Origin of the sequence: Trichodesmium erythraeum IMS101 (assembly GCF_000014265.1) — a bacterium.
In the GTDB taxonomy this organism is placed as follows: domain Bacteria; phylum Cyanobacteriota; class Cyanobacteriia; order Cyanobacteriales; family Microcoleaceae; genus Trichodesmium; species Trichodesmium erythraeum.
On the sequence record NC_008312.1, the window covers coordinates 7,425,905 to 7,483,363 of the forward strand.

Genomic DNA, 57,459 nt, shown 5'->3' on the forward strand with positions numbered 1-57,459 from the left:
CTTCATCTCACTAATCCACATACTACCATTATTACTTTCTCATAACTTTTCTCTTTTAATCTAAATCTTTCTCTCGCAATTCCAAATATTTTTAGTAATCTAATTACATGTTCTACGAATATTCTTTTTTGGGCTTTTTGTTGATTTTTTTCTTTTATTTCTTCTGGCATTTCTTTTTTTCTTGGCTTCTTTTTTGGTGTGCTTGTTCTTTCTGCTCCTTGATCTTCTTTATCCCCTTGAAAATATTGATTATCCTTAAATTTTTCCCGTTGTTTGTTTAATAAATTTATATCACTTAATGGTCCCCTTTCTCCGATAATTACATCCACTATTTCTGTTCCTTTTGGTGTCGTTATTATTTGATTTTTAAAGGTATGATTTTTCTTGTTTCCTGAATAATATTTTTCTGGTTTTTCAGATTCTTTTGGTCTTTCTCTACTTTGTTCTGAGCTATCTACTATTAATTCTAATTCCATTAACGCTTCTTTTACCCATTCTAATTCATCTTCTTTTTTTTGACTTGTTCTAATAAACTAGCTGGTAATAAATCTGGTAAAATATTTATCCAGTAATGGAATATATTATTGGCTGTTGATTCACTAAACCCAAAATTTATTCCTAATAATTGAAAAGTTGGTATATGATGTAAATAATATAGCGTTAAAAATATTTCTTCTGTTTTAGTTAAAGTCTTTTTTCTGCCTCCACCTGGTTTAATTAATCTTATTTCTTTCTCGTCAATTACCTTTAAATTTTCTGATTCTTTGATAATTGCATTTTCTATTAATTGTGTTAGCTGTTCATAAGTAATCCCTATAATTCTTTTTGTTTCTTTCGGATAATTATGAATGTACTCTAAAGTTTTATTCATTGGTATAGCCGCCTAAATAAAATTATAAATGAACATTACAATCTTATCTTATTTTCTATTTTGGAGATGTCTAATATCTTTATAATCATCCAAGAGAAACAAAAAGGATTATTGGTATTACAGATAAACAACTCATAAAATTAATAGAAAATACTCAAAAAATTATCGCCAGTAAATAAAAAAGATTAATTAAGGCAGAAGGAGGCAGAAAAAAAACCTTAAAAGTCGAGGAAGAAATCATCTTAACTTTATGCTATTTACGTCATGTGCCCACATTTGCTCATACTAGGAATATCTTTTAGTGTAAGCTCATCAACAGCAAATAATATTTTTCAGGCTTGGGATAGACATATTACAATATTTATTACCTTGTAGTTTATTTGAACAATTCCGAGAAAAAGAAGATGAATATTTTTGGATACAAAAAATTTTAACTGAACTTGAATTAATTGTAGATACTACAGAACAGAGTATATATAGGCCAGATGACGATAAGAAACAGAAAAAATATTACTCTGAAAAAAAGAAAAGTCATACATTAAAAAACCAGATAATAATTACAGAAAAGGGGACAGAAATAGTAGATGTAATTGTGGGATAAAGAGTGCCAGAAAGCGATGTAAATTTACTCATAAAACAACTTTCAAAATTTGATAAAAAACCAAAATTTCAGGGAGATAAAGGAGATCAAGGAGCCGAGAGAACTACAATACCCAAAAAAAAGCCGAGAAAACAATAATTGCCAGCAGAAATCAAAGAAGATAACTTGAAATTAGCCCAAAAAAGAAAGAATATTTGTAGAGCATATAATAAGGCTAATAAAAATATTTGGAATGGCACGAGAAAGATTTAGATTAAAAGATAGTAATTATGAAAAAGTAATTTTAACAATATGTGGTTTAGTAAGATTAAGAATAGGAGGATTTTTATTAGTATAAATCATGGCTTGTGACGAAAAAGAAAACAAGAAAAAACTGGATAAAGATGGTGAATAATTAACAAGAATTATCTCTAATACTCTAAAGTGCGTAAAAAATGACTATCTGGAGGATTTAGCGATCGCTCCCTAAAAAATAGTTACAGTAAGGGAAGTGAGAATTTTTGGAGATGTCTAATGATAATTATTCTTTTTAGGATGTGGGTTAGGGCTCACGGGGTAGACAAGTAAGCTTAATGCTAGATATAGTAATAATTTGAGACAATAAATTGAATAATAATTCAATTTATAAAGAATGCTATTTTGAGTTTGGGAGGTAGCGATCGCCAATTCACTCTTATCCACCATCTGAGTTGATTATTTATTCATTTAAAAAGTTTTGGAAATAATTAAAAATATGATAAAAAAGGGTTAGTAATTACAAAGAAAAATCAATAAAAGTGAATATATTAGGCTTTTATCAAGCCCATATTAAGCAAAAATTGAGTCCATCTCAAGTAATAACATTACAAATATTATTATACGTGAGTATCAGTACATAAAACTGTACAGATATCAAAATTAAGTAATTATTTTTCCCTACCAATAAAATTAGAAAGTAAGAGAAAACATATACAAAGGTTTTTGACTTGAAAAGAGTTAAGCCTAGCTTTATTTTGGTTTCCTTTAGTTAAAAAAATAATAGAAAATTTATTTAGTGTTTCCTCAGAATTAGTATTGATTTTAGATAGAACTCAGTGGCAAAATACTAATATATTAATGATTAGTTTAGCTGGGAAAAAGATGGAAATACCATTATATTGGAAAATTTTAACTCATAAAGGAGCTAGTAATTTAACCTAACAAAAAGCAGTAATTCGTCCAGTTATAAGATTATTAAAAGGTCAGAAAATTATGATGGCAGCAGATAGAGAGTTCCATAGTATTTTTCTATCCCACTGGTTGAAAAAATATCAGAAGCAAGATCTATATTTTGTTTTTAGACAGAAAAAAACGACGATAATTAAACGGGGTAAAAAATATTGTAAAGTCTCAGAATTAAAAGTAAATTTCGGTGAAACTAAACTATTATTGAACCATATATTCCCAAAAATTTTGAAGGTAGGAACATATAATTTACTCAATTATAAAAAACAGAAATATCGTCAAAAATCTGTTGTAGATAAATGGTATATTCTCTCCAATTTATCATCTCCTAAAAAGATTAAAAAAATATATATTCAGAGAATGGGAATTGAAGCAATGTTTAAATACTATAAAACTGGTAGTTACAATCTAGAATCAGCTAAAGCTAATAAAATGAGATTAAGTAATTTAATTTTATTAATAGCTATTTCATACACAATTAGTTCATTTCAAGTCCAAAAAAATTAAAAATCAAGGGGTTCAATAATATATATCAAGAACTAATAAAAAGGTTAGAAAATAAAGAAGAAACAGTAGTTTTCTTGTAGGATTATCTATGATTTATTGGGCAATAAATGATAATTTTATCTGGGAATTAGTAGAAAATTTAATGGACCTTAATCCTCATAAATTACTATATTATCAAAGAGGACTCAAACCGATGAATACAGTGGTTAATTAGACTGTAATTTTTGATTAACAATAAATTAATTCATGTGAGTTTTTTAATAAGTTGATTTATTGGTAGTCCTATATATGTAGTGATATGTTCATATAAGTAGTCAGCAATGGATATTAATATCAGAAATATTGCGCTTTTGCCTACTAAAAATTAAAAGTTTATTTGCTAGGCGAGCCCTTAATATAACCAAATACTAAGTTATCAATAAATTTCTTCTAAATATCATACCACAAATTGTGCTAACATACACTTACTAAAATAAAAAATAAGGTAAAATTATCAAAACCATTTATGTATATAGTCTCCCAAATGAATCCAAATTTAGAATATATTTATAATTATCTAAAAGAAACAAAAAGAATTATTAGTATTACTTATGAAAAGCTAATAAAATTAATAAGAAATGCCCCAAAAATAGAATCATAAAAAAGGTCGGCGATCGCCAAAACAGAAAAAAGATTAATTAAAGCAGTTGGAGTCAGAAAAAAGAATTTAACAAAGGAAGAATAAATAATTTTTACATGATTTTATTTACATCAAATACCAAATTTTCAAACATTAAGAATTAACTTTGGTATGAGTGAATCAACTGCCAATAATATTTTTCATTTTTACATGATTTTATTTACATCAAATACCAATTTTAAAACATTAGGAATTAACTTTAGTATAAGTTAATTAAGTGCTAATAATATTTTTCATTACTGGATAGATATTCTCAGAGAATTACTGCTAGCAAGTTTATTAGAAGAAGTAAAAAAAAAGAAAATAAATAGAAATAGGTAAAGGAGATATTAACAGAATTAAAATTAATTTTAGATAGTACAGAACAAGGTAGAGGAAGACCAAGTGAATATAAAAACCAAGAAAAATATAAAATATAAAAAAAGAAAAATTATACTTTTAAAAATCAAATAATAACGATACCAAAAGGAACAGAAATAGTGGATATAATAGTAGGATAAAAAGGTTTAGTAAGTGATATAAAAATATTAAGAAAACAACCGGATAAATTTGATAAAAAACAAAAATTTTAAGGAGATAAAGCTGATGAAGGAGTAGAAAGAACTACTACACAAAAAAAGAAACCAATAAAAAAAGAAATGCCACCAGAAATTAAAGAATAAAATCAAGAAAAAGCAAAAAAAAGAATATTTTTATAACATGTAATAAGATTAATTAAAATATTTAGATTTCCTCGAAAAAGATTCAGATTAAACAAATAATAATGATCAAAAAGTACTTTTAAAAATATGTAGTTTAGTGCGATTAAAAATGGCTTATTTATATTAGTAAAAATCATCAAAAGCTGAGATAAAAAGAATAAATTAAAGTCCAATAAATATTTGAATTAGTAACACAAAGTGTCTCTGATACCTATAAAACTGTACAAATTAACTATCTTCAAGGTGAGCTAACACTCCACTAAAAATAGTTAGTATAAGCGTTTGAGTATTGTTGGAGATGTCTATTCTCCATTTTCTGCACCTGTATAATACCAATTTGAAAATGTTGGCTACAAAAGACTACCCTATTTATCAAAATAATTGGGTCTAATACCAGTTTAATAAATGTTTGCTACAAATATAGCAATCCTAAATAGATTGTGGCAAAATTCCATACTGAAAAAGCTTTGGGAAATCAAATATTTGACCATCTGCAAAAAACTTAAATAGCCACTTAACTACTTTAAAAGAACTGCAAAGATGATCAAATTGTCTGATGAAACTTTTAGTTGGCAACCAAATATCTTCAACAGGGTTTTGTTCAGGAGCATTTGGGGCAAATAAGCGTACAATTTATCAACCATTCTTCTTCAGGTAAATCTTGATTAATTAACATCAGATATTCTCGAAATTCTTGAGAGTTATGATAAGTTGCACCGTCCCCAAATATTGCCAATCTTTTTCCTGGTCTTTGCTCTTGTAAATATTTAACAAATTCATTCTTTTTTTCAGTATTTCCATTCTTATATTCTTGCACAATGAATTCCTTATTTTGATAATAATTGGCTCCATAATAAGTTTGTCTTTCTTTTTCATTTTTGATCGGAATTTCTATTCTTTTATCTGTTCTTCCCCAAGTATAGCTATATAGAGCACCCCATAATAGATGACATTCATCAATCATAAACACTGTAAGATTTTCAGATTCTATTTCTGGTTGCCATTTAGTCAATAATTCCTCTATTTCTTTTTTTTTGCTTTCACTAATTCATCATTTTTAGCGGGATTTTTTTGGGAGTTTTTTTTCAAGTTATTCCTGCTTCTTTGAGTAAGTTATAATAACTTTGATTAGACTCAAAAACTACATCATATTGCTTCTTTAAATATTTTTGTAAATCTGACAATCTTAGGTAATTTTGTGCCCTCACCCACTCAATTATTTGCTCTTTTTCTTCGGCCTTTAAGTAACCTTGTGTTCCAATATAATTGAAGCTTTAAACTTTCACTTGCCATGAAACAGTGCTTGGTTTTTCCATTCGCTTTCTAAACTGCTGAGTTACATTTAATAATTCTTTGACTTCATGATAGGATTTTCCCGACAAAATCATTTTTACAGCTAAGGCTCTTTTTATTTCTTTTGACTATGCATGTGTGATTGATAAAATCGTCTAGTTCATCTATAATATTCATTACTTTGTATTTTGACTGGAGATGTTATTCTTACTATTATATCTGTTGCGACCTATTTAGGATTGCTATAGCTAGGGTACTTTTTAGGAGTCACGAGTCAGGAGTCAGAATTAATGGCTTCAATACCGTTTTTAGGTCTGAAATTCTCTTTTTTGTCAAAAGAGCATCTCCTGTAAAATATGCATGATTGCCCTTACTATTGGTAAAGTGCGGCGATTGTGTCAAAAGTTTGGAGAACAAGTATCAGGGGAATTACCAGAAAGAAAATGTAATTCCAGGACAAGATTTATCAGTAAACCTACAAACAATGTTGGTATAGTTGGGGCACTACAGCCATTTGTCTTATGAAAAACAACAAAAATGGTTGATAGAGTTTGGGAAAATAGAGGTAAGTTGAGGAACTTTGGTTGCCACCACCCTTAGAGTGTCTGAAGCTCTGACCCCACAAGTACAAGAACTAAAAGATTAGGTTAAAACTTAACCTCAAGTTCATGTGGATGAGTCCCCATGGTTGGTACAAGGAGTAAAAGAATGGATGTGGGTAATATCGTCCGAAAAATATAGTTTATTTCATGCCGGAGATACTCGTTCACGAGCCAAACTGGAATATCTACTTGGTCAAAGTTTTTCGGGAGTGCTGAGTTCTGACGATTTTAGTGTCTACAACAGCTACCGAGTCGTAGCCCAGCAGAAATGTCTAGCTCATCTACAACGACATTTTCAGCAAGTAACTCGTCTGAAGCAAGCCCATCAGAAAGCTTTGGGAGAAGCATTTCTTTCCTGGATAGATGAAGCCTTTACTCAACACAGTGGGGTGAAACTCTTGAAGCATCTACTTATGCTTCTTGGGCCGAATCTTTCAAGGTGCGGCTTAAACAGGCAATTTCGACTTGGAGTGCCAAAGCAGGTTATGTAGCAGGGCTGTTGTTGAAGTCCTTAAGAGCTCACGGGGTGACAAGCTAGTTGAAAGCTATGTATAGAGAGGAATTTGCGTTCTGGGACTGAGGAATAATTCAATTAAAAGAAAATCCTTATTGAGAATTAAGGGGGTGTAGTGCGTTCGATCCGCGAACACACTACACCCCCTAACTAAATTGAATAATAATTCAAGTTGCACTGGAGAATAATATTATGAAAAAACTCACATGAATTAATTGATTATTAATCAAAAATTACGGTCTAATTAACCACTATATTCATCGCTTTTATGCCCCTGTGATAATATAGAAATTTATGAGGATTAAGCCTCATTAAATTTTCTACTAATCCCCAGATAAAATCATCATTTATTGCCCAATACATCCTAGATAATCATACAAAAAAACTACTGTGCCTTCTTTCTTTTCTACTTTTTTCATTAGTTCTTGATATATATTCTTGAACCCCTTTATTTTTAATTTTTTGGACTTGAAATGAACTAATTGCATAAGAAATAGCTATTAATAAAATTAAATTATTCAATCTCGTTTCATTGGCTTTCGCTGATTCTAGATTGTAAGCACCAGTTTTATAGTCTTTAAACATTGCTTCAATTCCCATTCTCTGGCTATATATTTTTTTAATTTTCCCTGGTAACGATAGATTAGTTAAAATATACCATTTTTCGGAAACAGATTTGTCACGATATTTTGGTTTTTTATATATCAGTAAATTATATGTTCCTACTCTCAAAATTTTGGTAATTTTTTGATTTAAAAATAGTTTACATTCACCGATGTTTGCTGGTAATTCAGAGAGTTTACAATATTTTTTTCCTCGTTTAATCATCGTCGATTTTTTTGTTCTCAAAACAAAGTATACATCTTGTTTTTGATATTTTTTCAACCAATAACATAGAAAAATACTGTGGAACTCTCTATCTGCTGTCAGAATGATTTTCTGGCATTTTAATAATCTTATAACTGGACGAATTACTGCTTTTTGTTCGGCTAAATTACTAGCTCCTTTATGAGTTAAAATTTTCCAATGTATAGGTAAAGCTCTCTTTTTCCAAGCTAAACTAATCATTAATATATTAGTATTTTGCCACTGAGTTCTATCTAAAATTAATACTAATTCTGAGGGAAAGTCGAATAATTTTTTTACCATTATTCTGACCCAAGGAAACCAGAATAAAGGCAAACTTAATTCCTTGATAGTTAAAAATATTTCGCATAAGTTTTCCCTTACTTTCTAATTTTATTGGTAGGGGAAAATAATTACTTAGTTTTGATATTTGCACAGTTTTATGTACAGATATTAAGTATAATAATATTTGTAATGTTACTAATTGAGATGGACTCAATTTTTCCTTAATATGGTCTTGATAAAAGCCTAATATATTCACCTTTTATTGATTTTTATTTGTAATTATTAACCTTTTTTATCATATAATTTTTTTACCATTATTCTGACCCAAGGAAACCAGAATAAAGGCAAACTTAATTCCTTGATAGTTAAAAATATTTCGCATAAGTTTTCCCTTACTTTCTAATTTTATTGGTAGGGGAAAATAATTACTTAGTTTTGATATTTGCACAGTTTTATGTACAGATATTAAGTATAATAATATTTGTAATGTTACTAATTGAGATGGACTCAATTTTTCCTTAATATGGTCTTGATAAAAGCCTAATATATTCACCTTTTATTGATTTTTATTTGTAATTAGTAACCTTTTTTTATCATATTTTTAACTATTTCAAAAAACTTTTAAAATGAATAAATAATCAACGCACTACACCCCATCCATTCTCAATAAGCATTTTCTTTTTGTTGAAATATTCTTCAGTCTACGAAGGCAAATCCCTTTCTATATATAGCTTTCAACTAGCTTGTCACCCCGTGAGGTGAGAGAGACAAATCTCATCAATGGTGGTATTTCCTTGAACATCCTCAAGTACCTCCCGATAATAATCGGGCGGAAAGGTAATTGCCAAACGCAAGTGACCAAGGGTAAAGTAGCTGGTGGTTCTCCTGGATTTCGTCGTTCGGCAACATTGTTAGGCGTCATACAGTCTTGTCGCGTTCAGGGTCGCTCTGTTCTTGATTTCTTTAGGCGATCGCTTTCTTTGGCAGTACGATCGCGTTCTCACGAATTATCTCTCCCATACTATCTCTGAGTAATTAGGATGATTTTGTCAATCCCTACACCTGAATACTTACGATAAAAGAAACTTAACTTTGATTTTATACCAAGGGTAAAAAAAGAATGTTTTCAAATAAAAAGTGTGCTTAAAATATTTTACCAAATAGACATCTCCAAAAATTAACAAGGCCTTTCCTTGACTTGATCTTAGCCTAGTTGCCATATCAAGCATCTTTGGTCCTAAAATACGCAATCATAAATCTTTGAGATATTTTCTCTTACTAATTCAACATTTATTTCCCCCCATTTTCACTTTATTCTCTTAATTTATTATCTTCTTTTTATACTAATATTAATGCTCCTATTCTTCATCTCACTAATCCACATACTACCATTATTACTTTCTCATAACTTTTCTCTTTTAATCTAAATCTTTCTCTCGCAATTCCAAATATTTTTAGTAATCTAATTACATGTTCTACGAATATTCTTTTTTGGGCTTTTTGTTGATTTTTTTCTTTTATTTCTTCTGACATTTCTTTTTTTCTTGGCTTCTTTTTTGGTGTGCTTGTTCTTTCTGCTCCTTGATCTGCCTGATCCCCTTGAAAATATTGATTATCCTTAAATTTTTCCCGTTGTTTGTTTAATAAATTTATATCACTTAATGGTCCCCTTTCTCCGATAATTACATCCACTATTTCTGTTCCTTTTGGCGTCGTTATTATTTGATTTTTAAAGGTATGATTTTTCTTGTTTCCTGAATAATATTTTTCTGGTTTTTCAGATTCTTTTGGTCTTTTTCTACTTTGTTCTGAGCTATATACTATTAATTCTAATTCCATTAACGCTTCTTTTACCCATTCTAATTCATCTTCTTTTTTTTGACTTTTTCTAATAAACTAGCTGGTAATAAATCTGGTAAAATATTTATCCAGTAATGGAATATATTATTGGCTGTTGATTCACTAACCCCAAAATTTATTCCTAATAATTGAAAAGTTGGTATATGATCTAAATAATATAGCGTTAAAAATATTTCTTCTGTTTTAGTTAAAGTCTTTTTTCTGCCTCCACCTGGTTTAATTAATCTTATTTCTTTCTCGGCAATTACCTGGAAATTTTCTGATTCTTTGATAATTGCATTTTCTATTAATTGTGTTAGCTGTTCATAAGTAATCCCTATAATTCTTTTTGTTTCTTTCGGATAATTATGAATGTACTCTAAAGTTTTATTGATTGGTATAGCTACCTAAATAAAATTGTAAATGAACATTACAATCTTATCTTATTTTCTATTTTGGAGATGTCTAATAGATATCTCCAAAAATTCTCACTTCCCTTACTGTAACTATTTTTTAGGGAGCGATCGCTAAATCCTCCAGATAGTCATTTTTTACGCACTTTAGAGTATTAGAGATAATTCTTGTTAATTATTCACCATCTTTATCCAGTTTTTTCTTGTTTTCTTTTTCGTCACAAGCCATGATTTATACTAATAAAAATCCTCCTATTCTTAATCTTACTAAACCACATATTGTTAAAATTACTTTTTCATAATTACTATCTTTTAATCTAAATCTTTCTCGTGCCATTCCAAATATTTTTATTAGCCTTATTATATGCTCTACAAATATTCTTTCTTTTTTGGGCTAATTTCAAGTTATCTTCTTTGATTTCTGCTGGCAATTATTGTTTTCTCGGCTTTTTTTTGGGTATTGTAGTTCTCTCGGCTCCTTGATCTCCTTTATCTCCCTGAAATTTTGGTTTTTTATCAAATTTTGAAAGTTGTTTTATGAGTAAATTTACATCGCTTTCTGGCACTCTTTATCCCACAATTACATCTACTATTTCTGTCCCCTTTTCTGTAATTATTATCTGGTTTTTTAATGTATGACTTTTCTTTTTTTCAGAGTAATATTTTTTCTGTTTCTTATCGTCATCTGGCCTATATATACTCTGTTCTGTAGTATCTACAATTAATTCAAGTTCAGTTAAAATTTTTTGTATCCAAAAATATTCATCTTCTTTTTCTCGGAATTGTTCAAATAAACTACAAGGTAATAAATCTTGTAATATGTCTATCCCAAGCCTGAAAAATATTATTTGCTGTTGATGAGCTTACACTAAAAGATATTCCTAGTATGAGCAAATGTGGGCACATGACGTAAATAGCATAAAGTTAAGATGATTTCTTCCTCGACTTTTAAGGTTTTTTTTCTGCCTCCTTCTGCCTTAATTAATCTTTTTTATTTACTGGCGATCGCCTGTCTTTTTTTTTCTTCAATTTTTTGAGTATTTTCTATTAATTTTATGAGTTGTTTATCTGTAATACCAATAATCCTTTTTGTTTCTCTTGGATGATTATAAAGATATTCTAATACATTATTCATTTGGGGACAGCGTATATATAATTTATCACTAGAACTTTACCTTAATTTTTATTTTGGAGATGTCTAATAATTAATAATTAAATAATTCAGATTAAAAGCCTTCCTTAATCAAGCAATCAACCCAGTTTATTTGTTGCTTTGTGGGTTAATTTGCTTTCTCAATAGCTAATAAAAATGGTATAATTTAATATAGCACCCCAAAATAATCAAGTAATTTACATGGATTTTGAAAGACCATTAGGCTCAGTAATTCAAGGTTCCCTCAGTCAAGGATTAGAAGTACGACTCCACCCGGACGTATTGGTAGAAGATATGCGGGTTGGTAAATTTTTAGTTGTACAAGGAGTACGCGCCCATTTTTTCTGTATGCTAACCGATGTTTTATTAGGAACATCTAGCGAACGAATAATGATTAATCCACCCCTACCCACAGATGATTTTTTGCAATCTGTTTTAGCTGGAGGTAGTACCTACGGAACTATCGAACTCGCTCCAATGTTAATGTTAGCTATTGCTCCAGAACAATTACCAGACTCTTTCAATTTCAACAACACAAATGATAATCAAAAAAAATTAAAGTCAACCCAAAATTTAGCATCCTTTGAAGCTCAAAGCAGTTCTCAAATTAAATTAATGCCAGTCAAAACTATTCCTAGTCATTTTTCCCAAGTATTTGAAGCAAGTGTCAGAGATTTTAGTTTAGTTTTTGGCAGGGAAGACGACCCGACTCGCCGGAATTTTGCTGTGGGTAAACCTATTGATATGGATGTACCTGTTTGTTTAGATTTAGATAGATTTGTAGAACGAAGTAATGGGATTTTTGGTAAGTCGGGAACTGGTAAATCTTTTCTGACTCGTTTACTTTTATCTGGCATTATTCGGAAAGGTGCTGCCGTAAATTTAATTTTTGATATGCACTCCGAATATGGTTGGGAAGCAATTGCAGAAGGAAAACAAGTTAATACTGTAAAAGGTTTACGACAATTATTTCCCGATCGAGTCGAACTTTGGACGCTTGACCCAGAATCTACTAGACGTAGAGGGGTGCATGATGCACGAGACCTGTATTTAAGTTATAACCAAATTGAGGTTGAAGATATTGGGTTAGTGCAACGGGAGTTAAATTTATCTGAGGCAAGTATTGATAGTGCAAATATTCTCCGCAGTGAATTTGGTAAATCTTGGATTACTAAATTATTGGCAATGACTAATGAAGATATTCAAATATTTTGTGATGAAAAAAGAGGTCATAAAGGTTCGATTATGTCGTTGCAAAGAAAGTTGTTACGACTGGATAATCTGAAATATATGCAGACAAAAAATACCAACAATTATATAGAAGAAATCTTAGAATCTTTAGATGCAGGTAAGCACGTTATTATTGAATTTGGTTCCCAGTCAAATATGCTTTCCTATATGTTGGCAGCTAATATGATTACTCGCCGAATTCATAATAGTTATGTACGGAAAGCAGATAAATTTTTGAGTTCTAAAAATCCGAGCGATCGCCCTCAACCATTAGTTATAACTATTGAGGAAGCTCATCGTTTTCTTGATCCTGCGATAGTACGTTCAACTATTTTTGGTACGATAGCTAGGGAGATGCGGAAATATTTTGTGACTCTATTGGTTGTAGACCAGCGACCTTCGGGAATAGATGCGGAAGTTATGTCTCAAATTGGTACGAGAATTACAGCTTTGTTGAATGATGATAAGGATATTGATTCTATTTTTACAGGAGTTTCTGGAGGTCATAGTTTGAGGTCTGTTTTGGCAAAGTTGGATTCTAAACAGCAAGCTTTGGTATTAGGTCATGCGGTACCAATGCCTGTGGTAATTCAAACTCGTGCTTATGATCAGACTTTTTATCAGGAAATTGGAGATACGGATTGGCGGTATGTTTCTGATAATGAGTTATTTGAAGCGGCTCAAGTGGCTTTGGATGATATTGGGTTTTAGTTGAGGAGTTTGTGGTAAAAATTTTCCACAACCAAACAGCATAAATTTCCTTGAGGTTACTCTCAAGTTAAATTGCCTCAATGTTCTATTTTCTCAAGTCTAAAGGCGGTAACAACATATATAAAAACAAACAATTGTTACACCGATATTGCCAGGACTCCGGAACTGCCAACGACTTGAAAGCAGTTAAGGATGTACCCTTGAATTGGGAGCTATAGTAGAGGAGCCGATTTGGAGGTGCAAGTCTCACGTCCGGTTCAGAAAACGAGTCGGGTAAGGTAAATTACCTGGCGAACGTTTAAGTTAACGAGCAGGCCTCAAAAATTCCACAGGATTATAAGTATTAATCCATAAGCGAGCGCCACAATCTGCTGGTTCATAAGGTCGATAAACGATTCGGCAAGGACCTTGAATATATAAGTCATAACCATAATCGTTACGATCGCCGTGCTTGACAGAAATGACAGGTTCTAGTTTTTCAGGAGGTTTACCTATATTTCTTTTAATTTTACTTTGATTGACATGAATCATTTTGGGTTTGGCGGATTTTTGCTTACGCCATATACCTTTCGGACCCCGTCGAGCCGGAATTATTACAGGCATTCCACTTTTAGAAACTTCTATTTCCCAGAACCTACCGTTTTTGTTAGCTCCCTTCACTCTTCCTTGAGCTAATAGGACTAATAAACGTTGCCGGGATATTCCTAATAAAAAAGATGCTTCTCTGGTTCCCATGTTTTTTTACTATTGAACAATAGTTAACTTAACAAAAAATTGAGTTTAAAGCTTTGCCCATAAGCGAGTAACGATTTACTTTTTTTGAATACATAGTCTTATGCTAAATATTAATTAATTAATTAGTCGCACGCGGGCAGTCTGAGACAAAACAATAGACACTACAGCCCTTACCCCCTTGTTAATAAGGGAATAAGAAGGGTGGGTGCACAAGCTTGTGTTAACAGAACTTTGCACCAGCAAAACGTCAACCCTGCCTTGGCTTTTTGCTCGGTTTTTCCCCATCTATAATAGCCTGAGAGGATGTCAAAGGCTACCTAAATTTGCCAACCCAAGAATCACACCAGCACCTAAAATATGACCGAAGCTTGTAGTTGCCAAAACGCCAGCTACTCCAAAACCACCAAAAAAGTTAGAACCAGGCATGGCTGGACCGACACTAGGGTATTTAACTGTGAACTTGGCAAAGGCGATGGCTACAATATTACAGATAATCATAATTATGGCAATTTTAGGGCTCCAGTCAAAAGTATTGGGGCCAAGTGTTAATAAGGTTGAGTAAAGCATTTTTTCTTGTCCTATCTTATCTGTACATTGAAAACTTCACTACCATATCTTATATCAGAAAATTGTTCTTTTTTTTCTTCTTGTCAGACTATGCAATAATTCTTTACAAATTTAGAAGGAAGATAGAAGAAATTTTATAGAACCCCTGCAGGTATCTCTAAAAATTAAGCGTTTTTATCTGCCGGACTTACTCAGATACGCTAAGCTTTTAAGGATAAGTCGAATCAAACAAACATTAATCTGTATTTTCGGTAGGTTCGCATCAATGTTTTTAGTCAAGCTTTTACACCTCTCCATCCATCTTAAACGCATCTAATTTTTTTTATACTAATTTCATAAACTTAAGCTACACTTTTAGAAGTAACCTATTATAGAAAATGTCCCCATGTCAGGAGTAGTAAAAATTGAGATAAATGAATCGGTAGAAACTCTCAAAAAACTTTTAAAAAGTGCGAGTACAGCTCAAGAAAAGGAAAGACTTCAAACTATTTACTGGTTGAAAACTCAAACAGTAGAAACAGTAAAAGAAATTGCGATAATGTTAGGACGCAATCGAGTCACAGTACAAAAATGGTTAGGGAAATATCGTACAGGTGGACTGAATCTTTTACTAGAACCAAAGAAAAATCTAGGAGGGAGGCCAAGTTCAATTCCACCAAATGTAATCGAGAAATTAGAAGCAGAATTGCAAAACCCGGAAGGTTTCCAAAGCTATGGTGAAATTCAACAGTGGTTAACGACTTGTTTTGACATCGAGCTGTCTTATCGAACAGTTCATCAATTAGTCAGATATAAATTAAAAAGTAAATTAAAAGTTCCACGTCCAAATCACATAAAACAAAATAAAGAAGCTCAAGAAAACTTTAAAAAAAACTCTCATCTCAACTAGAAGAGAAAATTAAGTTAATTAATAAATATTCGGAAAATCAACTGCCAATTCGCTATTGGTGTCAAGACGAGACTAGAATTGGATTAAAAACTATAACAGGTAAAGTCATTACTACTTGCGGTGTTAAGCCCATTGGTTTATATCAATGGCTATTTAAATATCTATGGCTTTATGGTTTAGTAGAACCAAAAACAGGAGATTCCTTTTTTTATGAATTTAGTCATCTAGATACTCCTTGCTTTGAAAGATTTTTAGAGCTTTTTTCTCAAACATATCCTGAAGAGATTCATATTATTCAACTAGATAACGGGCGAGGGCATCTAGGGAATGATTTATCTATCCCTGATCACATCATTTTATTATTTCAACCTCCTTATTGTCCCGAAGTTAATCCCATTGAAAGACTGTGGAAAGAGGTGAAAAAATTCTTGAAAAATCGAGTTTTCGATTCCTTAGATTTCTGACGCAGAATCCTGAGAAATATATTAACTGGATTTAGTCAAAAAGATATTGCTTCTTGTACAGGATATGATTTTATTCTTGAAGCATTATGTGTAGTCGGACTTTAGGAAATTGGTATTACTTGAGTTTTACTCATCCCACCATCAATGGCCTTAATAACTTTTTGTCTTAAGTCATAGCTATAAGGAGAACGCATAATCTTTCCTAGATAATTTTTCGAGCATTATGTCCTAATCTTTGCTTCGACTGCTATACTCCTAGGTGTAATTTACCCCATGTACGCCGTTTACTGACACCATGAACTTTTGTTTTCCATTCACCTTCTCCGTAAACTTTCACCCCTGTAGAGTCTACTACTGTATGGAATAGTTTCATTAGTTGGTATAACTGGCAGTTGGATATTCAGTTTGAGCAAGCGACGGGATACAGTGCTATGGTCTGGTACTGGTAAATCTAAGTCCATCAATTGAAATATAGATTCGACAAAACCTTCAGTCTGTCGTCCGGCCAGACCAAACAATGATTGTATAGTGACCATAAATTCAATGGCCGTATTGCTATAGGTATTTGATGCCCCCCTACGTCCAGTTTTTTGTTGATTTACCCACTGCTCTATGACTTCATCATTCAACCAAAATGTGAGGCTCCCTCTCTGTCTTAGGGACGCATCAGAGCTACGACCAGTTGCTGAAGAGGTACTTAGACTTGGACTTGGACTTACTCATCTCTACCCTTACTATAGGTTTCTTGTGCCACACGCTTATTGTTACCATATTTTCTATCTTTATACAACAAAGCCAATCCAAAATATAATAGGACTTAAGCAAAGACACGATATATAGCGTCTACTAATTGAGGCGATCGCTTTAACATCAAAATTATAATAACAATTATAATAACTAATACAAAGATACCCCTATATAATTTATATTCGCTCTATTTAGATGTTGGTAATTGTAAATCATTTTTGCCAAAATACTCTGATTATTACATAATTACATTATTATTAATTTGAGCTAACAGGATGAATTTAAGCTATATTAATTATTGTCAATATCTACTCAATTATCATACACATTATACCATTACAAATTTGGAAAATAACCCAGAAAATGTTAGCTATGACATGATAAATTATTATTTAAAAATAGAAAAAATTGATGATCATGATTTATAGTTGTTTGAATTAAGATTGAGACAAAAATTGAGTAGAATAATTTTAAGTCAACTAGAAACTATTTTTCACCATGCCTTACAGTTTAGACTTCAGACAAAAAGTAATGAATTTTGTATAAAACGGTAGTATGCTTACCGAAGCAGCTCATGTATTTGAGATAGGAAGAGCTTCGATATATAGATGGTTATATCGCCCAAGATTGGAAGCAACTAAGGTAAAACGTCGTCGCAGAAAATTAGATTGGAAAGAATTAGAAAAAGATGTAAAACCAAATCCATAGTTTAAATTGGCAGACAGAGCTAAAAAAAATTGGAGTTAATCAAGCAGCAATATTTTATGCTTCGAAAAGAATTAAATTTCCTTTTAAAAAAACAACTTCGTTATAGGAAAATAAATAGATAAGAAAGAATAAAATATTATTATAAACCACGAAATTTTATCAAAAAAGTTGTAATTAAAAGCCTTGTATTTATTGATGAATCAGGATTTAAAGATAATCAAAACTGTATTTATGCCTGGTCAAAAAAAGGGAAAAAAGTTTATGTGTAGCAAGAGGTAAAACGAGGTAAAAGAGAAAATTTAGTAGCGGGGAAAATAAAAAATGAAAAAGATTTAATAGCACCAATTATATTGAAAGGAACCCTAAATGGCGTGGTATTTTAACAATGGTTATAGCAACATTTATTACCATAATTAAAAATTCCCAGTGTACTGCTGCACGGAGAATTCACCATTAATTACGAAAAAAGGTTATTAGAGAATTAGTAGAAGCAGAGGGGTAATCAATTACTATTTTTGCCAAAATACTCTCCTGATTTAAATAACTAAGAAAATGATTTTAGTACATTAAAAAGAGCTATAATGTATTCACCTATCAATATATCTATTGATTAAATCATGCGTAATTATTGTGCCAAATAGTGTCTCATTCTTATTTAAAATAACTATATAGATCAATGTTCAAAAATAAATTATAACCAATACACTTATGTTATGAGGACTTACGCACAGGCACTATATCTAGTGGGGGCAAATGCCATTTTCTACTATATCTGGCGTTTTAAAGGTTGATTTGCGTAAGTCCTGGTTATTTAATCTTTGATGACATAGTTCTTAACAATAAACATAGTAATAAAATTGAGTTGATTAGGCGACAGTACAGTGGTAATGGGCATACAGTAGTCCGTGGTATAGGGATTGTAAATTGTATAGAACCCATTTGAGATCTCTAGCCAGAGGCTACAAGTCTCTTAATCATTAGTCTGACAAAGCAAAGATTCAGTTTTGTCGTCGCATTCGATAGAGTTCTCTCAAAGTTCTTCACCAGAATCTTACATCTTTCCATCCAACTATTTGAACGTTCAATTACCCATCTGGCGATTGCTGGAACAAATCCTGATTTGCCTTGTGCTGCTTTCTCTTGTTTTGAAGGTTTTGTTGAAAGTTCAAACTTAATTTTTCTCATAATTTGTGGATAGATCTTTTCTAATTCCTCTCTCAAGTGGTCTGGGTGATAACCATGATCTAAGAGAATCGTAATCTTCGGAATATTCACTGGCTTGGATTTGAAATAGTCAATGTTCAAGCTCAACATTTCAATCAATCCTGCATCATCAGTGACATTTGCCCGGGTACAATGAGTAAAAAAGGGAAATCCTAATGTATCTACAGCTAGATGCCTTTTAATACCATTGGTCGACTTGTAGAAACAGAAACCCTTTGAGTCTACACTAGCATTACAGGTATTTTTCACGGCTTGGGAATCAATGATGATCAAGGTTGTCCCGGAGCGCTTTTTTTTTCACTTGCTGACGCACTCTTGGATGTAAAGCATCCATAAGTTTCTCAATCACTCCGGCATCTCGCCATTGTTTGTAATACCAATAGACCGTGGAATAGGGAGGCAGCTCCTTGGGCAAATCTCCCCAATTGCAGCCATTCTTAAGTTGATAGAAGATACCATCGAGGATTTCTCGTTTTGTCCAATCAGGGGGACGTGTTTGCTTTTTTGGAGGCAATAGCTCAAGCAACAGAGGTTCAACGATTTCCCATTCTGGGTCAGTAAGACAGCTCGAATATGTCATTGTGATTAGATTAAACTGCTGTCATTAGCTTAACTTTATACCGGTAAAAGATCTCAAATAGGCTCTATATATTTTCATCCAAAAATTGAACATTTTTGGCTAATAGATGATCTGATTTATAGTTATAGTCATTACAATTAAGTTCCGTACAGTCTAACAATGTCATCCAGTGTTGTTTCTGGTGGAGCATATATTCCGTTGCTTTTTGAGAATGGCTAAATCTTCTTCAATCTTGTTGAAGTCCGGTGAGTAGGGCGCTAAGAAAAAAACACTGTGCCCATCAAGGGCTGCGAGCGCCCGGATTTCTTTCTTCTGATGAAAGGGAGCGTTATCCATAATCAACAGGGAATGGGAGTTGAGTTCTGGAATGGGAATGATGCTCAAGCCAATGATTAAAACACACGGCATTGGTCGTCCCTGTCAATAATACTGGAGCTAAAAGTTTTGAACCTCTCTTGCCGACAATCAAGCTGTTACCCTTGCGGGTTTTGCCATCTTGCTCCCCATAAACCTTTTTCCCTCTTTGAGACCAAGCATAAGGGCGAAATGTGGTTTCGCTAAAACCCGATTCGTCAATGTAGACGATTTCCTCACTACCGTGTCATATCACATATAGCAATGAGCGCTGGCATCTTTACATACTACATAAATAGCTACAATGTAATATATGACTTGCAGTATGACTTGCAGTATGACCTGCATTTTTCATAAATTAGGCGATCGCTAAACGTTAAAGTTTTAAGGATGCGTGTAATGGTATTGACAATGAGTGAGTTGATAGCTTTAAGATATTTCTATCTTCAATCTATTGTTTGAGTGCTTAGGTATATCCTTACAGTCAAGATTTGCGACATGCGAGCTCTTGACCTCCACCTTAAATGGTATGTCTATCAGTCTTATGAGTGGTTTATTAAATATAAGTCGGCCTACTCTTCATCAATGGCGAGAGATATATTTAACCACAGGTTCAACAACTCAATCAGCCAATATACCTCCCCCTCAGACATCTAAAATTAAAAACTGGGAAGAATGTGAAAAGTTTGTTGAGGACACTAAGTAAGCAAACTCAAAAACAAATGGCTGCAAAATGGGGAAATTGTAGTCGTTTTACTATTAGTAGAAGTTTAAAAAAACTTGGGTTTACTCGTAAAAAAAAACATATGGTTATCAAGAAAGAGACGAAATAGAAAGAGAAAAGTTGGCCTTAAAACTGAATCAAATAGACAAAAAAGATATTGTTTATGTAGATGAAGCCGGAATAGATAATAGAGAAGATTATCCTTATGGTTATGGATTTAAAGGCATTCATAGTACCAGGCATGAAGTCCGGAAAAAGAACTGAGAGAGTTAGTTGGATTGCAGCTATAAATCAATCAAAAATGTTTGCTCCTTTAACATTTACAGGAAGTTGTAATCGTGACTTGTTTGAGAACTGGTTGGAAAATTGTTCCCATACCAAAATTACAACCAGGGCAAGTGATTATATTGGATAACGCAACGTTTCATAAATCAGTTTATATTGAAGAATTAGTGGCCAATCAAAGGTGTGAAATCTGGTATTTACCACCATACTCACCAGATTTTAATAAGATAGAACGTTGGTGGTTTGTGTTAAAAAACGATCTGCAAACAAAGACTGAAGAAATTTGATCATTTTAGAGACTGTGTGGATGCAGCTTTTATAGAAAATCCTCAAGTTTTTCCGTAGTGGTGAAAGATATCAATTATTACAGCACTTTTCAGGTAATTGAACCACAAAGTGCGGTAAAATGGGTTTGATGTAATTATTAAATTTAATGCCAGTATCGTATTCGAGTGATTTGCGTCGTCGCGTGATTATAGCTTGGGAAGCAAAAGAAGGCTCTCAACGTCAGTTGGCTGAAAGATTTAAGGTCAGCTTGTCTATGGTACGAAATTTGTTGCGTCATTATCGTTACTCTTGGACAAATTGAGGCCAAACGACGTGGAGGATATCAGCAGCCAATAATTTCCTATGATAATCTCAACATCATCAAATCTCTGGTAGAGGAGAAAAATGACTTATTGCTGAGAGAATTATGCGCTCGCTATCAAGAAACAACAGGAATTAGGGTGAGTATCTCCACAATGCATCGCGCCGTAGAAAAATTAGGCTTACGGTGCAAAAAAAAAGTCTTTATGCCAGTGAGCAAGATACCCCAAGAGTCCAAGAGTTAAGACATGACTATCGACGTTGGTTAGATAAAATTGATGTCAGAAATTTAGTATTTGTTGATGAAGCCCGAATAAATTTGTCAATGTCTCGTTTATTCGCCAGAGCCGTAGATGGGGAACGAGCTGTTGGTAGTATCCCAGGTAGCAAGGGTGGAAATGTTTCTTTGATTGGTGCTTTGAACCTGGATGGACTGATTGCGTCGATGACTGTACCAGGAAGTACAAATACTGAGGTATTTATCACTTTATTAAACCCAGGTCTTACTACCTCAGTTGTGGCAAGGGGCAATCGTGGTAACGGGACTTTAGTGAAAAAATAGTAAAAAAAAGGGTATAATGTATACCTGATATGTATTTTACGTTAATTACTGGCCTGGGAAAAGTTTGATGAAAGAAACAACTTCAGTGGCCATGCCCTCTTGTTTCCATCGATGGTGCGATCGCTTTAACAATGTCTTTAAAACAAAAGCCCAAAAAACAGGGTTTAGGGAATATATAGGAGGATTACTCTTGAGAAAGCGATCGAAAAAACTTGTCTCAAATTGCCAACAACACTGTAGGTCACACGTACCACAAATTACGGCATTTTCTAGTTCGAGCAAATTGGTCTGTAGATGCTGTGAATGAGCGTCGTCTTCAAGTAATGTGGGAACGTCGCCAAACAAAACCTTCTCGATCCTATTGCTTTAATTATAGACGATTCAGGCCACAGAAAAAGTGGTAATTTTACTGCAGGAGTAGGGCGGCAATATATAGGAGAAATAGGAAAAACAGATAATGGTGTAGTCGTGGTGACAACTCATCTTTATGATGGAGTTAAAAGTCTACCTTTAGACATAGCTTTGTATCAGAAAGCTGATTCTTTTCCAAAAGGAAAAAAAGACCCAGAATTTGTCAAGAAACCAGACGAGTGCAATGTCTCTAGTAGATCAATGTTTGTCCAGAGGACACCAACCAGAAATTGTGTTAATTGAAATTTGGCTATGGTAACAATACATCATTCTTAAATCAACTAGAGAAAAGAAGTTTAACTTATATAGGAGGATTAGCTAAAAATCGAAAAGTCATCATTAAAAAACAAGATGACATTAAAGAGGAAATTAGATTAGACAAGCTGGCAGAAAGTATACCTCAGAAAGCTTTCAACTTAGTTCAACTAAGTACAAAAAATGCTAGAGAAGTTTGGGTAGCTACATTAGAAGTAGAAATATCTAGGATGTCAGGTCAAAAAACTATAGCTATCGTTATGAATGCTAAAAGTTTTTCTGAGGCCACTGATATTAACTATTATATCACTAATAGAGAAGACAAATATGTAACTCCTGAGTGGATATATTCTACTTATTCTCAAAGAAATTGGGTGGAAGTTTTCTACAGGGAAGCCAAAGGATGGTTAGGATTAAGAGAATATCAAGTCAGAGATAAAATCAGCCTTAAAAGGCATTTTATTTTAGTATTTTGTGCTTATACATTTATTATCTGGCATCAGTTAACAGGAGGTATAAGAAGGCGTTGGGCTAACAAACCATTAAATACGTTTACTGATACTTTAGAAGCATTTCGTACCGCAATATCTTATCGTTTTGTTGAGTGGTTAGATGAAAACATCGACGTATTTACCGCTCATAAAGAGAGTTTAGGGTTTGTTTGGGCTTGAAATTTGCTAAAGTCCCGGTAATGGATAATCTCAAGGTTCATCATGCTGAACGTGTCAGAGTTGCCATTGAGTCCGTCGGTGCTCAAGTCAAGTTTTTGCCCCCTTACTCTCCTGATTGATCACCTATTGAGCTTTGTTGGTCGAAACTGAAGCAATTTCTCCGTTCTTGTGAGGCACGTACCCATGAATCACTGGAGCAAGCAATGGCTGAAGTTGTAAATTTCATTACTGAAGATGATGCCTTCGGTTGGTTCAACCACTGTGGTCTATTTACCTGAAAATTGCTGTAATATAGAATATAGTTGCTCTTTGAGGCGATTCTCTCACTCAAGAGGCTTCGCGAATACACTCCCATAACACTGTGATTCTTTTGTTGTCAGTTAAATCAAAGTGCAACGCGGGAGTCTATAATACCAAATTTTAATCCGAGCTGCCATGCTATAATTATTGCCTGGCAAGGATTTTCTGACATCCTTATGTCACATTATTTTTTCAGGCATGGCATAAAACTTTAAGGTAGTGCGATTGCGCCTCCGTTCCGTTGTCACGATCGCATAGAAAAAATGTCAGTCATGTAGCAGGATGTATACTACATGAATGACATTGTTAGTATGTAAAGATGCCAGCGCTCATTGCTATATATTGTCTTTGCGTAAGTCCTGTATAGAGCCTATTTGAGATCTTTTACCGGTATAAAGTTAAGCTAATGACAGCAGTTTAATCTAATCACAATGACATATTCGAGCTGTCTTACTGACCCAGAATGGGAAATCGTTGAACCTCTGTTGCTTGAGCTATTGCCTCCAAAAAAGCAAACACGTCCCCCTGATTGGACAAAACGAGAAATCCTCGATGGTATCTTCTATCAACTTAAGAATGGCTGCAATTGGGGAGATTTGCCCAAGGAGCTGCCTCCCTATTCCACGGTCTATTGGTATTACAAACAATGGCGAGATGCCGGAGTGATTGAGAAACTTATGGATGCTTTACATCCAAGAGTGCGTCAGCAAGTGAAAAAAAAAGCGCTCCGGGACAACCTTGATCATCATTGATTCCCAAGCCGTGAAAAATACCTGTAATGCTAGTGTAGACTCAAAGGGTTTCTGTTTCTACAAGTCGACCAATGGTATTAAAAGGCATCTAGCTGTAGATACATTAGGATTTCCCTTTTTTACTCATTGTACCCGGGCAAATGTCACTGATGATGCAGGATTGATTGAAATGTTGAGATTGAACATTGACTATTTCAAATCCAAGCCAGTGAATATTCCGAAGATTACGATTCTCTTAGATCATGGTTATCACCCAGACCACTTGAGAGAGGAATTAGAAAAGATCTATCCACAAATTATGAGAAAAATTAAGTTTGAACTTTCAACAAAACCTTCAAAACAAGAGAAAGCAGCACAAGGCAAATCAGGATTTGTTCCAGCAATCGCCAGATGGGTAATTGAACGTTCAAATAGTTGGATGGAAAGATGTAAGATTCTGGTGAAGAACTTTGAGAGAACTCTATCGAATGCGACGACAAAACTGAATCTTTGCTTTGTCAGACTAATGATTAAGAGACTTGTAGCCTCTGGCTAGAGATCTCAAATGGGTTCTATAATTTAAGAATAGGTTCTGGGATCATATCGGATACTCTCTGGAATAAATACGAACCCTATCAACAGTTATAACCATCAAAAAAAGCTCAACAATAATTAATATTGTGTAAGCATTCAGGTGTAGAGGTTGACAAAAAGGGAAAAGTCTGTGTTTCTGATAAGAATAAGAAATGAAATTCAAGCCACCAGATATCCCAAAAGACCGAAAAGACTTAGAACTACTGTCCAAAAAAAGCTCTAGAAGAACTGCAACATGGTAACAGCAACGCTTCATAGAAAAACTGATTGAAGAGGTAGAACGGCTCAAATAACTATGTAATACTAATTTCATAAACTTAAGCTACACTTTTAGAAGTAACCTATTATAGAAAATGTCCCCATGTCAGGAGTAGTAAAAATTGAGATAAATGAATCGGTAGAAACTCTCAAAAAACTTTTAAAAAGTGCGAGTACAGCTCAAGAAAAGGAAAGACTTCAAACTATTTACTGGTTGAAAACTCAAACAGTAGAAACAGTAAAAGAAATTGCGATAATGTTAGGACGCAATCGAGTCACAGTACAAAAATGGTTAGGGAAATATCGTACAGGTGGACTGAATCTTTTACTAGAACCAAAGAAAAATCTAGGAGGGAGGCCAAGTTCAATTCCACCAAATGTAATCGAGAAATTAGAAGCAGAATTGCAAAACCCGGAAGGTTTCCAAAGCTATGGTGAAATTCAACAGTGGTTAACGACTTGTTTTGACATCGAGCTGTCTTATCGAACAGTTCATCAATTAGTCAGATATAAATTAAAAAGTAAATTAAAAGTTCCACGTCCAAATCACATAAAACAAAATAAAGAAGCTCAAGAAAACTTTAAAAAAAACTCTCATCTCAACTAGAAGAGAAAATTAAGTTAATTAATAAATATTCGGAAAATCAACTGCCAATTCGCTATTGGTGTCAAGACGAGACTAGAATTGGATTAAAAACTATAACAGGTAAAGTCATTACTGCTTGCGGTGTTAAGCCCATTGGTTTATATCAATGGCTATTTAAATATCTATGGCTTTATGGTTTAGTAGAACCAAAAACAGGAGATTCCTTTTTTTATGAATTTAGTCATCTAGATACTCCTTGCTTTGAAAGATTTTTAGAGCTTTTTTCTCAAACATATCCTGAAGAGATTCATATTATTCAACTAGATAACGGGCGAGGGCATCTAGGGAATGATTTATCTATCCCTGATCACATCATTTTATTATTTCAACCTCCTTATTGTCCCGAAGTTAATCCCATTGAAAGACTGTGGAAAGAGGTGAAAAAATTCTTGAAAAATCGAGTTTTCGATTCCTTAGATTTCTGACGCAGAATCCTGAGAAATATATTAACTGGATTTAGTCAAAAAGATATTGCTTCTTGTACAGGATATGATTTTATTCTTGAAGCATTATGTGTAGTCGGACTTTAGGAAATTGGTATAATAGACCTCTCAAAAATCAAAATTAAGGTAAAATTGTAGTGGCAAATTATATATACTCTGTTTCCAAATGAATAATGTATCAGAATATATTTATAACCATCCAAAAGAAACAAAAATAATTATTGGTATTACAGATGAACAGCTAATAAAATTAATAGAAAACGCTCAAAAAGTTGAAAAAAAAAGACAGGCGATCACCAGCAAAGAAAAAAGGTTAATCAAGGCAGGAGGAGGAAGAAAAAAGTTTTTAAGCAAGACAAAAGAGATAATGTTGAGCTTATATTATTTGCATCATATACCAACATTTCAGGGACTAGGAGCAATATTTGGAGTTAGCTCATCAACAGCAAATAATATTTTTCAGGCTTTGGATAGATATTTTGAGGGAATTATTACCATCTAGTTTACTAGAGGAATTATCTGGAAAAGAAAACGAATATTTATTGATAAAAGAGACTTTGACAGAAATAGAATTGATAGTTGATAGTACATAGCAGGATAGGGAAAGGCTAAAAAATGATGATAAACAGAAAAATTATTATTCAGGAAAGCCAAAAAGTCATAGGTTTAAAAATCAAATAGTAATCACAGAAAAGGCATAAGAAATAGTAGATATAATAGGAGGAGAAAGAGGTCTAGAAAGTGATATAAAGTTATTTAAAAAACTACAAAAAAAGTTGGATATAGAACAAATATTTAAATAATATAAGGGGTATCAAGGTTGTCAAAATTTAACAAGCCAAACAAAAAAAAGAATCCATAAAATGTCAGAGGAAGTAAAGAAATAGAATAAAAAAAACTCAAACAAGAATATTTATAGAAAAGATAATAAGACTAATAAAAATATTTAGAGTGGCACGATAAAGATTGAGATTGAAAGAGAATAATTATGAAAAAGTAATTTTCAAAATATGTAGTTTCGTAAGATTAATAAGAGGAGAATTAATATTATTATAAATCATAAATTTTGCTCTAAAAAAAATAATAAAAAACTAGATAAAAATGGTCAATAACTAACAGTAACTATCTGTCATGCTATAAAGCCAGTAAAAAATGACTATCTGGTGGAGCTGGCGATCGCTCCCCAAAAGATAGTTAGAGTAAGGGAAGTGATAATTTTTGGAGATGTCTACTACCCCACTGATAATTTCCCCCTTGGCCTCATTGACTCCTATTGGAGATGTCTACTACCCCACTGATAATTTCCCCCTTGACCTCATTGACTCCTAGATGTAATTTACGCTATGTACGCAGTTTACTGACACCATGAACTCTTGTTTTCCACTCACCCTCCCCGTAAACTTTCACTTCTGTAGAGTCTAATACCATCTCAATGGCCTCAGCATGTTGGTGTAACTGGCAGTTGGATATTCAGTTTTTGTAATCGACGAGATACAGTACTGTGGTCTGGTACTGGCAGATATAAGTGGCTTTGTTGCATGAAAGTAGTGATCGCCAAAAACTTCCATCAGGAAGTTACAGCAATTTTCAGGTAAATAGACCACAGTGGTTGAACCAACCGAAGGCATCATCTTCAGTAATGAAATTTACAACTTCAGCCATTGCTTGCTCCAGTGATTCATGGGTACGTGCCTCACAAGAACGGAGAAATTGCTTCAGTTTCGACCAACAAAGCTCACACTTGTGATAAATCAGGAGAGTAAGGGGGCAAAAACTTGACTTGAGCACCGACGGACTCAATGGCAACTCTGACACGTTCAGCATGATGAACCTTGAGATTATCCATTACCACGATTGCCCCTTGCCACAACTGAGGTAGTAAGACCTGGGTTTAATAAAGTGATAAATACCTCAGTATTTGTACTTCCTGGTACAGTCATCGACGCAATCAGTCCATCCAAGTTCAAAGCACCAATCAAAGAAACATTTCCACCCTTGCTACCTGGGATACTACCAACAGCTCGTTCCCCATCTACGGCTCTGGCGAATAAACGAGACATTGACAAATTTATTCGGGCTTCATCAACAAATACTAAATTTCTGACATCAATTTTATCTAACCAACGTCGATAGTCATGTCTTAACTCTTGGACTCTTGGGGTATCTTGCTCACTGGCATAAAGACTTTTTTTTTGCACCGTAAGCCTAATTTTTCTACGGCGCGATGCATTGTGGAGATACTCACCCTAATTCCTGTTGTTTCTTGATAGCGAGCGCATAATTCTCTCAGCAATAAGTCATTTTTCTCCTCTACCAGAGATTTGATGATGTTGAGATTATCATAGGAAATTATTGGCTGCTGATATCCTCCACGTCGTTTGGCCTCAATTTGTCCAAGAGTAACGATAATGACGCAACAAATTTCGTACCATAGACAAGCTGACCTTAAATCTTTCAGCCAACTGACGTTGAGAGCCTTCTTTTGCTTCCCAAGCTATAATCACGCGACGACGCAAATCACTCGAATACGATACTGGCATTAAATTTAACAATTACATCAAACCCATTTTACCGCACTTTGTGGTTCAATTACCTGAAAAGTGCTGTAACTAGATTTTCACTTTGTGACTTTTGGGTTTACCTGTTTGAATCATACGGTTCAGCATGGCACATTGTATGAACAACTCTACTGCTTGGGCTTTCGAATTTTCCTCGTCGTAACTGACCTCCAAAGCTCACTTTGAGTCTAAACATTGTGGTTTCTGATAGAGAACGCCAATGGTAACCACTTTCATGCTTCCATTTTTGGCGTCCTACCTTTCTGATTCTTCTGAGGTTTTCATCTCTGGGATGAGGTGGGCATTTGCAGTTGCCGTGTTGACCTATTACTGCATTTTTCCTGGGTGGAATTGTTACTTTTGCTCCTAGTTGGTTAGCTTTCTGGTAACATTTATACTTGTGCTCTGCTCCATCTCCTGATACTTGGGCTATTTCCCCATCTACTCCATTTCTCAAGTTCAGAAAATGCTTGTGAATCACTGACATCATTGGTAGTCACTACTCCACTGACAATCTCTCCTGTAGCCTCATTTACTCCTAGGTGTAATTTACCCCATGTACGCCGTTTACTGACACCATGAACTTTTGTTTTCCATTCACCTTCTCCGTAAACTTTCACCCCTGTAGAGTCTACTACTGTACGGAATAGTTTCATTAGTTGGTATAACTGGCAGTTGGATATTCAGTTTGAGCAAGGGACGGGATACAGTGCTATGGTCTGGTACTGGTAAATCTAAGTCCATCAATTGAAATATAGATTCGACAAAACCTTCAGTCTGTCGTCCGGCCAGACCAAACAATGATTGTATAGTGACCATAAATTCAATGGCCGTATTGCTATAGGTATTTGATGCCCCCCTACGTCCAGTTTTTTGTTGATTTACCCACTGCTCTATGACTTCATCATTCAACCAAAATGTGAGGCTCCCTCTCTGTCTTAGGGACGCATCAGACCTACGACCAGTTGCTGAAGAGGTACTTATACTTGGACTTGGACTTACTCATCTCTACCCTTACTATAGGTTTCTTGTGCCACACGCTTATTGTTACCATATTTTCTATCTTTATACAACAAAGCCCCATCAACACATAAGAGAAATCATTTTTGAGCTCAATTAAGCAGATTTGATCTTTTTTGTGTTTTTTTTCTGACTGTCAAATTTACCCTTACCTTTTTTCACTATCAGGTATCGTTTTCTTTTGTGACGAAGTTGACCTTTTTTCTAGCCTGGAGATTTTCCACAGGGTTTGGGAGCATATGTGGGTGTTCCAACTAGGACAATAACTCCTCACTATCCCTGGGCAGTTCTTCGGGGAGTTAATTTAATCTCTGATTTCTGCCAAGGTAAGGGACAATCTACAATTACCTCACGAGCTAACCATAACTCCCAAGTCATCATGGGCATTAAATCACTCTATCGACTGCATTGCTGTTTAGAACCAAAGTTGGGTAAAGTCCAGTGCAACCTTTGTTTACAAAAGCGATACCAGTGTTCAATGGTAAAGCGACGTAGATAGAGGCCAACTAATTCTATCAAAGTAGGCATTTGTTCCCCCTTCCAAGCTAACCACAGGGGCTTACTTTTGGGTGAATCTAATCCCTGGACTCGAATTAATGATAATTTTTCATGAGATACTTGTCGAAAATGTAACTTATGCCATGCTTGAATCTGGAGTTTTCCTGGCAATGGATATTCCACTTCTATTTTTGGCTCTTCTGGTCTCCAGGTTTACTCATCATTGACAGGACTTACGCAAAGACACCATATATAGCGCATAGCAATTTCGACGAACTTCACGCTTTGTCACGTGCATTAGCGGAGCTTTGCGTTAGCAATCGCCTAACTATTTTTCTTCAAAAACCAATAGTAATTCAAGTCAAATAACCTTCATTTTAATTGAAGGATGTTTCAATTGGTCGGTTAGATATTTTGACAATAATCCGTGCTTGACTTGATAAATACTTTTGCCTATTTTAGAAGCAAATCTTTTTAAAAAGTTCCACACGCTCCATTGCACAAGCAATATGATTTTCTTGAATTATTCGCAGACGACACGCTCCACGCGTCCTAAACCTGTTAATTGCTTAACTTCTCGATTGATATCTTCGATTTTCCATCGAGTTTGAGATTCAAACTCTACATCTAAAGAGTGATGATTGAGTTAAGTCATTAGTAACAATATATTCTGCTGAAGTTGGCAGATACACCTAATCCAAAATATTTTTGCTTTTTTGTCTCGTGGAAAGCCTTTAATTTTAATTCTTTTTCCTGATCGATCGCGACCTGTATCATCAACGCGCGCGATTACTTTTTAAAGGGCAATAATAAATTTTTCTATCATTATCTATTAATCCCATTAATCTTTGTATTGCATACCAACTATCCATTAATACTGTTTTAAATGGTATTTTCTTATTATTTATAGCATTAAGTATCATTTCTTCAACACTCTTCTATTTTTGTTTTCTTGTCAGTATCTGGGTCATAAATCCTATAATCTATAATCCATAATTGTTCATTCATCGATTAAAATATATACAATTAACTATTCCTATGCCATGAACAACTTGATGTTCATTGCCACTATATTGTCGTCGTGCAAGCTCAATATTATGCCCATACTTTTTATTAATTACTGTGTCATCAAAAATTAAATAAGCTTCGGTATCACCAAACAAATTCTTCTTTAACATTTCGCCATAAACCTTCTGAATTTAAAGACTAATATCTTAAATAGCGATTTATTGTATCATGGCTAATATTGTCCAGATGATTTGCGGCGTAGCGTTATTGTAAAATTTGTGTGAGATTTAACGGGACTTTAGTGAAAAAATAGTAAAAAAAAGGGTATAATGTATACCTGATATGTATTTTACGTTAATTACTGGCCTGGGAAAAGTTTGATGAAAGAAACAACTTCAGTGGCCATGCCCTCTTGTTTCCATCGATGGTGCGATCGCTTTAACAATGTCTTTAAAACAAAAGCCCAAAAAACAGGGTTTAGGGAATATATAGGAGGATTACTCTTGAGAAAGCGATCGAAAAAACTTGTCTCAAATTGCCAACAACACTGTAGGTCACACGTACCACAAATTACGGCATTTTCTAGTTCGAGCAAATTGGTCTGTAGATGCTGTGAATGAGCGTCGTCTTCAAGTAATGTGGGAACGTCGCCAAACAAAACCTTCTCGATCCTATTGCTTTAATTATAGACGATTCAGGCCACAGAAAAAGTGGTAATTTTACTGCAGGAGTAGGGCGGCAATATATAGGAGAAATAGGAAAAACAGATAATGGTGTAGTCGTGGTGACAACTCATCTTTATGATGGAGTTAAAAGTCTACCTTTAGACATAGCTTTGTATCAGAAAGCTGATTCTTTTCCAAAAGGAAAAAAAGACCCAGAATTTGTCAAGAAACCAGACGAGTGCAATGTCTCTAGTAGATCAATGTTTGTCCAGAGGACACCAACCAGAAATTGTGTTAATTGAAATTTGGCTATGGTAACAATACATCATTCTTAAATCAACTAGAGAAAAGAAGTTTAACTTATATAGGAGGATTAGCTAAAAATCGAAAAGTCATCATTAAAAAACAAGATGACATTAAAGAGGAAATTAGATTAGACAAGCTGGCAGAAAGTATACCTCAGAAAGCTTTCAACTTAGTTCAACTAAGTACAAAAAATGCTAGAGAAGTTTGGGTAGCTACATTAGAAGTAGAAATATCTAGGATGTCAGGTCAAAAAACTATAGCTATCGTTATGAATGCTAAAAGTTTTTCTGAGGCCACTGATATTAACTATTATATCACTAATAGAGAAGACAAATATGTAACTCCTGAGTGGATATATTCTACTTATTCTCAAAGAAATTGGGTGGAAGTTTTCTACAGGGAAGCCAAAGGATGGTTAGGATTAAGAGAATATCAAGTCAGAGATAAAATCAGCCTTAAAAGGCATTTTATTTTAGTATTTTGTGCTTATACATTTATTATCTGGCATCAGTTAACAGGAGGTATAAGAAGGCGTTGGGCTAACAAACCATTAAATACGTTTACTGATACTTTAGAAGCATTTCGTACCGCAATATCTTATCGTTTTGTTGAGTGGTTAGATGAAAACATCGACGTATTTACCGCTCATAAAGAGAGTTTAGGGTTTGTTTGGGCTTGAAATTTGCTAAAGTCCCGTTAAGTAAATATTGACAGTAGTCAACAAAATTAAAATTCATATTTTTGAACTAATATAATTCTGTCATTATCATCTAATAATTAAAGATTTTTAGCAAGTTAATTTAACCTAATTGTAACCTTATTTAAAGATACATTAAAAGTAATATCTATCTGAAAAAAAACTAATTATAGTATGGAGAATTTCATATCGACAGTACGCTACATATTTGGATTGTGATTGAGTTGAAATTTCTCCCCATGTAAGGGAGGAACACCACGACCATTATAACCCATTGGTTCACCGTAAAAACATCTATTAGAACTTAACCCCATCAATTTATCCCAGGGAATATCTGCGGTTTGTTTGATAAAGGAGGCACATCCATATTGGCTATCGACAACCACTATAGCTCGCTTTTCTAGGTAGGGACAGACGTTTCTTAACGGTTCACTTAACTTACTGAGGGCAGTGTCACAACTATTAATTCTTTCATGAAGTAAAGGTAATGCCCAGCCTAAGCCTTAAGTTATTTAAGTTTGTATGGGACTAAAGCCACCAATAATAAGCGATCGCTCTCTAAAAATTATAGCTATCGCTCTACTGACTATGCGCTATATATAGTGTCTTTGCGTAAGTCCAGTAAATATTATTTCCTGGAATGAATGATTGATATTCAATCACTTAAATCAATCTTTTCTGAAATCCTTGTAGGGATCTTCTATAGAAGATCCCTAAATTATTACTTATATAGTTATTTTAAATAAAACTGAGACACTATTTGGCACAATAATTACGAATAACTTCATCAAGAGATGTATTGATAGGTAAATACATTCTAGCTCTTTTTAATGCACTAAAATCATGTTCTTAGTCATTTAAATCAGGAGAGTATTTTGGCAAAAATAGTAATTGGTGACCCCCTGCTTCTACTAATTCTCTAATAACGTTTTTTCGTAATTAATGGTGAATTATCCGTGCAGCAGTACACTGGGAATTTTTAATGATGGTAATAAATGTTTATCTAACCATTGTTCAAATCCCACAGCATTTAGACTTCCTTTGAATATAATTGGTGCTATTAAATCTTTTTCCTTTTTTTCTTCTCCCGGCTACTAAATTTTCTCTTTTACCTCGTTTTCTCTCTTGCTCACCATAAATTTTTTCCCTTTTTTTGACCAGGCATAAATACAGTCTTGATTATCTTAAAATCCTGATTCATCAATAAATACAAGGCTTTTAATTCCAAATATTTGGATAAAATTTCGAGGGAAAGCTGATAATATTTTATCCTTTCTTATCTATTTCTTTCTCTATAACGAAGTTGTTTCTTTTTTCAAGAAAAATTCATTTTTTTTAAAGCATAAAATATAGCTGGTTGATTAACTCCAAATTTTTAGACCTGTCTGACAATGAGCGACTCTAGATTTGGTTTTACATCTTTTTCTAATTCTTTCCAATCTAATTTTTTTTTGACGACTTTTTACCTTAGTTGCTGACAATTTTGGGCGAGATAACCATCTATATATCGAAGCTCTTCCTATCCCAAATGTATGAGCTGCTTTGGTAATTGTACCGCCATTTTCTACAAAATTTATTACTTTTTTTCTGAAATCTAAACTGTAAGGAATAGTTCAAAATATTTTCTAGTTGACTTAATTTTATTATACCCAATTCTTGTTTCAATCTTAATTAAAACGACTATATATATTACCTGTTTATTACCTGTTTACAATTTAGTATTCCTGTATATGTAGTGATAAAATTATAATGAAGTGATCGCTTCATTATAATGATGAATGAAATACCAAATAGCACCCAAATGGATTTCTAATTTTTTAGAAAAAGATCAAGTTTTTCACAACTCAGGGATACATCCTTTGACCCAAAGTATTATTTAACCTTTCCATAATAAGCAGTTAAGCCAGTTTCTAATAATCCGATAATTGCCTACAATCAGGAAAAATCAGATCATAAGCTGACCAAAAATCTGTATAACAAATTGCACATTGCTTATATATTCCTGGCCATGAATTTCACAATTGGTTAGCGCCTTTTTCTCCTCTTTCTCCTAAAGAGAAAGCCACAATTTCTTTGGTTTCTATATCAATGGCTAGCCAGAACCATTGCTGATTATTTTTACTCCCAACAAATGACCACATTTCATCACACTCAATAGTCAGTTTTCCCGGTTTTTTTTAGTACATTTTATAGACTGTGAAACTTCTGCAAAGTTCCAATTAACCTAGTTTTGTCGCCATTTTTAAGATACACCTGTTACACGAATCATCCCAGCTCAACTGATTTTTTCTAATAATAATTTATCAATCAATTCTTGGGGGAGAATTGTTGATGTATACTTTAGAGTTATTGGGGACAAATTGTCTTTGACAGGTTTGACATTGATATTTCTATTTTTTATGATGAATTGTCCCATTTTTAACAATATGGCTACTACCACAACTTGGACATTACTTAATCATCATTTGCCTCTCGAATTATATGTTAATGTGCATATTTAGTAAGTGTATGTTAGCACAATTTGTGGTATGATATTTAGAAGAGATTTATTAATAACTTAGTATTTGGTTATATTAAGGGCTCGCCTAGCAAATAAACTTTTAATTTTTAGTAGGCAAAAGCGCAATATTTCTGATATTAATATCCATTACTGACTGCTTATATGAACATATCACTACATATATAGGACTACCTACAATTTTACCAATCATTTCCTTTCTGACTTACTGACGCATCCGCCTTAGTTGCTTGCCACAAGTTCAAAAGTAACAACTCAATCTGATCGCTCAAAGCAGTTATAAAAATTCCATTTTCTTGTTTTGGATCTAGAGTAGTAACCCAAGTTCCTACTAAAGTAACTTCCACAAATTCATCATCAGCAACACAAAGATCAATATATTCCCCCTCCTCCTTTTCTATAGCTAGCTCCAACATCGACAACTCAGGTAAACTTATAGGCAGTAAAAAAGCAACAGAACTTGGTTCAACTACAATTTTTTTACCAACTCCCATAGCTAACATTACCCGTAGTGCTACTAACTGTTTGGGAGATTGAGCCAAACGCTTGATATAAAAGTCAGATTCAGTATAAGTTAATTTTAGCATTCCCGGTGGTCTCTCCTTTGTTAATGTGAAGAGCTTCCGATGTTATTGAGTTATTAATCTATAACTCAAAACTCAAAACTCTTCGCAGTCATTGAAATTAGTTTTGTTAACAACATTTGGCATTTAAGATAATTTCCTTGCAATTATCTTCTCAAATAACAACATCAAAATGTAGTTCTAGTTACTTCACTAGAATTAACGAAACTTATGAGCAACTTTTCAGGTCAAATCCAGCAAAAAAATAGAACTTTCTAAAGCTTGTGTTACCGTTCGCGCCAGAACTGTTTAGCAAATGCAATAATCAGATGTATTGGTATTTTCGGTTGATGTAATAACTTCATCTCTGCTTCAATTAGAGTATGACTACCTTTAAAAACATTGCATTTCTCGCAAGCTGTAACTACATACTCCCAAATATGTTTACGGTCTTTTGAGCTACGAATTAGATTATCCAAAATTAAACGTTTAGTACTACCACAATATTGACAACAATGATGATCTCGCTTTAACACTTCTTTTTGCTTCATTGGAGGAACTTTCCATAACCTTTTTTGGGAAATCATCCTCAGGGTAATTTGTTGAGACATATATAAGACCAAACTAGTAGAACGTAAAGGCCAGCAACTTCCATTATTAAAATCTAGAGATTCAGCTATACTAGACACCCACATAGCGATCGCCCGCTTGATATTTATGCGGGTGATTGGTAAGTAATTCTGAGAAAATATTACCACAGATTGGTTTAATACTTGAGTTATCATCGTCACTGCTTTACCTCCTAATTTAAAATCTTAGATTTTTTATAGCAACTGGTTTCTAAGTTGATTATCTAAATTTAAAAGTTCACTTTATTTTTTTTTGTTTCTCAATCTTATCTAAAACTAACAGCCCCTGCTCCTATTTTTTCGGAAGCGGGGGCTAGAAAAAACATCTATACCTTTTATTTTGACTTATGTAGAGATATTTTCATTCTGTACCAAATATTATGAGTGCGCTCCAAATGTTTAATAATGCACAGTAGAAAGTTTTCGCTAATTCGATGAATCTCCCAATATTTACAAGAAAATCTTATAAGCACGAAAAATAAATCTGTAGCCTTGGTGGCTCCGCGCTCACAGAAATTAATTGGTAAGACCAAGGTTAGGAGTGACTTATCAGGATAAAAGGCCACCAATATGGGGCTTAGGCACAAGCATTTTTATAACTAGTTTAATTAATAGATTATAGCATGATTAGTAATTTTGGATTCCAAACTATAAACTTTCCCCTTCCTAATTGATTTGACCTGATATTTGGCCAATAAGGTCTGAAAAATATGATAATTTTTTCGATTAGCTCTAAGCTCATATAATCAATGGCAAAATTTTTTCTGCCAAATATAATTTTTCTTAAACTCAATCATAAAATAGTCTTACAACCTTTGAAGAAGTTGTTGTTTGACTGATATATGGCTTAGATAAATTAATATTTCACAAGAAGGCTCTCAAAATTTGGTTTTAAATCTTAGTTTTTTTATACTACACTAATATTACAGATATGTTTAGCTAAAAATCAAGGAAGAAAAATCATGTATACAATTCCCAAAACCTCAACTACTGAGATGGAAGTGACCAGTATTCGTCTAGAAAAAGAGTTAAAGAGTAGACTCAAAAAACTAGCCAGTAATAAAGGTTATCAAGCTCTAATTCGAGATATCCTCTGGACTTATGTTCAGCAAAAGTCTGGCGATTATCAGCCACAATTTTCTAATGCAGATATTCGAGCAAGTGTACCTGCAACAGCTCAACAAGAAGAACGATGTGTAATCACTGGCAAAGTAATACGACCCAGTGAAGCAATGCTATTAGGACTTACGACTAATGGTAATATGGTACCTCTAAGTATAGATAGTATTAAGGATTAACTACACTTAACTATTGGTGATGGGAAATGGGCTATCAAGAAATCTCAAAAATAACTAAGTATAGATAGTATTAAGGATTAACTACACTTAACTATTGGTGATGGGAAATGGGCTATCAAGAAATCTCAAAAATAACGACGCCCAAATTTATTTATTCCTCTGCTTACCCATCACCATAATAAAGGTTAAAAGTTAAAAGTTAAAATTAATTTTTGATTTTTGACTAAGTTCTAGGTGCCAAAATGCTTTGCAAGCGGATAAGTTAGTTCTAATAGCTTTATTTTTAACCAATCAAATAAACCTTCTAATGTAAAGAATAGTCGTGCCAAATGCGGGGATTAATTGTATAAAACTTGTGCACCCAAGCAAGAAACCAAGCTTATTGCTTTGATGATTGTTATTTGAATTGCGCTCAATTTTGTCTTATACCAAAAGTAAAAAAGGCTAAATTCATAGTGCTTACCTCATAATAATTTCAGGGTACTTATTAGACATCTCCAAAAATTAACAAAGCCTTTCCTTGACTTGATCTTAGCCTAGTTGCCATATCAAGCATCTTTGGTCCTAAAATACGCAATCATAAATCTTTGAGATATTTTCTCTTACTAATTCAACATTTATTTCCCCCCATTTTCACTTTATTCTCTTAATTTATTATCTTCTTTTTATACTAATATTAATGCTCCTATTCTTAATTTCACTAATCCACATACTACCATTACTACTTTCTCATAACTTTTCTCTTTTAATCTAAATCTTTCTCTCGCAATTCCAAATATTTTTAGTAATCTAATTACATGTTCTACGAATATTCTTTTTTGGGCTTTTTGTTGATTTTTTTCTTTTATTTCTTCTGGCATTTCTTTTTTTCTTGGTTTCTTTTTTGGTGTACTTGTTCTTTCTGCTCCTTGATCTGCCTTATCCCCTTGAAAATATTGATTATCCTTAAAATTTTCCCGTTGTTTGTTTAATAAATTTATATCACTTAATGGTCCCCTTTCTCCGATAATTACATCCACTATTTCTGTTCCTTTTGGTGTCGTTATTATTTGATTTTTAAAGGTATTATTTTTCTTGTTTCCTGAATAATATTTTTCTGGTTTTTCAGATTCTTTTGGTCTTTCTCTACTTTGTTCTGAGCTATCTACTATTAATTCTAATTCCATTAACGCTTCTTTTACCCCTTCTAATTCATCTTCTTTTTTTTGACTTGTTCTAATAAACTAGCTGGTAATAAATCTGGTAAAATATTTATCCAGTAATGGAATATATTATTGGCTGTTGATTCACTAACTCCAAAATTTATTCCTAATAATTGAAAAGTTGGTATATGATGTAAATAATATAGCGTTAAAAATATTTATTCTGTTTTAGTTAAAGTCTTTTTTCTGCCTCCACCTGGTTTAATTAAACTTATTTCTTTCTCGGCAATTACCTGGAAATTTTCTGATTCTTTGATAATTGCATTTTCTATTAATTGTGTTAGCTGTTCATAAGTAATCCCTATAATTCTTTTTGTTTCTTTCGGATAATTATGAATGTACTCTAAAGTTTTATTCATTGGTATAGCTACCTAAATAAAATTGTAAATGAACATTACAATCTTATCTTATTTTCTATTTTGGAGATGTCTATTTATAACATTATTTTTGTTCTTTTTTCATGTACTTTATTACAACTGGGTTTCAACTAAAATCCGATCTCCTCTTCTTGCCGCTCTATCCTAGGAAAGAAAAACCCTGGGGTTTGATAGAAAAATACACCCCAAGTTTACATTTTAGTTATAGCTTAGTTAATTTTATTCAACTGTATGTCCAGCAGAAGTAATTACTTCTTTAATAGAGTCTTCAGATGCTTCAGTTTCTACTGTAACTATCTTTTGCCCTATATTCACTTGGACATCAGCTTCAGACTCGTAGTTTTTAATTGCTTTAGTAATAGTATCTGCACATGCACTACAAGCAATAGATGTAACTTTCAATTGTATTGCCATATTAAAAAAATTTGTTATGTAACATACTCAAAAGCCAAATTTACCATAATATTTGGGCTTATTGTTTCCTAACCCCACTATGCCTTATGACTCTAGGAGCTTTCATAAAGGAATACCCTATCACTCTGTATTCTATATTTCTGGTTGCGTCTTGATCCCGACACATTACAATATCACTACAGAGGATAAGAATAAATTCTTTTAAATAGTTTTTTTGGAACTGACCAAATCCAATTTTACCAATTCTTTGGTTGTGGTATTTGGATTGGCAGTTATCGTTTTCTATCCAACATTCTTGGCTTTGAGACCAAGAATAAAAAAGGATTTACATCTCTTATTCTGGTGTACTTAATTTATTTACTTAATCTTATTTACTATGTCCTTATGATAAATATTAACTTAATAATATCTAATTATAACATCAATTTTTCCCAAGAGTGCAAAAAACAATATTTATAAATTAATTGGCCGGAACACAGGATTGGAATTTACTCTAGATTTAAGCTTACTCAGAGATTATTGCGTGAGATGAATCTATGCTCTAGCTAAATAATTTCTAACTAAGTGTAAGTATAGCAGTAGTTATGAATTTCTATAATCAGAATTAAAAGAAAGAAGGAAGACTAAATTTGAAGTAAATTTTGAAAAAAAGGGAAAACAGTCTTTAGGGACTTGCGTAAAAATAAGATACCCACTAAGAGCACAGAGGTAGCAAGTAGCGGATTTCTAGAAGCAACTACTTGCAGGTTGGAAGCAAAGGAATCTCTAGAATGCTACTACTAAACGATAGAATTAAATCAACCTTTCAAGATGCAGCGAAGAAACTGAGGGGACATCATAAGTGTGGCTTGACAGCAAAAATTGCTGAAGATTATTTGGGAGGGTCAGCCCGCAAAGCAGAACGAATGTTTGGATGGAATCGCAAAAGCGTTCAGTTGGATTTGCACGAGCGTAACACAGGTTTGATATGTGTAGACAATTATCAGGCACGAGGTCGCTACAAAACTGAAGTGATTTTATCTGATTTTGAAGGCGACATTCATGCTCTGGTGGATGCTCAATTTCAGGCAGAAGCGTAACACAGGTTTGATATGTGTAGATAATTATCAGGCACGCGCTACAAAACTGAAGTGATTTTACCTGATTTTGAAGGCGACATTCATGCTCTGGTGGATGCTCAATTTCAGGCAGAAGCGTAACACAGGTTTGATATGTGTAGATAATTATCAGGCACGCGCTACAAAACTGAAGTGATTTTACCTGATTTTGAAGGCGACATTCATGCTCTGGTGGATGCTCAATTTCAGGCATAACCGAAGTTATTTTCCACATTTGTTTATGCCCGCATCAGTGCGCGGGGGTTGGGGGAGGGGTTAATTACTCAGAAGGGATACTCACACTCTTCACTACCGAATCGCCAAACCATCGGTGATATTCTCAACCGACTGGGATATCGCCTAAAAAAACACAAAAAACAAAACCCTTGAAGAAAGTTCCAAACCGATGCCATTTTTGAGAATGTCTGGAAACAAAATCACAGATAGCAATGACAATGGTAAGTCACTACGAATCTCTATTGAGACCACAGCCAAAGTCAAAATTGGCAATCTTTCGCGCAATGGTAAAGCCCGCACCTTAGAAGCTAAAGAAGCCGATGACCATGATATCCAATGGCAATCAGTGTTGGTTCTATTTGGCATTCTCAATACTCAAACAGATCAGTTATCAATTTACTTTGGACAGTCGGCAGAAACTAGCGATTTCATTGTTGATTGTTTAACTGCTTAGTGGTACAAGCAACAACACAAGTACACCCAACTGGAGGAAGAGGAACTGGTTATTGACCTTGATGGAGGCAGTGCTACTCGAAATAATTGCACCCAATTTATTAAGGGTATGGTTGAATTTTATCATGGGACTGGCTTGAGAATTCGCCTAATCTACTATCCTCCTTACCATAGTAATTACAATCCTATAGAACGATGTTGGGCTGTCGAACGAAAACTACTGGAATGGGGCTATTTTAAATTTGCTTGAAACCCGGCTGGAAGGGTGTTGCGCCAATTATCCACCTAGTTGAGACCACTTATCAAACTGGAGTTAAAGTTTTAGCTGACGAATTAGAACATTACAAACCCTTTTTGCTGCCCTCTGAAACATTGCCTAAATAGTACATCACAATTTTACCATTCTCTTCGCTGTCTTATTTATCCGCTAGTCCCTTAGGGAAAAATGAAAACTTAAACCGAGCAATTTTGGTTAGTGACTTTAGCTATTTATGCTGCTATCAGCTACAAGTTCCATAACCCAGTTGCTGTTAACATTAATTTGTTATCAAAATCATTTTTTTGATTACGGTAAATCTGATTTACAGCCCCATAGCGTTTGATACCTGCAAAGGCGTTTTCACATATCACCCGCTTATTGACTCAATTTCTGATTTTTAAGGCTTTGCTATTGCTGTTAATTCTCCCCCTTTTTGTTTTTTATGGGGTATGCTGATATTTTCAGACTGATGTTGAATACCTTGCAACCTACTCATAACTTCAATTGGTATCTCCACAGGTATATTTCCTATCAACTTTTCCTGGTGTAGGAGTTTCAAGTCATGTAACTTTCCCTCTCTTGCCTTACTCAACAAGAACACTCGCTTATTTTGGTATACTGCTGCTAGATGTTTGCGAGATAGAGGCTTTTTTTTCCTGAATAATTCAGTTTTTGTTTTTCTGAGCCCGTTGGTCGTTGCACTGCCGGTTCTATGCCATCCATTACCACTCGTTCTACTCCAGGAAAACGCTCTATAGAAGCCATTTTGGATCTTTCTGAAAGACTATAATGGATAGAAAATGCCATATTCTAGTAGCTTGACAGATGAGGAGTGGGTTATAATTGAACCCCTGTTACCCAAAAAGAAAAGAACTTTTCCCCCCAAATGGACTAAAAGAGAAATATTGGATGGTGTTCTCTACCAACTTCAGAATGGTTGTAACTGGTGTGATTTACCCAAGCATTTACCTCCTTATTCGACGGTATTTTGGCACTACAAACAATGGCATATTGGAAGGGGTAATTGAGAAGATTAGAGATGTTTTACATTAGACATATCCAAAAATACCCACTTCCCTTACTGTGACTATTTTTCAAGGAATTAGCGCCTAATCCCCCAGATAGTCATTTTTTACATACTTTATGGTGTTAGAGATAGTTACTGTTTATTATTCACCATATTGAGCTGTTGTTTTTGTTATCTTCTTTTCTACATATAGTAGGGTTCATGCTAATATTAATGCTCCTATTCTTAGTCTGACTAAACCACATATTGTTAAAATTACCTTTTCATAATTATATTCTTTTAATCTGAACCTTTCTCTAACTATTCCAAATATTTTGAGCAACCTAATAACATGTTCCACAAAGATTCTCTTTTTAGCTAATTTCAAGTTATTTTCTTTCATTTTTGGTGACATTTCTTGTTTTCTAGGCTTTTTTTTTGGTGTTATAGTTCTCTCTGCTCCTTGATACCCTTTATCTCCCTGAAATTTTTGTTATTTATCAAATTTTGAAAGTTGTTTTATGAGTAAATTTACATCGCTTTCTGGACCTCTTTGTCCCACATTCACATCTACTATTTCTGTACCTTTTTCTGTCGTTATTATTTGGTTTTTTAATGTATAGTTTTTCTTTTTTCCAGAGTAATATTTTTTCTGTTTATCATCAGAGTATGGCCTATATATGCTTTTTTCTGTACTATCTACAATTAATTCTTGTTCTGTTAAAATTTATTGTATCCATAAATATTCGTCTTCTTTTTTTTGAAATTGTTCTAACAAGCTACTAGGCAGTAACTCTTGTAATATATCTATCCAAAGCCTGAAAAATATTATTTGCTGTTGATGAGCTGAAACCAAAGTATATTCCTAGTATTTGGAATGTGGAGAAATGGCGTAAATAGTATAAAGTTAAGATGATTTATTCCTCGAGTTTTAAGCTTTTTTTTCTGACTCCTCCTGTCTTAATTAGTCTTTTTTCTTGACTAGCGATCGCCTGTCTTTTTTTTAATGCAAGTCTTTGAGCATTTCCTAATATTTTTTTAAATTGCTCATTGGTAATCCCAATAACTCTTTTTATTTCTTTTGGGTGGTTATTAATATATTCTAATATCTGAGTCATTAGTATATAGTTTTTACAAATTTTTCATGACAATTATACCTTAATTTTTATTTTGGAGATGTCTATTGGGATTTCTGCGTCAAAAGGTAAAAAAAAGCGCTCCGGGACAACTTTAATCATCATTGACTCACTAATCATCAAAAATACTTGTAATGCAAGTACAGAGTCGAAAGGATTTTTATTACAGAGTACTAATGGAATCAAGCGGCATCTAGCAGTAGATAGCCTCGGTTTTCCTTTTTTTACTCATTTAAGCAATATCAGTCTCTGATGATGTGGGATTAATTGAAATGTTGTCTGACAATATTGATTACTTCAAATCTAAACCTGTCAATATTCCTAAAATCACTATTCTTCTCCACAGGACGGATATCACCCGGAAAAATTAACGATTGAGTTGGGCTTTGTTGCATGAAAGTAGTGATCGCCAAAAACTTCCATCAGGAAGTTAACTAGATTTTCACTTTGTGACTTTTGGGTTTACCTGTTTGAATCATACGGTTCAGCATGGCACATTGTATGAACAACTCTACTGCTTGGGCTTTCGAATTTTCCTCGTCGTAACTGACCTCCAAAGCTCACTTTGAGTCTAAACATTGTGGTTTCTGATAGAGAACGCCGATGGTAACCACTTTCATGCTTCCATTTTTGGCGTCCTACCTTTCTGATTCTTCTGAGGTTTTCATCTCTGGGATGAGGTGGGCATTTGCAGTTGCCGTGTTGACCTATTACTGCATTTTTCCTGGGTGGAATTGTTACTTTTGCTCCTAGTTGGTTAGCTTTCTGGTAACATTTATACTTGTGCTCTGCTCCATCTCCTGATACTTGGGCTATTTCCCCATCTACTCCATTTCTCAAGTTCAGAAAATGCTTGTGAATCACTGACATCATTGGTAGTCACTACTCCACTGACAATCTCTCCTGTAGCCTCATTTACTCCTAGGTGTAATTTACCCCATGTACGCCGTTTACTGACACCATGAACTTTTGTTTTCCATTCACCTTCTCCGTAAACTTTCACCCCTGTAGAGTCTACTACTGTACGGAATAGTTTCATTAGTTGGTATAACTGGCAGTTGGATATTCAGTTTGAGCAAGCGACAGGATACAGTGCTATGGTCTGGTACTGGTAAATCTAAGTCCATCAATTGAAATATAGATTCGACAAAACCTTCAGTCTGTCGTCCGGCCAGACCAAACAATGATTGTATAGTGACCATAAATTCAATGGCCGTATTGCTATAGGTATTTGATGCCCCCCTACGTCCAGTTTTTTGTTGATTTACCCACTGCTCTATGACTTCATCATTCAACCAAAATGTGAGGCTCCCTCTCTGTCTTAGGGACGCATCAGACCTACGACCAGTTGCTGAAGAGGTACTTAGACTTGGACTTGGACTTACTCATCTCTACCCTTACTATAGGTTTCTTGTGCCACACGCTTATTGTTACCATATTTTCTATCTTTATACAACAAAGCCATTGAGTTGAAAAAAATTTATCCAGCGATTATGACCAAGATTCGGTTTAAGCTCTCACCTAAGCCCTCGAAAGCCCTCGAAGAAGAAGCAGGGACAAAGGGGTTTAATCAGATGGGTCATTGAAAGAACTAATTCTTGGATGGAAAGATGTAAGAGTTTAGTCAAAAAAATTGATGGGAACTCTTGAGAATGCCACCACCAAGATTAATCTTTGTTTTGTTAGACTTATGCTGAAGAGATTGGCGTTGGCAGAGGATGGTGGCGGTAGCTATATCGCCTGAACGGCAAAAAAAGATCCACTCAGGGGTTTTATATTAACCTTACCCACTTTGTTGAGCTGCTCTTGGATGTTATTGGGTAATTCAACTCCCAAGGTATCACCCAGAAATTCTATAGCTTCTGTGGGAGAAAATTCCCCTGAAAATTTATAACCCGTAGGATTCTGAGCCGTTCCTTCAATGATTAAAGTAGGATTTGTAGCACTAATCTGTTGAGTAATGGGGGTTAAGTTAAGTCTCGTGAGAATTTCGTTTATCTGATCAGTAATATCTAGTGTCCCATTGTAGGATGCGGTGATTTTATCTTCCGTTTCCGTAAGTGACACATTAGCGAAAGGGTTATTCTTATCGATCCATATTTGAGCGAATGGGGGAAGTCCAGATACTAAAAAGTTACCAGTATCTAATACTGAAGCATAATCTGCTAAACTTTCTGATGTAAAAGCGCGAGCAAATTCTCCCTGACCCAAAGTAATTTCTAGTTCCCAGTCACCACCCAAGATAGCATTTCCTGTCAAGTTGGCAGAAGCAGCAATATTAGCTTTGGTTAAACTTTGTACTTTTGACAGAAATTCTGTTCCTGTATTTTCTACAGCTACTTGACAACCATAGATCAGTAAATTTGCTGAGGGAACTTCGATAAACCACTTTTGTAGGTCTTCACCATATTTATCTAGAGTTTCTAAGCTTAGTTGAGTATTTCCTAAGTATAAACATCCAGGGGAACCATGGGACAAAATGTGTAGAGTTTCAACCCCTCGATAGTTCCGTAAAACCTGAGTAATTTGTTGAACACCATCCCTATCTGGGTTTAAAACTACCCCATCAATACCAGGTTTAATACTATGAAGTAACTGTTGATAGTCATCAACACCCTTATCTATTACTACAAGTTCACGAGCATTAGATATCAATGCCTCAGCATAACTAACTTCTTTTGAGGAGTATGAGCAGAAGGAAGTAATGCTTTTATCCCATACAGTTAGAGACGGTTGCTTATTCATAGATGCTAGAAAACGAAAACAAAATTTGTTGTTTCTTGAAAAAAATATAAGCTTAAAATTTCCCACTTAACTCCACAATTGAAATAAGTGCTTAGGAATTAAACTTTTCCTGATTTATTAAATCAAAATGAAATAGCAATAGCCAAGAGTTTCATCAAAATTATTTTTATTAGTACAAACAGTATGAAATAGTAGAAAAAGTAAAATGTTACTAAAATCATGAAGTATTATTAATAATTATGACATTAAAGAGTTGTGCTTCAAAATATCCCTTGACAGCATGGGATTCCGAGCTATTGAGAGAGTGACTCGTATTTCTCTGTCGGACAGTGCTTAACTGGGTAGGAATTACTGCAGCACAAATGCCTGAAGAGAACTTAGAAACTCCTGAAATAGCTCAAAGCCTCAAAAAAAATTTGGGTCTGGACAGTCGTAAATAGTCAAATGTCAGGAATTATTAAGTTTGTTATAGGCGATCGCTGGGCTGTGACCTTGACAATATTATGGCAGATGATTGAAGGTTGAGCTTGTTTTCTTTATATTACTGATAGCTACAAGGTTTATCCTTGCTTAATTGAGGATCGCGATCACAAGGTCAGTAAAACAGCCTTGACCTGAGTAGAGTTAGAAAACTGCCGTCTAAGAAACTACTTAGTTAAGTTGCATCATAAAACTTTATGCTATTTCAAGTCAATTGATATGTTATGCAAGTCAATGCGCTTGCTGATCTATTTTTGAAACATGGCAATTTGAAACATCGGCACATTCCTCAATTCTCCTAATCATTTGTCACTGTGCAACGCCCAATACTGAGCTACTTAGTTTAAATATGATTATGTTCGTTTTAATATTCCTTTTGAATCAAAAATAAATTTGTTAAATTCTCTTCATTTACTCCGACTATTTGTAACATTCTTTTGGTATTAGTAGTACTAAAATATATTCCTTAAAAAAAAATTAGGTTAATAGCCTCCCCTTTCAAGATTCGAGAAAAAAATATTTGTGATTATTATTTTAATTGAGGTGCTTCAGCTAGGAAGAGATGCTGATTAACAGATGATCTTAAATAATCAGGGTTTCTTAACAAAAAATACTCAATTGAGCAGAAATAATCATATTTGCATGAATATTTTTATAGTATTTCCCATAGTCATAAGGTACACTAGAAGAGCTAATTTTTTAGCGATCGCGAAACTGATGAAACTTTATTCTATAGACTTTATAAAAAAAATTGTAGAAATTTGTGGCTACGGAAAAAATGTCTATAAAGAATCTAGCTTATAGGTTTGGAGAGAGTCAAAATTTTATTCAAACCTTAACCAAAAAATATCAAGAAACTGGAGATATTAAACCTTTACCTCAAAGAGTAAGTCCTCCTTCTCAGCTCAATAGTGAAGAGTTATTAATCTTAGTAGAAATAATGGAGAAAAATAATGATGCAACTAATGAGAAGTCATGGGAATTACTCGAAGTAGCCACAGGAGTAAAAGTAGGAAAAAATACAATCAATTGGATAACTGAAAAATTAAACTACAGTCTCACAAAAAATATTGTATACAGCTGAAAAAGAAAATGTTCAACTCCAATATAAGAGAGTAGAATATTGGGAAAGAGTCAGAGGGATAAAGGCCTATAATTTAGTTTATATAGATGAATAAAGAGTAAATTTGGGAATTCTTCAATTATATGCTACAGCATTAAAAAGGAAAAGAACCAGAGAATAAAAACCTCAAAAACTAGCACAAAATATCTCAATGATAGGAGCTATATCTTGAGAAAAAGTTGTAGTAAAAAGAAATATTGATGGAGCAGTAAATGGAGTAACTTTTGAGACTTTTATACTTAAAGAAGTAGTCCCATGACTATGGAAGGGAGCTTGTGTTATAATGGGCAATGGGAAAATTTATTTCTCCTAAATGGTGAGAGAAGTTATTGAATAAGTTGGAGCTAGTCTGTTATTTTCACCTCCTTATTCACCTAATTTTTCTTCAATTGAAAACTTTTAGTCAAAGACGAAAGCTATTCTAAGAATAGTTAAAGCAAGAAATTATAAAGATTTAATTGATGCCATTACCTCAACTATATTAAAAATTAGTTAACAAGATATCCGCAATTGGTTTAACAATTCTTGTTACTGTACCTCATAGCTATGGGAATTGCTATATTACCCGGGGTTGGAACATAATTTTGATGCGCCTCAGCCCAAAACTGACCTGCTTTTTTTCATAATCTCTGTTTAAAATGGGAAAAACTTAACCATAGCCCATAGATCCAGGTTGACTGAGCATAGAGAAGTGGACTTAGAAGGATTTAACATCTATTCCTTCAATTGTGATTTACTACACTGATATATCAACTTGATCAATTATTCTGGCAATGTCAAGTTTTCTTGATTTACGTTTAAGTCTAGAGATAACTTCAAGGTAAAGTAGGTCATGTCCTATAAAATCATGGAAAACCTCTATGTTTGTCATAATTAACTTATTAACGAAGGGGCACTATTATGCAACAAAAACAAGACACTATACAGCAAGTAGAAATAAATGCTACAGAAGCAGGTTCTTTAGCTAAAGTCTCCAATTCTGAAAAAACATCTAATCAGTTTGGAGATGTCAAGAACCAATTCTTAGAAACATTCTCAGAATTACCAGCAATTATTAGTGGTTTTTTTGGACAATATAAAAAGCCAATTCTTACTCTGGTTACAGTTGTAGGACTCATTATTACTTTCAAGGTAATATTGGCAGTACTTGAATCATTAAATGATATTCCACTGCTAGCTCCAACTTTTGAGTTAATTGGTATTATCTATTCGGGCTGGTTTACATATCGGTATCTAATTCGTGCTTCTAACCGTCAGGAGTTATCAGCAGAAATTAAAGCTTGGAAAGAGCAAATACTAGGTAATAGGCCATCTGATAGTTAATCATACTTGAAAGGACTTTAAAACTTAGGCATTGGTTAATTTTTCATAATTTAGCCGATGCCTAAAACTTGGGTAATTTTTAACCTAATTTATGTTTGAAGTACAGACTTGTTGTAGAGTTTGAACAAAGCTGGGATAAGAGATATTGACAGTTTCAGCATGATGGATATTAGTAATGCCAGTAGCATTCAATGCAGCGATCGCTAAACTCATTGCTACTCGATGATCCCCATTGCTCTCAACATCTGTACCAGTTATAGAAACACCACCAGTAATTTCCAAACCATCTGGTAGTTCTATAATTTTAGCCCCCAGTTTTTGGAGCTGGGTGGCCATAACTGCTAGGCGATCGCTTTCTTTGACCCGCAACTCAGCAGCATCCCGAATCACTGTTGTCCCTTCAGCAAACATAGCAGCTACGGCCAAAATTGGAATTTCATCAATTAATCTGGGAATAATAGAACCAGAAATTTCGCAAGCTTTTAATGAACTGTAACATACCCGTAAATCTGCTACAGGTTCTCCTGCTACAACTCGGTGATTTTCCTGTCTAATATCTACTTCCATTCTTTCTAATACTTCCAAAATACCTGTACGGGTAGAATTAACACCAACATTTTCAATTACTAATTCTGAGCCAGGTACAATAGCTGCTGCTACTAACCAAAAAGCTGCGGAGCTAATATCACCAGGCACAACTACATCTTGGCCTTTAAGTTGAGCCGGACCTGTTACCGTCACACTATTTGTTTCTGGGTCCACTTGAATTTCTGCTCCAAAAGCTTTTAACATTCTTTCACTATGGTCTCGTGAAAGAGCAGGTTCAGTTATCGTAGTTTTCCCTTCTGCCATTAAACCAGCTAACAAAATACAAGATTTCACCTGAGCTGAAGCAATGGGAGAATAATAATGAATTGGTCGTAACTTTTGTCCCTGAATTGCTAAAGGTGCCAAGCTGTTTCCTTTTCTACCCCAGATTTGAGCCCCCATTTCTGTGAGTGGCTGAATAACACGAGACATTGGACGTTGTACTAAGGAGCTATCCCCTGTCACAGTAAAGAAATGTTCAGGATGGGATGCTAAAATTCCCAACATTAGTCGCATTGTAGTGCCTGAATTACCACAGTCCAAAACGCAAGATGGTTCTGTAAGATTTAAAAGACCCACTCCATCAACTTGTACAAACTCCGAATTAAGTTGGGAAATATTCGCCCCAAGAAGTGAAAAACATCCAGCAGTACTGTAGGGATCAGCTCCTAAGAGTAAACCTTGAATATTAGTTTGGCCTTGAGCTATTGCTCCTAACATCAAAGCGCGATGAGAAATTGATTTATCTCCAGGAATTGAAATATTACCGCAAAGAGATAAACCTAACTTTGGGTTTTGAATTATCAAAGTTTCCTGACTATTTGTAATTTTTGTACTAACTACAGTAGCTACCATAAAATCAACCTTTACTAACGCCACAGCCATAATATTATAAGATGGTGAAAAGCATGGCGATGAGATTACAGAGCATCAATAATTCATTAATATCAAACTAAATTAGTCTATTATTTGTGCTTTAAGTATTAAGTAAAAATATTAAACTGCCCAAAAAATTGCAACAAAAGTAAAAAAAATTAACTAAGTTCAATAGATTAACTTAGATTGACAGATTCGCAAGATTGAGATATGTAATTTTCAAGTTTTTTTGTTAATATATATCTCTTATTTCTAATAATCTATAATAGAGTTCTTGGGAAATAACTTAGGGAGCGCGAACAATAAAAATCAAACTAATCAATTTTGAGAGCGTGATTTTATTATTTATGCTGCCATCAGTTACAGGTTCCATATTCCAGTTGCTGTTAACATTAATTTGTCATCAAAATCATACTTATAATTACGGTAAATCTGATTAACAGCCCCATAGCCCTTGATACCCGCAAAGGCGTTTTCACATATCACCCGCTTATTGACTTAATGTCCGATTTTCAAGGCGTTGCTGTTGCTATTAATTCTCCCCCTTTTGGTTTCTTATGGGGTATGTGGATATTTTTATATTGCTGTTGAATACCTTGAAACCCACTCATAACTTCAATTAGTATCTCCCCTGGTATATTTCCTATCAACTTTTCTTCCTCATGTAATTTCTTCCTCATGTAATTTTCCAACTCGATCTTGGCTCAATACCAGCACTTGTTTGTTTTGGTCTACTGCTGCTAGGTGTTTACAGGTATTACGCTTTTTTTTCCTGAATAATTCAGTTTTGGTTTTTCTGAGTCATTGGGTCGTTGCATAGGCCGTTCTGTGCCATCCATTACTACTCCTTCTACTCAAGGAAAACATTCTATAAATGCTTGGAAACTGTTGATTTGGCGTTCTGGTAGTGCTTTTTTTTCTCCCAAGGTTGCTTCTAATATAGGCTGTAAGCGATGAGCCCAATAATGTGCCTGGCTACGGTCCATGTCAAACAGAATACTAGCCAAATCAAAGGTGGGATAACTTTTCAAGTAGAAGAGGATATAAAATCATTTGTCTTCAACAGTGGGTAAACGAGCCAAAAGGCCTACTCCAACAGAGCGTTGACGAGGTTTGTTCCTCAATATTTGCTCATATATTTGAGTAAAGGTTAAGAGTAAGAATTGAAATGCTTTACGATTTAATTGGTGTTAATGCTCTGAGTAACCTATCATCTTTTAAGGCCCGTTTTATATTTAGCATTTCTCAGCACCAATTTTTTCTTAACTTAATTTAACCTTATTTCCCAACAACTCTAATATTAAGTTTTAATTGGAAGAAATCTTTCACCCTTTTACCCTTTGCCAACATTTACCAAAGTATAAGTATTCAGGCAGACATAATCAGGACTTACGCAAAGACACTATATATAGCGCATGACAACTTCGACGAACTTCACTATAGTCATGTGCGTTAGCGGAGCTTTGCGTTAGCAATCGCCTAACTATTTTGACTCAAAAAACCTTGAGTTTTTCAAGTCAAATAACTTTCATTTTAATTGAAGGATTTTTCAATTGATCCCTTAGATATTTTGATAATAATTCATGCTTAACTTGATAAATACTTTTGCCTATTTTAGTAGCAAATCTTTTGAAGAAGTTCCACACTAACATTGCACAAACAATATGATTTTTCTGAATTATTCGCAGACGACACTGACAAAATCCTCAACCTGTTAATTGCTTAATTTCTCTATTAAATTCTTCGATTTTCCATCTAGTTTGAGATTCAAACTCTACATCATAAGAGTGATGATTGAGTCAAGTCATTAGTGACAATATATTCTGCTGAAGTTGGCAGATACACCTAATCCAAAATATTTTCACCTTTTGGCAGAGTGGAAACCCTTTAATTAGAATTATTTTTCCTGACTTTTTTTCAGCTTCATTCCAATTTAAATCTTGAACTTTTTTGTATTTTTCTGCACCTCGTGTATCATCAACGCGCGCGATTACTTTTTAAAGGACAGTAGTAAATTTTTCTATCATTATCTATTAATCCCATTAATTTTTGTGTTGCATACCCAAATCCATTAATACTGTTTTAAATGGTATTTTCTTATTATTTATGGCATTAAGTATCATTTCTTCAACACTCTTCTATTTTTGTTTTCTTGTCAGTATCTGGGTCATAAATTCTATAATCTATAATCCATAATTGTTCATTTTGGGGATTAAAATATACACAATTAACTATTCCAAGACCCACGAACTTCGCAGCTGATAGAACGCAAACAACTTGATGAACCTATACCACTATATTGTCCTCGTGTAAGTTCAATATTATATCCATACTTTTTATTAATTACTGTGTCATCAAAAATTAAATAAGCTTCGGTATCACCAAACAAATTCTTCTTGAACATTTCGCCATAAATCTTCTGAATTTAAAGACTCTGCTCTTAAATAGCGATTTATTGTATCATGGCTAATATTTTCACTCTGGATTTGCGGCGTAGCGTTATAGTAAAATTTGTGTGAGATTTAAGTAAATATTGACAGTAGTCAACAAAATTAAAATTCATATTTTTGAACTAATATAATCCTGTCATTATCATCTAATAATTAAAGCTTTTTAGCAAGTTAATTTAACCTAATTGTAACTTTGTTTAAAGATACATTAAAAGTAATATCTATCTGAAAAAAAACTAATTATAGTATGGAGAATTTCATATCGACAGTACGCTATATATAGCGTACTTGCGTAAGTCCTGATAATATTAAATTGTCAGTTTGGTAGGCTGCTCTGTAATGAGTGTCCCATTATAATTATGATCAGATCTGTGATCGCGTCAAAGCACCCTTCAATCAAATTAACTAGAACATTATATCTAGTAACAGGGGCGTTCAAAAATAGACATAACTCTATCAAAGCAATGCTTACAGAAATTTTCTCCAAAGGAATTCTTAAATCTAAGCTGTTGTCTATTCTTGGCTAAAAATATCAACTTATCTGCTCTTTATTTCAAAGGTCGCAATAATTCTGAGCGAAAATTTTGTCGAACTTGAATATTAAGATACCGTCTTTGCAAAACTTGCCATTTGCGCAAGGCTTTCTCTCGGCTGTGTTTTAGTTGCATAACTAAGTTGGGAAGAACTTTCTCAATGTTAGTGTGCCAGATATTTTCCAGAAATTTTCTGATAATTGCACTATCTTGAATATCACCAAGATATTCTTGGAGTTCTTTCATATCTTTTAAATAAGCCTCATAAGTTGAACCATAAAATTCAGTAAACAAACTCATCTGGTAACGAACTCGCTTGACTTCCTTACGCAAACTATGTAGCCTTTCTTCCTCAGCATCACTAATATTTATAGCAGAAATATCATTATTAATTTTAATGACTTGATATTTGGAATTAGTTTTTTGTAGCAAGAAATTATGATTATCACTTGTTTCTAAATTCTCTTTTTCTACCCCTACTAACCAACCTGAATGAAGAAATAATTGACTAATTTCAGGTAATAATAAATCTGGTAATACTCCTTGAATGGGTAGTTGAGAAACATCTTTGTAAATTGGGTTATCTAGCCATTCCTGAAATTTCTGCTTATACATTAGATAACTCTGATGTCCAAGAATTTTTTGTACTTTCTTAAAAGCTTGATGACGCTGTTTTAGTAACTTTTGCAAAGCTTTATCTAGTTCGACTTGTTCTGAAGTAGGTAAATTTGGTTTGTATTGATTTTCTAGAGCTTCTAAAAGCACATCTAAATCCCTTAAACCTCCTAAACAATGAGCAATTTTACCAATTCTTTGATTTTTAGCAGCTTTTGGCAAAGCTACAACAGGTCTAAAACCTTTAGCTGCAAAGCGCAAACGACGCATACCTATCCGCATTTGATGGAGTTGTTCTGGATCTTGATCTTTAAGTACCTCTGCTTCATGTTTGAGAGTTTTATAAAAATACTTTTTAAACGCTAAGGATGCCCAGTCTCCAAGGCTATTGATTTTCGGTGATACTTGTGTAGTCATAATTAATTGAAACCCTAACTTCAATTCAACGTTTTACTAGTAGTACTTAAACATCTTCTGGTTAAAAAATTCATCAAAGTAATTATAGACAAGGGAATTACCTTGATACCATAAGGCTATGACAAAAACTTTTGCTTCCACGCAGGTCTATACCTTTTTAATGTAAAATAGTTGAGTTGTCTTTTTTGAGTCTATTTTTTTGCTCCAGTGACTGTTTAAGTATAAATAATACTGTGAATTAATTATAATAACATTTATTGTTGCTTATTAACAATTTGTTTTGTTCAATTATCATACTTTACTGCTAAACCAGTCAGTCGCAGTTCTATTTATTCAAAGCTACGATTTACTCTTATTCCCCCACTGTTAAAAATATTTTGATCTGTACTTTTAGAAAAAAGTAAAATATAATCGTCTCTCTCCTATATTTAGAATAAGTTCTACCTAAGTTTAACCCCAGATAAAATCCGATTTGCTGTTTTGCATTTAAACTGTGATCATGGCATCATCTTTATTTGTTAGATATCTATTTTTATAACCAATTAATTTTTCAAAGTTTATGCAACAAAAGTTATAATTCTGGAATTAATTTAAACAGTCCATGAACAATATACTTTTTCACTGGTGTTGCATTATAGAAAATGATATTCTAGAATTTTATTAAGAAATGGATTTTCCTTATTAGACATCTCCAAAAATACTCAAACATTTATCCTAACTATCTTTAGTGGTGCGATCGCTACTTATGAAGATAGTTAATTTGTACAGTTTTATGGGCATCAGAGATACTTCATGTTACTAATTCAAATATTTATTGTACTTTGATTTATTATTTTTATCTCGGCTTTTGATGGTTTATACTAATATAAAAGAGCCAATTCTTAGTCACACTAAACCACATATTGTTAAGATTACTTTTTGATAATTATTATCTTTTAATCTGAATCTTTCTCTAGCAATTGTAAATATTTTAATTAATCTTATTATATGTTCTACAAATATTCTCTTTCTGGCTTTTTCTTGATTTTCTTCTTTGATTTCTAGCGGCATTTCTTTTTTTCTTGGTTTCTTTTTTGGTGTAGTAGTTCTTTCTACTCCTTCATCAGCTTTATCTCCTTGAAACCTTTGTTTTTTATCAAATTTATCCTGTTGTTTTCTTAATATTTTTACATCACTTACTGGACCTTTTTCTCCTACTATTACATCTACTATTTCTGTTCCTTTTGGTGTCGTTATTATTTGATTTTTAAAAGTATGATTTTTCTTTTTTCATATTTGATATTTTTCTTGGTCTTTATATTCACTTGGTCTTTCTCTACTTTGTTCTGTACTATCTACAATTAATTCTAATTCTGTTAATATCTCCTTTACCCATTCCAATTCATTTTCTTTTTTTTTTACTTGTTCTAATAAACTTGCTGGCAGTAATTCTCTGAGAATATCTATCCAGTAATGAAAAATATTATTAGCACTTGATTCACTTATACCAAAGTTAATTCCTAATGTTTGAAAACTTGGTATTTGATGTAAATAAAATAACGTTAAAATTATTTCTTCTTCCTTTGTTAAATTCTTTTTTCTGACTCCACCTGCTTTAATTAATCTTTTTTCTGTTTTGGCGATCGCCTCCTTTTTCTCTGATTCTATTACTTGGGCCTTTGCTATTAATTTTATTAGCTGTTCATAAGTAATGCCAATAATTCTTTTTGTTTCTTTTGGATGATTATAAATATATTCTAAAGTTGGATTCATTTGGGAGACTTTATACATAAATGGTTTTGATAATTTTACCTTATTTTCTATTTTGGAGATGTTTATTGTCAAAGCTATAAAGTAATAAAAAAAAAGGCCATCGTCAGGTAAAACAGAGTTATTTGTGTTGTGAGTGTGGCGGTTAATGTGTGAAAAACCCCTGTTTGATCAGTTATAGTTATAGTCTTAAAGAGTTTTGCAGAAAAATATCCCTCAATAGTTTATGATTCCGAGCCATTGAGAAAGTGACTGTTATTTCCCACAACATGGTGCTTAACTAGGTATAGCTGGCAGAAACACATATTCAAACTAGAAAACTTTAGAGATCCTGAAATTGCTCACCTTTGATGAACTGCAAAATGCGTTTTAGCTCAAAAAAACAAAATTTGGATCTCAATAGTCGTAAATATCCAAATAACAGGAATTCTAAAG

The 57,459-nt window shown here is 33.6% G+C and carries 59 protein-coding genes and 21 pseudogenes; 30 read left to right on the top strand and 50 right to left on the bottom strand.

Features of this window, described 5'->3' with window-relative positions; translation table 11 throughout:
• Positions 1-2 precede the first annotated feature (2 nt).
• Both TERY_RS26555 and TERY_RS26560 read right to left on the bottom strand, forming a co-directional pair.
• The gene (locus TERY_RS26555) at positions 3-476 is read right to left on the bottom strand and encodes a transposase family protein (protein WP_011614086.1); all 474 of its coding nucleotides are present in this window, start codon (positions 474-476) and stop codon (positions 3-5) included.
• A 20-nt stretch (positions 477-496) separates the two neighbouring features.
• A complete protein-coding gene (locus tag TERY_RS26560; protein WP_011614087.1) occupies positions 497-871 on the bottom strand; it encodes a transposase family protein in 375 nt (124 codons plus the stop codon).
• Between the two features lie 472 nt (positions 872-1,343).
• Here TERY_RS26560 and TERY_RS35555 point away from each other — a divergent pair, with 472 nt between their 5' ends.
• On the top strand, positions 1,344-1,472 hold the full coding sequence (locus TERY_RS35555) for a transposase family protein (RefSeq protein ID WP_081432574.1): 129 nt from the start codon (positions 1,344-1,346) through the stop codon (positions 1,470-1,472).
• 510 nt (positions 1,473-1,982) lie between these two features.
• Here TERY_RS35555 and TERY_RS35560 read toward each other — a convergent pair.
• Complete coding sequence (locus TERY_RS35560) at positions 1,983-2,156, bottom strand: hypothetical protein (protein WP_196797155.1); 174 nt, start codon at positions 2,154-2,156, stop codon at positions 1,983-1,985.
• 519 nt (positions 2,157-2,675) lie between these two features.
• Between TERY_RS35560 and TERY_RS31610 the strand changes: the two genes are divergently transcribed.
• Together TERY_RS31610 and TERY_RS37830 are read left to right on the top strand one after the other, a co-directional pair.
• On the top strand, positions 2,676-3,182 hold the full coding sequence (locus TERY_RS31610) for a transposase (protein WP_370497327.1): 507 nt from the start codon (positions 2,676-2,678) through the stop codon (positions 3,180-3,182).
• Positions 3,183-3,270: 88 nt separating this feature from the next.
• Entirely contained in the window at positions 3,271-3,396 is a 126-nt protein-coding gene (locus TERY_RS37830; protein WP_370496206.1) for a hypothetical protein, read from the top strand.
• A gap of 1,595 nt (positions 3,397-4,991) precedes the next feature.
• Here TERY_RS37830 and TERY_RS34055 read toward each other — a convergent pair.
• Positions 4,992-6,072, bottom strand: a pseudogene (locus TERY_RS34055) (IS630 family transposase).
• Positions 6,073-6,215: 143 nt separating this feature from the next.
• Here TERY_RS34055 and TERY_RS34060 point away from each other — a divergent pair.
• Positions 6,216-6,380 carry a hypothetical protein gene (locus tag TERY_RS34060; RefSeq protein ID WP_155994602.1) on the top strand — a complete coding sequence of 55 codons (165 nt, stop codon included), beginning with the start codon at positions 6,216-6,218 and terminating at the stop codon, positions 6,378-6,380.
• Between the two features lie 145 nt (positions 6,381-6,525).
• On the top strand, positions 6,526-6,948 hold the full coding sequence (locus tag TERY_RS26575) for an IS66 family transposase (RefSeq protein WP_063823355.1): 423 nt from the start codon (positions 6,526-6,528) through the stop codon (positions 6,946-6,948).
• Between the two features lie 395 nt (positions 6,949-7,343).
• Here TERY_RS26575 and TERY_RS23360 read toward each other — a convergent pair whose 3' ends face one another.
• From TERY_RS23360 to TERY_RS35565, 3 genes are read right to left on the bottom strand one after another with little or no spacing between them, the layout of a single operon-like run.
• Positions 7,344-8,120 carry an IS4 family transposase gene (locus TERY_RS23360; protein ID WP_052845866.1) on the bottom strand — a complete coding sequence of 259 codons (777 nt, stop codon included), beginning with the start codon at positions 8,118-8,120 and terminating at the stop codon, positions 7,344-7,346.
• Positions 8,068-8,358 carry a hypothetical protein gene (locus TERY_RS31625; protein WP_011614133.1) on the bottom strand — a complete coding sequence of 97 codons (291 nt, stop codon included), beginning with the start codon at positions 8,356-8,358 and terminating at the stop codon, positions 8,068-8,070. The genes TERY_RS23360 and TERY_RS31625 overlap by 53 nt, the downstream gene beginning before the upstream one ends.
• A 39-nt stretch (positions 8,359-8,397) precedes the next feature.
• Positions 8,398-8,655 (bottom strand): hypothetical protein, encoded by a 258-nt coding sequence (locus tag TERY_RS35565; protein ID WP_011614091.1) that lies wholly within the window; start codon positions 8,653-8,655, stop codon positions 8,398-8,400.
• 210 nt (positions 8,656-8,865) lie between these two features.
• Here TERY_RS35565 and TERY_RS34065 point away from each other — a divergent pair.
• Positions 8,866-9,133: pseudogene (locus TERY_RS34065) on the top strand (IS66 family transposase); the annotation flags it as partial.
• Between the two features lie 334 nt (positions 9,134-9,467).
• On the opposite strand, the gene TERY_RS29205 reads toward TERY_RS34065, so the two are convergent.
• From TERY_RS29205 to TERY_RS37835, 4 genes are all read right to left on the bottom strand, one after another.
• A complete protein-coding gene (locus TERY_RS29205; RefSeq protein ID WP_011614093.1) occupies positions 9,468-9,941 on the bottom strand; it encodes a transposase family protein in 474 nt (157 codons plus the stop codon).
• Between the two features lie 20 nt (positions 9,942-9,961).
• Complete coding sequence (locus tag TERY_RS29210; protein WP_370497329.1) at positions 9,962-10,342, bottom strand: helix-turn-helix domain-containing protein; 381 nt, start codon at positions 10,340-10,342, stop codon at positions 9,962-9,964.
• 581 nt (positions 10,343-10,923) lie between these two features.
• Positions 10,924-11,202 (bottom strand): transposase family protein, encoded by a 279-nt coding sequence (locus tag TERY_RS35570; RefSeq protein WP_370497331.1) that lies wholly within the window; start codon positions 11,200-11,202, stop codon positions 10,924-10,926.
• Between the two features lie 143 nt (positions 11,203-11,345).
• Positions 11,346-11,489 (bottom strand): hypothetical protein, encoded by a 144-nt coding sequence (locus tag TERY_RS37835; protein ID WP_370496210.1) that lies wholly within the window; start codon positions 11,487-11,489, stop codon positions 11,346-11,348.
• A gap of 219 nt (positions 11,490-11,708) precedes the next feature.
• On the opposite strand from TERY_RS37835, the gene TERY_RS23380 reads away from it, so the two are divergent.
• Positions 11,709-13,448, top strand: a complete 1,740-nt coding sequence (locus TERY_RS23380) for a helicase HerA domain-containing protein (RefSeq protein ID WP_011614094.1) — start codon at positions 11,709-11,711, stop codon at positions 13,446-13,448.
• Between the two features lie 303 nt (positions 13,449-13,751).
• Here TERY_RS23380 and TERY_RS23385 read toward each other — a convergent pair whose 3' ends face one another.
• Both TERY_RS23385 and psaK read right to left on the bottom strand, forming a co-directional pair.
• Entirely contained in the window at positions 13,752-14,183 is a 432-nt protein-coding gene (locus TERY_RS23385; protein WP_011614095.1) for a hypothetical protein, read from the bottom strand.
• Between the two features lie 306 nt (positions 14,184-14,489).
• Positions 14,490-14,750, bottom strand: a complete 261-nt coding sequence (gene psaK / locus TERY_RS23390; RefSeq protein ID WP_011614096.1) for a photosystem I reaction center subunit PsaK — start codon at positions 14,748-14,750, stop codon at positions 14,490-14,492.
• A gap of 385 nt (positions 14,751-15,135) precedes the next feature.
• On the opposite strand from psaK, the gene TERY_RS23395 reads away from it, so the two are divergent.
• Positions 15,136-15,639 (top strand): helix-turn-helix domain-containing protein, encoded by a 504-nt coding sequence (locus TERY_RS23395; RefSeq protein ID WP_011609939.1) that lies wholly within the window; start codon positions 15,136-15,138, stop codon positions 15,637-15,639.
• An 8-nt stretch (positions 15,640-15,647) separates the two neighbouring features.
• The gene (locus TERY_RS29215) at positions 15,648-16,103 is read left to right on the top strand and encodes an IS630 family transposase (RefSeq protein ID WP_155994750.1); all 456 of its coding nucleotides are present in this window, start codon (positions 15,648-15,650) and stop codon (positions 16,101-16,103) included.
• A 107-nt stretch (positions 16,104-16,210) separates the two neighbouring features.
• Here TERY_RS29215 and TERY_RS37840 read toward each other — a convergent pair.
• Both TERY_RS37840 and TERY_RS23400 read right to left on the bottom strand, forming a co-directional pair.
• A pseudogene (locus TERY_RS37840) lies at positions 16,211-16,297 on the bottom strand (IS630 family transposase); the annotation flags it as partial.
• A gap of 56 nt (positions 16,298-16,353) precedes the next feature.
• A pseudogene (locus TERY_RS23400) lies at positions 16,354-16,771 on the bottom strand (IS5 family transposase); the annotation flags it as partial.
• Positions 16,772-17,405: 634 nt separating this feature from the next.
• Here TERY_RS23400 and TERY_RS31640 point away from each other — a divergent pair.
• A pseudogene (locus TERY_RS31640) lies at positions 17,406-18,172 on the top strand (IS630 transposase-related protein).
• 197 nt (positions 18,173-18,369) lie between these two features.
• Positions 18,370-18,489 (top strand): annotated as a pseudogene (locus tag TERY_RS37845) (IS701 family transposase); the annotation flags it as partial.
• Between the two features lie 17 nt (positions 18,490-18,506).
• Here TERY_RS37845 and TERY_RS23410 read toward each other — a convergent pair.
• The 4 genes from TERY_RS23410 to TERY_RS29230 all read right to left on the bottom strand — a co-directional run bounded on the left by TERY_RS23410 (position 18,507) and on the right by TERY_RS29230 (position 19,948).
• The gene (locus TERY_RS23410) at positions 18,507-19,055 is read right to left on the bottom strand and encodes a transposase (RefSeq protein ID WP_011614098.1); all 549 of its coding nucleotides are present in this window, start codon (positions 19,053-19,055) and stop codon (positions 18,507-18,509) included.
• Positions 19,042-19,362 (bottom strand): transposase, encoded by a 321-nt coding sequence (locus TERY_RS23415; protein WP_011613857.1) that lies wholly within the window; start codon positions 19,360-19,362, stop codon positions 19,042-19,044. Before TERY_RS23415 ends, TERY_RS23410 begins: the two co-directional genes overlap by 14 nt.
• 162 nt (positions 19,363-19,524) lie before the next feature.
• On the bottom strand, positions 19,525-19,770 hold the full coding sequence (locus TERY_RS29225; RefSeq protein WP_011614099.1) for a transposase: 246 nt from the start codon (positions 19,768-19,770) through the stop codon (positions 19,525-19,527).
• Positions 19,691-19,948 (bottom strand): transposase, encoded by a 258-nt coding sequence (locus TERY_RS29230; protein ID WP_081432512.1) that lies wholly within the window; start codon positions 19,946-19,948, stop codon positions 19,691-19,693. Before TERY_RS29230 ends, TERY_RS29225 begins: the two co-directional genes overlap by 80 nt.
• A gap of 259 nt (positions 19,949-20,207) precedes the next feature.
• On the opposite strand from TERY_RS29230, the pseudogene TERY_RS37850 reads away from it, so the two are divergent.
• The 10 genes and pseudogenes from TERY_RS37850 (at position 20,208) to TERY_RS31665 (ending at position 26,686) form a co-directional block, all read left to right on the top strand.
• A pseudogene (locus tag TERY_RS37850) lies at positions 20,208-21,070 on the top strand (IS630 family transposase).
• Between the two features lie 88 nt (positions 21,071-21,158).
• Positions 21,159-21,314: a hypothetical protein gene (locus TERY_RS35580; RefSeq protein WP_196797056.1), complete on the top strand. Its 156-nt coding sequence runs from the start codon at positions 21,159-21,161 to the stop codon at positions 21,312-21,314.
• 186 nt (positions 21,315-21,500) lie between these two features.
• The gene (locus TERY_RS31655) at positions 21,501-21,875 is read left to right on the top strand and encodes a transposase (protein ID WP_011614101.1); all 375 of its coding nucleotides are present in this window, start codon (positions 21,501-21,503) and stop codon (positions 21,873-21,875) included.
• A 67-nt stretch (positions 21,876-21,942) separates the two neighbouring features.
• Positions 21,943-23,212 (top strand): annotated as a pseudogene (locus TERY_RS26585) (IS701 family transposase).
• Positions 23,213-23,232: 20 nt separating this feature from the next.
• On the top strand, positions 23,233-23,331 hold the full coding sequence (locus TERY_RS34085; protein ID WP_071820775.1) for a transposase: 99 nt from the start codon (positions 23,233-23,235) through the stop codon (positions 23,329-23,331).
• Between the two features lie 612 nt (positions 23,332-23,943).
• The gene (locus TERY_RS23445) at positions 23,944-24,264 is read left to right on the top strand and encodes a transposase (RefSeq protein WP_011613857.1); all 321 of its coding nucleotides are present in this window, start codon (positions 23,944-23,946) and stop codon (positions 24,262-24,264) included.
• On the top strand, positions 24,251-24,799 hold the full coding sequence (locus TERY_RS23450) for a transposase (protein ID WP_011614103.1): 549 nt from the start codon (positions 24,251-24,253) through the stop codon (positions 24,797-24,799). Before TERY_RS23445 ends, TERY_RS23450 begins: the two co-directional genes overlap by 14 nt.
• Before the next feature lie 399 nt (positions 24,800-25,198).
• A complete protein-coding gene (locus TERY_RS23455; protein WP_011609939.1) occupies positions 25,199-25,702 on the top strand; it encodes a helix-turn-helix domain-containing protein in 504 nt (167 codons plus the stop codon).
• An 8-nt stretch (positions 25,703-25,710) separates the two neighbouring features.
• Positions 25,711-26,166: an IS630 family transposase gene (locus tag TERY_RS29240; RefSeq protein WP_081432519.1), complete on the top strand. Its 456-nt coding sequence runs from the start codon at positions 25,711-25,713 to the stop codon at positions 26,164-26,166.
• Positions 26,167-26,350: 184 nt separating this feature from the next.
• Positions 26,351-26,686, top strand: a complete 336-nt coding sequence (locus TERY_RS31665; RefSeq protein ID WP_011614104.1) for a transposase family protein — start codon at positions 26,351-26,353, stop codon at positions 26,684-26,686.
• Between the two features lie 842 nt (positions 26,687-27,528).
• Here the strand turns inward: TERY_RS31665 and TERY_RS37855 are convergent.
• A pseudogene (locus TERY_RS37855) lies at positions 27,529-27,703 on the bottom strand (transposase); the annotation flags it as partial.
• A gap of 6 nt (positions 27,704-27,709) precedes the next feature.
• Here TERY_RS37855 and TERY_RS34090 point away from each other — a divergent pair.
• The gene (locus tag TERY_RS34090) at positions 27,710-27,931 is read left to right on the top strand and encodes a hypothetical protein (protein ID WP_155994606.1); all 222 of its coding nucleotides are present in this window, start codon (positions 27,710-27,712) and stop codon (positions 27,929-27,931) included.
• Here the strand turns inward: TERY_RS34090 and TERY_RS31670 are convergent.
• From TERY_RS31670 to TERY_RS34095, 6 genes and pseudogenes are all read right to left on the bottom strand, one after another.
• Positions 27,920-28,030: a transposase gene (locus TERY_RS31670; protein ID WP_081432459.1), complete on the bottom strand. Its 111-nt coding sequence runs from the start codon at positions 28,028-28,030 to the stop codon at positions 27,920-27,922. The two genes, TERY_RS34090 and TERY_RS31670, sit on opposite strands and share 12 nt — an antisense overlap.
• A complete protein-coding gene (locus tag TERY_RS31675) occupies positions 28,023-28,382 on the bottom strand; it encodes a transposase (RefSeq protein ID WP_011612577.1) in 360 nt (119 codons plus the stop codon). Before TERY_RS31675 ends, TERY_RS31670 begins: the two co-directional genes overlap by 8 nt.
• 186 nt (positions 28,383-28,568) lie before the next feature.
• Positions 28,569-28,724: a hypothetical protein gene (locus TERY_RS35585; protein ID WP_196797056.1), complete on the bottom strand. Its 156-nt coding sequence runs from the start codon at positions 28,722-28,724 to the stop codon at positions 28,569-28,571.
• 69 nt (positions 28,725-28,793) lie between these two features.
• Positions 28,794-29,748: pseudogene (locus TERY_RS26005) on the bottom strand (IS5 family transposase).
• 410 nt (positions 29,749-30,158) lie between these two features.
• Entirely contained in the window at positions 30,159-30,443 is a 285-nt protein-coding gene (locus TERY_RS26010) for a hypothetical protein (RefSeq protein WP_011614106.1), read from the bottom strand.
• A gap of 821 nt (positions 30,444-31,264) precedes the next feature.
• Positions 31,265-31,438, bottom strand: a complete 174-nt coding sequence (locus TERY_RS34095; protein ID WP_011614107.1) for a hypothetical protein — start codon at positions 31,436-31,438, stop codon at positions 31,265-31,267.
• Positions 31,439-31,648: 210 nt separating this feature from the next.
• On the opposite strand from TERY_RS34095, the pseudogene TERY_RS26600 reads away from it, so the two are divergent.
• A pseudogene (locus TERY_RS26600) lies at positions 31,649-32,918 on the top strand (IS701 family transposase).
• A 218-nt stretch (positions 32,919-33,136) separates the two neighbouring features.
• On the opposite strand, the gene TERY_RS23510 reads toward TERY_RS26600, so the two are convergent.
• The 5 genes and pseudogenes from TERY_RS23510 to TERY_RS23525 form a co-directional block, all read right to left on the bottom strand.
• On the bottom strand, positions 33,137-33,322 hold the full coding sequence (locus TERY_RS23510) for a hypothetical protein (RefSeq protein ID WP_044137040.1): 186 nt from the start codon (positions 33,320-33,322) through the stop codon (positions 33,137-33,139).
• Between the two features lie 370 nt (positions 33,323-33,692).
• Positions 33,693-34,546 (bottom strand): annotated as a pseudogene (locus TERY_RS31685) (IS630 transposase-related protein).
• A gap of 134 nt (positions 34,547-34,680) precedes the next feature.
• Positions 34,681-35,362: pseudogene (locus TERY_RS31690) on the bottom strand (IS1 family transposase).
• A 274-nt stretch (positions 35,363-35,636) separates the two neighbouring features.
• Entirely contained in the window at positions 35,637-36,041 is a 405-nt protein-coding gene (locus TERY_RS23520) for an alr0857 family protein (RefSeq protein WP_011614108.1), read from the bottom strand.
• A gap of 263 nt (positions 36,042-36,304) precedes the next feature.
• Positions 36,305-36,802: an HNH endonuclease gene (locus TERY_RS23525; RefSeq protein ID WP_011614109.1), complete on the bottom strand. Its 498-nt coding sequence runs from the start codon at positions 36,800-36,802 to the stop codon at positions 36,305-36,307.
• An 806-nt stretch (positions 36,803-37,608) separates the two neighbouring features.
• Here TERY_RS23525 and TERY_RS23530 point away from each other — a divergent pair.
• Entirely contained in the window at positions 37,609-37,944 is a 336-nt protein-coding gene (locus TERY_RS23530) for a hypothetical protein (protein ID WP_011614110.1), read from the top strand.
• Positions 37,945-38,609: 665 nt separating this feature from the next.
• On the opposite strand, the gene TERY_RS23535 is transcribed toward TERY_RS23530, so the two are convergent.
• The 4 genes from TERY_RS23535 to TERY_RS23545 form a co-directional block, all read right to left on the bottom strand.
• Positions 38,610-39,110, bottom strand: coding sequence for a transposase family protein (locus TERY_RS23535; protein ID WP_011614111.1), 501 nt, complete (start codon positions 39,108-39,110; stop codon positions 38,610-38,612).
• A 20-nt stretch (positions 39,111-39,130) separates the two neighbouring features.
• A complete protein-coding gene (locus TERY_RS37860) occupies positions 39,131-39,304 on the bottom strand; it encodes a helix-turn-helix domain-containing protein (RefSeq protein ID WP_370497334.1) in 174 nt (57 codons plus the stop codon).
• The gene (locus TERY_RS37865; RefSeq protein ID WP_370495728.1) at positions 39,305-39,505 is read right to left on the bottom strand and encodes a hypothetical protein; all 201 of its coding nucleotides are present in this window, start codon (positions 39,503-39,505) and stop codon (positions 39,305-39,307) included. It lies immediately after the preceding gene.
• A gap of 237 nt (positions 39,506-39,742) precedes the next feature.
• Positions 39,743-39,937, bottom strand: a complete 195-nt coding sequence (locus tag TERY_RS23545) for a cation transporter (protein ID WP_011614112.1) — start codon at positions 39,935-39,937, stop codon at positions 39,743-39,745.
• Between the two features lie 770 nt (positions 39,938-40,707).
• Here TERY_RS23545 and TERY_RS23550 point away from each other — a divergent pair.
• Positions 40,708-41,016 carry a hypothetical protein gene (locus tag TERY_RS23550; RefSeq protein WP_011614113.1) on the top strand — a complete coding sequence of 103 codons (309 nt, stop codon included), beginning with the start codon at positions 40,708-40,710 and terminating at the stop codon, positions 41,014-41,016.
• A gap of 439 nt (positions 41,017-41,455) precedes the next feature.
• Positions 41,456-41,974: pseudogene (locus tag TERY_RS37870) on the top strand (transposase).
• A 406-nt stretch (positions 41,975-42,380) separates the two neighbouring features.
• Here TERY_RS37870 and TERY_RS35590 read toward each other — a convergent pair.
• Entirely contained in the window at positions 42,381-42,575 is a 195-nt protein-coding gene (locus TERY_RS35590; RefSeq protein ID WP_196797158.1) for a hypothetical protein, read from the bottom strand.
• 32 nt (positions 42,576-42,607) lie between these two features.
• On the bottom strand, positions 42,608-42,790 hold the full coding sequence (locus tag TERY_RS34100) for a hypothetical protein (RefSeq protein WP_196797159.1): 183 nt from the start codon (positions 42,788-42,790) through the stop codon (positions 42,608-42,610).
• Here TERY_RS34100 and TERY_RS23570 point away from each other — a divergent pair.
• Positions 42,784-43,011 (top strand): transposase, encoded by a 228-nt coding sequence (locus TERY_RS23570; RefSeq protein ID WP_011614115.1) that lies wholly within the window; start codon positions 42,784-42,786, stop codon positions 43,009-43,011. The two genes, TERY_RS34100 and TERY_RS23570, sit on opposite strands and share 7 nt — an antisense overlap.
• 198 nt (positions 43,012-43,209) lie before the next feature.
• On the opposite strand, the pseudogene TERY_RS23575 reads toward TERY_RS23570, so the two are convergent.
• From TERY_RS23575 to TERY_RS26025, 6 genes and pseudogenes are all read right to left on the bottom strand, one after another.
• Positions 43,210-43,716, bottom strand: a pseudogene (locus tag TERY_RS23575) (transposase family protein).
• Entirely contained in the window at positions 43,717-43,845 is a 129-nt protein-coding gene (locus TERY_RS37875; protein ID WP_011614116.1) for a hypothetical protein, read from the bottom strand.
• A 4-nt stretch (positions 43,846-43,849) separates the two neighbouring features.
• Positions 43,850-43,906: pseudogene (locus TERY_RS37880) on the bottom strand (DDE transposase family protein); the annotation flags it as partial.
• Entirely contained in the window at positions 43,907-44,107 is a 201-nt protein-coding gene (locus tag TERY_RS37885; RefSeq protein WP_044137042.1) for a hypothetical protein, read from the bottom strand.
• A gap of 452 nt (positions 44,108-44,559) precedes the next feature.
• A pseudogene (locus tag TERY_RS26020) lies at positions 44,560-45,514 on the bottom strand (IS5 family transposase).
• A gap of 342 nt (positions 45,515-45,856) precedes the next feature.
• Positions 45,857-46,870: a DUF4347 domain-containing protein gene (locus TERY_RS26025; RefSeq protein WP_011614117.1), complete on the bottom strand. Its 1,014-nt coding sequence runs from the start codon at positions 46,868-46,870 to the stop codon at positions 45,857-45,859.
• Positions 46,871-47,111: 241 nt separating this feature from the next.
• Here TERY_RS26025 and TERY_RS37890 point away from each other — a divergent pair.
• From TERY_RS37890 to TERY_RS23600, 3 genes and pseudogenes are all read left to right on the top strand, one after another.
• Positions 47,112-47,652 (top strand): annotated as a pseudogene (locus TERY_RS37890) (IS1 family transposase); the annotation flags it as partial.
• Positions 47,653-48,067: 415 nt separating this feature from the next.
• Positions 48,068-48,969 (top strand): annotated as a pseudogene (locus TERY_RS31705) (transposase).
• A 404-nt stretch (positions 48,970-49,373) separates the two neighbouring features.
• Positions 49,374-49,796 carry a CAAD domain-containing protein gene (locus TERY_RS23600; RefSeq protein ID WP_011614119.1) on the top strand — a complete coding sequence of 141 codons (423 nt, stop codon included), beginning with the start codon at positions 49,374-49,376 and terminating at the stop codon, positions 49,794-49,796.
• 84 nt (positions 49,797-49,880) lie between these two features.
• Here TERY_RS23600 and aroA read toward each other — a convergent pair whose 3' ends face one another.
• The 7 genes and pseudogenes from aroA to TERY_RS37910 all read right to left on the bottom strand — a co-directional run bounded on the left by aroA (position 49,881) and on the right by TERY_RS37910 (position 57,027).
• Positions 49,881-51,239: a 3-phosphoshikimate 1-carboxyvinyltransferase gene (aroA, locus tag TERY_RS23605; RefSeq protein ID WP_044137997.1), complete on the bottom strand. Its 1,359-nt coding sequence runs from the start codon at positions 51,237-51,239 to the stop codon at positions 49,881-49,883.
• Between the two features lie 533 nt (positions 51,240-51,772).
• The gene (locus TERY_RS37895; protein ID WP_370496220.1) at positions 51,773-51,940 is read right to left on the bottom strand and encodes a hypothetical protein; all 168 of its coding nucleotides are present in this window, start codon (positions 51,938-51,940) and stop codon (positions 51,773-51,775) included.
• A gap of 174 nt (positions 51,941-52,114) precedes the next feature.
• Entirely contained in the window at positions 52,115-52,246 is a 132-nt protein-coding gene (locus TERY_RS37900) for a hypothetical protein (protein ID WP_370496222.1), read from the bottom strand.
• A 531-nt stretch (positions 52,247-52,777) separates the two neighbouring features.
• Positions 52,778-53,823 (bottom strand): annotated as a pseudogene (locus tag TERY_RS31710) (transposase).
• A gap of 435 nt (positions 53,824-54,258) precedes the next feature.
• A complete protein-coding gene (locus TERY_RS23620; protein WP_011614121.1) occupies positions 54,259-55,275 on the bottom strand; it encodes a CHAD domain-containing protein in 1,017 nt (338 codons plus the stop codon).
• A gap of 885 nt (positions 55,276-56,160) precedes the next feature.
• A pseudogene (locus tag TERY_RS37905) lies at positions 56,161-56,532 on the bottom strand (transposase family protein); the annotation flags it as partial.
• A gap of 12 nt (positions 56,533-56,544) precedes the next feature.
• A complete protein-coding gene (locus tag TERY_RS37910; protein ID WP_081432576.1) occupies positions 56,545-57,027 on the bottom strand; it encodes a helix-turn-helix domain-containing protein in 483 nt (160 codons plus the stop codon).
• Between the last annotated feature and the right edge of the window lie 432 nt (positions 57,028-57,459).

What these genes read in the sequence shown, in the direction of transcription:
- TERY_RS37835 (WP_370496210.1), bottom strand. Translation starts at nt 11,489, where the DNA reads ATGAATAATGTATTAGAATATCTTTATAATCATCCAAGAGAAACAAAA.
- TERY_RS23545 (WP_011614112.1), bottom strand. Translation starts at nt 39,937, where the DNA reads ATGGCAATACAATTGAAAGTTACATCTATTGCTTGTAGTGCATGTGCA.
- TERY_RS23520 (WP_011614108.1), bottom strand. Translation starts at nt 36,041, where the DNA reads ATGCTAAAATTAACTTATACTGAATCTGACTTTTATATCAAGCGTTTG.
- TERY_RS23360 (WP_052845866.1), bottom strand. Translation starts at nt 8,120, where the DNA reads ATGGTAAAAAAATTATTCGACTTTCCCTCAGAATTAGTATTAATTTTA.
- TERY_RS26555 (WP_011614086.1), bottom strand. Translation starts at nt 476, where the DNA reads ATGGAATTAGAATTAATAGTAGATAGCTCAGAACAAAGTAGAGAAAGA.
- TERY_RS23380 (WP_011614094.1), top strand. Translation starts at nt 11,709, where the DNA reads ATGGATTTTGAAAGACCATTAGGCTCAGTAATTCAAGGTTCCCTCAGT.
- TERY_RS23445 (WP_011613857.1), top strand. Translation starts at nt 23,944, where the DNA reads ATGACATATTCGAGCTGTCTTACTGACCCAGAATGGGAAATCGTTGAA.
- aroA (WP_044137997.1), bottom strand. Translation starts at nt 51,239, where the DNA reads ATGGTAGCTACTGTAGTTAGTACAAAAATTACAAATAGTCAGGAAACT.
- TERY_RS23550 (WP_011614113.1), top strand. Translation starts at nt 40,708, where the DNA reads ATGCTACTACTAAACGATAGAATTAAATCAACCTTTCAAGATGCAGCG.
- TERY_RS23570 (WP_011614115.1), top strand. Translation starts at nt 42,784, where the DNA reads ATGCCATATTCTAGTAGCTTGACAGATGAGGAGTGGGTTATAATTGAA.
- TERY_RS37900 (WP_370496222.1), bottom strand. Translation starts at nt 52,246, where the DNA reads ATGGACCGTAGCCAGGCACATTATTGGGCTCATCGCTTACAGCCTATA.
- TERY_RS26560 (WP_011614087.1), bottom strand. Translation starts at nt 871, where the DNA reads ATGAATAAAACTTTAGAGTACATTCATAATTATCCGAAAGAAACAAAA.
- TERY_RS29205 (WP_011614093.1), bottom strand. Translation starts at nt 9,941, where the DNA reads ATGGAATTAGAATTAATAGTATATAGCTCAGAACAAAGTAGAAAAAGA.
- TERY_RS34095 (WP_011614107.1), bottom strand. Translation starts at nt 31,438, where the DNA reads ATGTTAAAGAAGAATTTGTTTGGTGATACCGAAGCTTATTTAATTTTT.
- TERY_RS31665 (WP_011614104.1), top strand. Translation starts at nt 26,351, where the DNA reads ATGAATAATGTATCAGAATATATTTATAACCATCCAAAAGAAACAAAA.
- TERY_RS35560 (WP_196797155.1), bottom strand. Translation starts at nt 2,156, where the DNA reads ATGGTGGATAAGAGTGAATTGGCGATCGCTACCTCCCAAACTCAAAAT.
- psaK (WP_011614096.1), bottom strand. Translation starts at nt 14,750, where the DNA reads ATGCTTTACTCAACCTTATTAACACTTGGCCCCAATACTTTTGACTGG.
- TERY_RS37910 (WP_081432576.1), bottom strand. Translation starts at nt 57,027, where the DNA reads ATGAATCCAACTTTAGAATATATTTATAATCATCCAAAAGAAACAAAA.
- TERY_RS23535 (WP_011614111.1), bottom strand. Translation starts at nt 39,110, where the DNA reads ATGGAATTAGAATTAATAGTAGATAGCTCAGAACAAAGTAGAGAAAGA.
- TERY_RS23455 (WP_011609939.1), top strand. Translation starts at nt 25,199, where the DNA reads ATGTCAGGAGTAGTAAAAATTGAGATAAATGAATCGGTAGAAACTCTC.
- TERY_RS31670 (WP_081432459.1), bottom strand. Translation starts at nt 28,030, where the DNA reads ATGGATAATCTCAAGGTTCATCATGCTGAACGTGTCAGAGTTGCCATT.
- TERY_RS26025 (WP_011614117.1), bottom strand. Translation starts at nt 46,870, where the DNA reads ATGAATAAGCAACCGTCTCTAACTGTATGGGATAAAAGCATTACTTCC.
- TERY_RS37895 (WP_370496220.1), bottom strand. Translation starts at nt 51,940, where the DNA reads ATGAGGAAGAAATTACATGAGGAAGAAAAGTTGATAGGAAATATACCA.
- TERY_RS29225 (WP_011614099.1), bottom strand. Translation starts at nt 19,770, where the DNA reads ATGCCGTGTGTTTTAATCATTGGCTTGAGCATCATTCCCATTCCAGAA.
- TERY_RS35585 (WP_196797056.1), bottom strand. Translation starts at nt 28,724, where the DNA reads ATGCCAGTATCGTATTCGAGTGATTTGCGTCGTCGCGTGATTATAGCT.
- TERY_RS34100 (WP_196797159.1), bottom strand. Translation starts at nt 42,790, where the DNA reads ATGGCATTTTCTATCCATTATAGTCTTTCAGAAAGATCCAAAATGGCT.
- TERY_RS23620 (WP_011614121.1), bottom strand. Translation starts at nt 55,275, where the DNA reads ATGACTACACAAGTATCACCGAAAATCAATAGCCTTGGAGACTGGGCA.
- TERY_RS37885 (WP_044137042.1), bottom strand. Translation starts at nt 44,107, where the DNA reads ATGACTCAGATATTAGAATATATTAATAACCACCCAAAAGAAATAAAA.
- TERY_RS34060 (WP_155994602.1), top strand. Translation starts at nt 6,216, where the DNA reads ATGATTGCCCTTACTATTGGTAAAGTGCGGCGATTGTGTCAAAAGTTT.
- TERY_RS35580 (WP_196797056.1), top strand. Translation starts at nt 21,159, where the DNA reads ATGCCAGTATCGTATTCGAGTGATTTGCGTCGTCGCGTGATTATAGCT.
- TERY_RS37865 (WP_370495728.1), bottom strand. Translation starts at nt 39,505, where the DNA reads ATGAATAAAACTTTAGAGTACATTCATAATTATCCGAAAGAAACAAAA.
- TERY_RS34085 (WP_071820775.1), top strand. Translation starts at nt 23,233, where the DNA reads ATGGATAATCTCAAGGTTCATCATGCTGAACGTGTCAGAGTTGCCATT.
- TERY_RS23525 (WP_011614109.1), bottom strand. Translation starts at nt 36,802, where the DNA reads ATGATAACTCAAGTATTAAACCAATCTGTGGTAATATTTTCTCAGAAT.
- TERY_RS23600 (WP_011614119.1), top strand. Translation starts at nt 49,374, where the DNA reads ATGCAACAAAAACAAGACACTATACAGCAAGTAGAAATAAATGCTACA.
- TERY_RS23415 (WP_011613857.1), bottom strand. Translation starts at nt 19,362, where the DNA reads ATGACATATTCGAGCTGTCTTACTGACCCAGAATGGGAAATCGTTGAA.
- TERY_RS23530 (WP_011614110.1), top strand. Translation starts at nt 37,609, where the DNA reads ATGTATACAATTCCCAAAACCTCAACTACTGAGATGGAAGTGACCAGT.
- TERY_RS37830 (WP_370496206.1), top strand. Translation starts at nt 3,271, where the DNA reads ATGATTTATTGGGCAATAAATGATAATTTTATCTGGGAATTAGTAGAA.
- TERY_RS23395 (WP_011609939.1), top strand. Translation starts at nt 15,136, where the DNA reads ATGTCAGGAGTAGTAAAAATTGAGATAAATGAATCGGTAGAAACTCTC.
- TERY_RS23385 (WP_011614095.1), bottom strand. Translation starts at nt 14,183, where the DNA reads ATGGGAACCAGAGAAGCATCTTTTTTATTAGGAATATCCCGGCAACGT.